55 protein-coding genes, 1 tRNA gene and 1 pseudogene (1 of these 57 cut by a window edge) are annotated in these 55,441 nt (G+C 61.9%); 32 read left to right on the forward strand and 25 right to left on the reverse strand.

Going from position 1 to position 55,441, the window contains the following annotated elements; all coding sequences use genetic code 11:
* Window positions 1-360: 360 nt before the first annotated feature.
* The 5 genes from P1U55_RS06110 (at window position 361) to P1U55_RS06130 (ending at window position 5,997) form a co-directional block, all read left to right on the forward strand.
* Complete coding sequence (locus tag P1U55_RS06110; RefSeq protein ID WP_301046643.1) at window positions 361-1,332, forward strand: zinc transporter ZntB; 972 nt, start codon at window positions 361-363, stop codon at window positions 1,330-1,332.
* 124 nt (window positions 1,333-1,456) lie between these two features.
* Window positions 1,457-1,532: transfer RNA gene (locus P1U55_RS06115), tRNA-Trp, on the forward strand.
* Window positions 1,533-1,644: 112 nt separating this feature from the next.
* On the forward strand, window positions 1,645-3,291 hold the full coding sequence (locus tag P1U55_RS06120) for an electron transfer flavoprotein-ubiquinone oxidoreductase (protein WP_301046644.1): 1,647 nt from the start codon (window positions 1,645-1,647) through the stop codon (window positions 3,289-3,291).
* 140 nt (window positions 3,292-3,431) lie between these two features.
* Window positions 3,432-5,150 carry a tetratricopeptide repeat protein gene (locus P1U55_RS06125; RefSeq protein WP_366943023.1) on the forward strand — a complete coding sequence of 573 codons (1,719 nt, stop codon included), beginning with the start codon at window positions 3,432-3,434 and terminating at the stop codon, window positions 5,148-5,150.
* Window positions 5,137-5,997, forward strand: coding sequence for a 4-(cytidine 5'-diphospho)-2-C-methyl-D-erythritol kinase (locus P1U55_RS06130; RefSeq protein ID WP_301046645.1), 861 nt, complete (start codon window positions 5,137-5,139; stop codon window positions 5,995-5,997). Before P1U55_RS06125 ends, P1U55_RS06130 begins: the two co-directional genes overlap by 14 nt.
* Window positions 5,998-6,007: 10 nt before the next feature.
* Here P1U55_RS06130 and P1U55_RS06135 read toward each other — a convergent pair whose 3' ends face one another.
* Window positions 6,008-7,009: a polyprenyl synthetase family protein gene (locus P1U55_RS06135; RefSeq protein WP_301046646.1), complete on the reverse strand. Its 1,002-nt coding sequence runs from the start codon at window positions 7,007-7,009 to the stop codon at window positions 6,008-6,010.
* A gap of 57 nt (window positions 7,010-7,066) precedes the next feature.
* On the opposite strand from P1U55_RS06135, the gene P1U55_RS06140 reads away from it, so the two are divergent.
* The 3 genes from P1U55_RS06140 (at window position 7,067) to P1U55_RS06150 (ending at window position 8,321) form a co-directional block, all read left to right on the forward strand.
* Complete coding sequence (locus P1U55_RS06140) at window positions 7,067-7,285, forward strand: DUF2007 domain-containing protein (protein ID WP_301046647.1); 219 nt, start codon at window positions 7,067-7,069, stop codon at window positions 7,283-7,285.
* Window positions 7,278-8,036 carry a methyltransferase gene (locus P1U55_RS06145; RefSeq protein ID WP_366943024.1) on the forward strand — a complete coding sequence of 253 codons (759 nt, stop codon included), beginning with the start codon at window positions 7,278-7,280 and terminating at the stop codon, window positions 8,034-8,036. Before P1U55_RS06140 ends, P1U55_RS06145 begins: the two co-directional genes overlap by 8 nt.
* Before the next feature lie 120 nt (window positions 8,037-8,156).
* On the forward strand, window positions 8,157-8,321 hold the full coding sequence (locus P1U55_RS06150; protein WP_301046649.1) for a DUF465 domain-containing protein: 165 nt from the start codon (window positions 8,157-8,159) through the stop codon (window positions 8,319-8,321).
* Between the two features lie 255 nt (window positions 8,322-8,576).
* On the opposite strand, the gene P1U55_RS06155 is transcribed toward P1U55_RS06150, so the two are convergent.
* The 3 genes from P1U55_RS06155 to P1U55_RS06165 all read right to left on the reverse strand — a co-directional run bounded on the left by P1U55_RS06155 (window position 8,577) and on the right by P1U55_RS06165 (window position 10,657).
* Entirely contained in the window at window positions 8,577-9,470 is an 894-nt protein-coding gene (locus P1U55_RS06155; RefSeq protein WP_301046650.1) for a DMT family transporter, read from the reverse strand.
* 74 nt (window positions 9,471-9,544) lie between these two features.
* Entirely contained in the window at window positions 9,545-9,859 is a 315-nt protein-coding gene (locus P1U55_RS06160) for a DUF1244 domain-containing protein (RefSeq protein ID WP_301046651.1), read from the reverse strand.
* 33 nt (window positions 9,860-9,892) lie between these two features.
* Window positions 9,893-10,657 carry an N-formylglutamate amidohydrolase gene (locus P1U55_RS06165; RefSeq protein ID WP_301046652.1) on the reverse strand — a complete coding sequence of 255 codons (765 nt, stop codon included), beginning with the start codon at window positions 10,655-10,657 and terminating at the stop codon, window positions 9,893-9,895.
* A gap of 126 nt (window positions 10,658-10,783) precedes the next feature.
* On the opposite strand from P1U55_RS06165, the gene pyk reads away from it, so the two are divergent.
* From pyk to pheS, 5 genes are all read left to right on the forward strand, one after another.
* Window positions 10,784-12,229 (forward strand): pyruvate kinase, encoded by a 1,446-nt coding sequence (gene pyk, locus P1U55_RS06170; protein ID WP_301046653.1) that lies wholly within the window; start codon window positions 10,784-10,786, stop codon window positions 12,227-12,229.
* 58 nt (window positions 12,230-12,287) lie between these two features.
* The gene (locus P1U55_RS06175) at window positions 12,288-12,518 is read left to right on the forward strand and encodes a hypothetical protein (protein ID WP_301046654.1); all 231 of its coding nucleotides are present in this window, start codon (window positions 12,288-12,290) and stop codon (window positions 12,516-12,518) included.
* A 202-nt stretch (window positions 12,519-12,720) separates the two neighbouring features.
* Window positions 12,721-12,921 (forward strand): 50S ribosomal protein L35, encoded by a 201-nt coding sequence (gene rpmI / locus P1U55_RS06180; RefSeq protein WP_140015490.1) that lies wholly within the window; start codon window positions 12,721-12,723, stop codon window positions 12,919-12,921.
* 12 nt (window positions 12,922-12,933) lie between these two features.
* On the forward strand, window positions 12,934-13,296 hold the full coding sequence (gene rplT / locus P1U55_RS06185; protein ID WP_301046655.1) for a 50S ribosomal protein L20: 363 nt from the start codon (window positions 12,934-12,936) through the stop codon (window positions 13,294-13,296).
* A gap of 207 nt (window positions 13,297-13,503) precedes the next feature.
* The gene (gene pheS / locus P1U55_RS06190) at window positions 13,504-14,574 is read left to right on the forward strand and encodes a phenylalanine--tRNA ligase subunit alpha (protein ID WP_301046656.1); all 1,071 of its coding nucleotides are present in this window, start codon (window positions 13,504-13,506) and stop codon (window positions 14,572-14,574) included.
* Between the two features lie 263 nt (window positions 14,575-14,837).
* Here the strand turns inward: pheS and P1U55_RS06195 are convergent, their stop codons facing one another.
* Window positions 14,838-15,152: a hypothetical protein gene (locus P1U55_RS06195; protein WP_301046657.1), complete on the reverse strand. Its 315-nt coding sequence runs from the start codon at window positions 15,150-15,152 to the stop codon at window positions 14,838-14,840.
* Window positions 15,153-15,231: 79 nt separating this feature from the next.
* Between P1U55_RS06195 and P1U55_RS06200 the strand changes: the two genes are divergently transcribed.
* The 3 genes from P1U55_RS06200 to pheT all read left to right on the forward strand — a co-directional run bounded on the left by P1U55_RS06200 (window position 15,232) and on the right by pheT (window position 19,728).
* Window positions 15,232-15,513, forward strand: a complete 282-nt coding sequence (locus tag P1U55_RS06200) for a YrhK family protein (RefSeq protein ID WP_301046658.1) — start codon at window positions 15,232-15,234, stop codon at window positions 15,511-15,513.
* A gap of 58 nt (window positions 15,514-15,571) precedes the next feature.
* Entirely contained in the window at window positions 15,572-17,245 is a 1,674-nt protein-coding gene (locus P1U55_RS06205; protein ID WP_301046659.1) for a DKNYY domain-containing protein, read from the forward strand.
* 89 nt (window positions 17,246-17,334) lie between these two features.
* Window positions 17,335-19,728 carry a phenylalanine--tRNA ligase subunit beta gene (gene pheT / locus P1U55_RS06210; RefSeq protein WP_301046660.1) on the forward strand — a complete coding sequence of 798 codons (2,394 nt, stop codon included), beginning with the start codon at window positions 17,335-17,337 and terminating at the stop codon, window positions 19,726-19,728.
* A gap of 77 nt (window positions 19,729-19,805) precedes the next feature.
* Here pheT and P1U55_RS06215 read toward each other — a convergent pair whose 3' ends face one another.
* A complete protein-coding gene (locus tag P1U55_RS06215; RefSeq protein WP_301046661.1) occupies window positions 19,806-20,507 on the reverse strand; it encodes a glutathione S-transferase N-terminal domain-containing protein in 702 nt (233 codons plus the stop codon).
* A 148-nt stretch (window positions 20,508-20,655) separates the two neighbouring features.
* On the opposite strand from P1U55_RS06215, the gene mscL reads away from it, so the two are divergent.
* The 3 genes from mscL to P1U55_RS06230 all read left to right on the forward strand — a co-directional run bounded on the left by mscL (window position 20,656) and on the right by P1U55_RS06230 (window position 22,992).
* Entirely contained in the window at window positions 20,656-21,087 is a 432-nt protein-coding gene (gene mscL / locus P1U55_RS06220) for a large conductance mechanosensitive channel protein MscL (RefSeq protein ID WP_301046662.1), read from the forward strand.
* 129 nt (window positions 21,088-21,216) lie between these two features.
* Window positions 21,217-21,681 carry an Lrp/AsnC family transcriptional regulator gene (locus P1U55_RS06225; protein WP_301046663.1) on the forward strand — a complete coding sequence of 155 codons (465 nt, stop codon included), beginning with the start codon at window positions 21,217-21,219 and terminating at the stop codon, window positions 21,679-21,681.
* Window positions 21,682-21,792: 111 nt separating this feature from the next.
* Complete coding sequence (locus P1U55_RS06230; RefSeq protein ID WP_301046664.1) at window positions 21,793-22,992, forward strand: hypothetical protein; 1,200 nt, start codon at window positions 21,793-21,795, stop codon at window positions 22,990-22,992.
* Between the two features lie 23 nt (window positions 22,993-23,015).
* On the opposite strand, the gene P1U55_RS06235 is transcribed toward P1U55_RS06230, so the two are convergent.
* On the reverse strand, window positions 23,016-23,825 hold the full coding sequence (locus tag P1U55_RS06235) for a division plane positioning ATPase MipZ (RefSeq protein ID WP_301046665.1): 810 nt from the start codon (window positions 23,823-23,825) through the stop codon (window positions 23,016-23,018).
* 219 nt (window positions 23,826-24,044) lie between these two features.
* Here P1U55_RS06235 and P1U55_RS06240 point away from each other — a divergent pair, with 219 nt between their 5' ends.
* The 9 genes from P1U55_RS06240 to ftsH all read left to right on the forward strand — a co-directional run bounded on the left by P1U55_RS06240 (window position 24,045) and on the right by ftsH (window position 33,032).
* A complete protein-coding gene (locus P1U55_RS06240) occupies window positions 24,045-24,173 on the forward strand; it encodes a hypothetical protein (protein ID WP_301046666.1) in 129 nt (42 codons plus the stop codon).
* Window positions 24,174-24,404: 231 nt separating this feature from the next.
* Window positions 24,405-25,100 carry a protein TolQ gene (gene tolQ, locus P1U55_RS06245; protein WP_301046667.1) on the forward strand — a complete coding sequence of 232 codons (696 nt, stop codon included), beginning with the start codon at window positions 24,405-24,407 and terminating at the stop codon, window positions 25,098-25,100.
* Window positions 25,101-25,103: 3 nt separating this feature from the next.
* Window positions 25,104-25,580, forward strand: a complete 477-nt coding sequence (tolR, locus tag P1U55_RS06250) for a protein TolR (RefSeq protein ID WP_301046668.1) — start codon at window positions 25,104-25,106, stop codon at window positions 25,578-25,580.
* 15 nt (window positions 25,581-25,595) lie between these two features.
* On the forward strand, window positions 25,596-26,759 hold the full coding sequence (locus P1U55_RS06255; protein WP_301046669.1) for a hypothetical protein: 1,164 nt from the start codon (window positions 25,596-25,598) through the stop codon (window positions 26,757-26,759).
* A gap of 228 nt (window positions 26,760-26,987) precedes the next feature.
* The gene (gene tolB / locus P1U55_RS06260; protein ID WP_301046670.1) at window positions 26,988-28,313 is read left to right on the forward strand and encodes a Tol-Pal system beta propeller repeat protein TolB; all 1,326 of its coding nucleotides are present in this window, start codon (window positions 26,988-26,990) and stop codon (window positions 28,311-28,313) included.
* A gap of 98 nt (window positions 28,314-28,411) precedes the next feature.
* Window positions 28,412-28,930, forward strand: coding sequence for a peptidoglycan-associated lipoprotein Pal (gene pal / locus P1U55_RS06265; protein ID WP_301046671.1), 519 nt, complete (start codon window positions 28,412-28,414; stop codon window positions 28,928-28,930).
* Window positions 28,931-28,934: 4 nt separating this feature from the next.
* Window positions 28,935-29,789, forward strand: a complete 855-nt coding sequence (ybgF, locus tag P1U55_RS06270; protein ID WP_301046672.1) for a tol-pal system protein YbgF — start codon at window positions 28,935-28,937, stop codon at window positions 29,787-29,789.
* Window positions 29,786-31,030 carry a tRNA lysidine(34) synthetase TilS gene (tilS, locus tag P1U55_RS06275; protein WP_301046673.1) on the forward strand — a complete coding sequence of 415 codons (1,245 nt, stop codon included), beginning with the start codon at window positions 29,786-29,788 and terminating at the stop codon, window positions 31,028-31,030. Before ybgF ends, tilS begins: the two co-directional genes overlap by 4 nt.
* Before the next feature lie 82 nt (window positions 31,031-31,112).
* Window positions 31,113-33,032, forward strand: coding sequence for an ATP-dependent zinc metalloprotease FtsH (gene ftsH / locus P1U55_RS06280; RefSeq protein WP_301046675.1), 1,920 nt, complete (start codon window positions 31,113-31,115; stop codon window positions 33,030-33,032).
* A 22-nt stretch (window positions 33,033-33,054) separates the two neighbouring features.
* Here the strand turns inward: ftsH and P1U55_RS06285 are convergent, their stop codons facing one another.
* Window positions 33,055-33,900 carry a hypothetical protein gene (locus tag P1U55_RS06285; RefSeq protein ID WP_301046677.1) on the reverse strand — a complete coding sequence of 282 codons (846 nt, stop codon included), beginning with the start codon at window positions 33,898-33,900 and terminating at the stop codon, window positions 33,055-33,057.
* A gap of 225 nt (window positions 33,901-34,125) precedes the next feature.
* Between P1U55_RS06285 and P1U55_RS06290 the strand changes: the two genes are divergently transcribed.
* From P1U55_RS06290 to folD, 3 genes are all read left to right on the forward strand, one after another.
* A complete protein-coding gene (locus tag P1U55_RS06290) occupies window positions 34,126-34,710 on the forward strand; it encodes an MOSC domain-containing protein (RefSeq protein ID WP_301046679.1) in 585 nt (194 codons plus the stop codon).
* Between the two features lie 139 nt (window positions 34,711-34,849).
* Window positions 34,850-36,526, forward strand: coding sequence for a formate--tetrahydrofolate ligase (locus tag P1U55_RS06295; protein ID WP_301046680.1), 1,677 nt, complete (start codon window positions 34,850-34,852; stop codon window positions 36,524-36,526).
* Between the two features lie 147 nt (window positions 36,527-36,673).
* Entirely contained in the window at window positions 36,674-37,576 is a 903-nt protein-coding gene (gene folD / locus P1U55_RS06300; protein WP_301046681.1) for a bifunctional methylenetetrahydrofolate dehydrogenase/methenyltetrahydrofolate cyclohydrolase FolD, read from the forward strand.
* Here folD and P1U55_RS06305 read toward each other — a convergent pair.
* The 5 genes from P1U55_RS06305 to P1U55_RS06325 all read right to left on the reverse strand — a co-directional run bounded on the left by P1U55_RS06305 (window position 37,565) and on the right by P1U55_RS06325 (window position 43,179).
* Window positions 37,565-37,801, reverse strand: coding sequence for a hypothetical protein (locus P1U55_RS06305; protein WP_301046682.1), 237 nt, complete (start codon window positions 37,799-37,801; stop codon window positions 37,565-37,567). The genes folD and P1U55_RS06305 overlap by 12 nt on opposite strands.
* 131 nt (window positions 37,802-37,932) lie before the next feature.
* Window positions 37,933-38,586, reverse strand: a complete 654-nt coding sequence (pdeM, locus tag P1U55_RS06310; RefSeq protein WP_301046683.1) for a ligase-associated DNA damage response endonuclease PdeM — start codon at window positions 38,584-38,586, stop codon at window positions 37,933-37,935.
* A gap of 38 nt (window positions 38,587-38,624) precedes the next feature.
* Entirely contained in the window at window positions 38,625-41,030 is a 2,406-nt protein-coding gene (locus P1U55_RS06315) for a ligase-associated DNA damage response DEXH box helicase (protein WP_301046684.1), read from the reverse strand.
* A gap of 5 nt (window positions 41,031-41,035) precedes the next feature.
* A complete protein-coding gene (locus P1U55_RS06320; RefSeq protein ID WP_301046685.1) occupies window positions 41,036-41,650 on the reverse strand; it encodes a MarR family winged helix-turn-helix transcriptional regulator in 615 nt (204 codons plus the stop codon).
* Between the two features lie 218 nt (window positions 41,651-41,868).
* Window positions 41,869-43,179, reverse strand: coding sequence for an ATPase (locus P1U55_RS06325; protein WP_301046686.1), 1,311 nt, complete (start codon window positions 43,177-43,179; stop codon window positions 41,869-41,871).
* Between the two features lie 142 nt (window positions 43,180-43,321).
* Here P1U55_RS06325 and P1U55_RS06330 point away from each other — a divergent pair, with 142 nt between their 5' ends.
* Window positions 43,322-44,944 (forward strand): hypothetical protein, encoded by a 1,623-nt coding sequence (locus tag P1U55_RS06330; protein WP_301046687.1) that lies wholly within the window; start codon window positions 43,322-43,324, stop codon window positions 44,942-44,944.
* Between the two features lie 5 nt (window positions 44,945-44,949).
* On the opposite strand, the gene P1U55_RS06335 is transcribed toward P1U55_RS06330, so the two are convergent.
* The 12 genes and pseudogenes from P1U55_RS06335 to P1U55_RS06390 form a co-directional block, all read right to left on the reverse strand.
* Window positions 44,950-45,450 (reverse strand): prepilin peptidase, encoded by a 501-nt coding sequence (locus P1U55_RS06335; RefSeq protein WP_301046688.1) that lies wholly within the window; start codon window positions 45,448-45,450, stop codon window positions 44,950-44,952.
* Window positions 45,451-45,462: 12 nt separating this feature from the next.
* Window positions 45,463-46,320 (reverse strand): tetratricopeptide repeat protein, encoded by an 858-nt coding sequence (locus P1U55_RS06340; protein ID WP_301046689.1) that lies wholly within the window; start codon window positions 46,318-46,320, stop codon window positions 45,463-45,465.
* Window positions 46,321-46,352: 32 nt separating this feature from the next.
* A complete protein-coding gene (locus P1U55_RS06345) occupies window positions 46,353-46,805 on the reverse strand; it encodes a tetratricopeptide repeat protein (protein ID WP_301046690.1) in 453 nt (150 codons plus the stop codon).
* A gap of 559 nt (window positions 46,806-47,364) precedes the next feature.
* Window positions 47,365-48,081, reverse strand: a complete 717-nt coding sequence (locus tag P1U55_RS06350; protein WP_301046691.1) for an RES family NAD+ phosphorylase — start codon at window positions 48,079-48,081, stop codon at window positions 47,365-47,367.
* The gene (locus P1U55_RS06355) at window positions 48,041-48,430 is read right to left on the reverse strand and encodes an antitoxin Xre/MbcA/ParS toxin-binding domain-containing protein (RefSeq protein ID WP_301046692.1); all 390 of its coding nucleotides are present in this window, start codon (window positions 48,428-48,430) and stop codon (window positions 48,041-48,043) included. The genes P1U55_RS06350 and P1U55_RS06355 overlap by 41 nt, the downstream gene beginning before the upstream one ends.
* Window positions 48,431-48,869: 439 nt before the next feature.
* Window positions 48,870-49,036: pseudogene (locus P1U55_RS06360) on the reverse strand (type II secretion system F family protein); the annotation flags it as partial.
* Between the two features lie 43 nt (window positions 49,037-49,079).
* Complete coding sequence (locus tag P1U55_RS06365) at window positions 49,080-49,895, reverse strand: formate/nitrite transporter family protein (protein WP_301046694.1); 816 nt, start codon at window positions 49,893-49,895, stop codon at window positions 49,080-49,082.
* A gap of 351 nt (window positions 49,896-50,246) precedes the next feature.
* Window positions 50,247-51,245: a type II secretion system F family protein gene (locus P1U55_RS06370; protein WP_301046695.1), complete on the reverse strand. Its 999-nt coding sequence runs from the start codon at window positions 51,243-51,245 to the stop codon at window positions 50,247-50,249.
* Between the two features lie 10 nt (window positions 51,246-51,255).
* On the reverse strand, window positions 51,256-52,224 hold the full coding sequence (locus P1U55_RS06375; RefSeq protein ID WP_301046696.1) for a type II secretion system F family protein: 969 nt from the start codon (window positions 52,222-52,224) through the stop codon (window positions 51,256-51,258).
* A 21-nt stretch (window positions 52,225-52,245) separates the two neighbouring features.
* Complete coding sequence (locus P1U55_RS06380) at window positions 52,246-53,712, reverse strand: CpaF family protein (protein WP_301046697.1); 1,467 nt, start codon at window positions 53,710-53,712, stop codon at window positions 52,246-52,248.
* Window positions 53,713-53,738: 26 nt separating this feature from the next.
* On the reverse strand, window positions 53,739-54,986 hold the full coding sequence (locus tag P1U55_RS06385; RefSeq protein ID WP_301046699.1) for an AAA family ATPase: 1,248 nt from the start codon (window positions 54,984-54,986) through the stop codon (window positions 53,739-53,741).
* A gap of 396 nt (window positions 54,987-55,382) precedes the next feature.
* Window positions 55,383-55,441: the 3' portion of an OmpA family protein gene (locus tag P1U55_RS06390; RefSeq protein ID WP_301046700.1), read on the reverse strand. Its footprint extends 604 nt past the window's final position; the window shows 59 of its 663 coding nt (coding positions 605-663); its start codon lies off the right edge, out of view — the gene reads right to left on this strand; it ends in the stop codon at window positions 55,383-55,385.

Genomic DNA, 55,441 nt, shown 5'->3' on the forward strand with positions numbered 1-55,441 from the left:
TTAAGAATTTGGCGTGCCTTTCGGGGCGCGCCTTTTTCGTTTTGGACCTTGCGGGGTTTGGCTGGCGTGTTGGGAGTTTGCCGGAAATGAGTGTCGATTTAGTGAATGCCGCGTAGGTATTTGAAATTGCTTGTGTTTTGTGGGGCGCGGTGGCATCGCTTGGCCCTGCAAAATTGCAAAATGACGGGCGGGACATGGCGTTAAGCGTAAAAAGTGAGCTTGCACAAGCGATGCACATCTCATGCACAAGGGATGCACATGCGTTTTTGCAAGGCTTGCATGGGTTAAGCCAAGGTGCGCAACCCCACTGGCGCAGACAGGTTATTGCCGCTGCCGCGCTTTTGGGTTTGTCTTGGCGGCATGGATCATATCGAATTTGCTATCGCGCTTGACGGCGCTTCGCGTGGAACGCAGCTGATGGATGAGGCCGAGATCATTGCGCGGCTGAAGGCGGATGATCTGGCGTGGGTGCATTTGCACGCCGACCATGAGGTGACGCCCGGCTGGATGGCCGAACATCTGACCTTTGTGGAACCCCCAACCCGCAAGGCGCTGACGGCCGAGGTGACGCGGCCACGGGCCTTTGCGGTAGATGACGGGCTGATGGTGATCCTGCGCGGGATGAACCTGAACCCCGGCTCTGAGCCGGAGGATATGGTATCTCTCCGGCTGTTCCTGAACCCGGCGCGGATTATCTCGCTGTCACGCCGCCCGCTGAAATCTGTCACCGAGTTGCGCGAGCAGATTGCGGTGAGCCGGGGGCCGGAAACCCCCGGCGCTTTCCTTGCCAATTTGGTTGATCGCCTTGGCACCCGGATTGATGATGCGGTGATGCAACTGGCCGATCAGGTGGATGATCTGGAAGAAGAAGTGATTGCCGCGCCGCGCCCGGACCACCGCGCCAAGGTGGTGAGCCATCGCCAGGAGGTGATTGACTTGCGCCGTTACCTTGCGCCGCAGCGCGATGCTCTCGCGTGGCTGGCGCATGTGGGCCACCCGGTGCTGACCAAGGCCGACAGGCGGCGGCTGGCCGAGGCGCATGACCGGCTGGTGCGGGTGGTGGAGGAGCTGGAATCGATGCGCGATGCACTGGTGGTTCTGCGCGACGAGATTGAAGCGGTGGTGCAGGAAAAGCTGAACCGCAACCTTTACCTGCTGTCGATCCTGTCGGCGATTTTCCTGCCGCTGGGCTTTTTGACGGGCTTGATGGGGATCAACCTTGGTGGGATGCCGGGGGCAGAAGGGCGATGGGCGTTTTGGGTGTTTACCTTTTTGCTGGCGCTGGTGGCCGGGTTGCAGCTGTGGATTTTGCGGCGGTTGAAGTGGATTTGAGGCATTTGCGGAATTGGCCAGGGCAGAGCACCCCGCGAGCGGTGTTTTTCTGGCCGGGATGGGACGGTGTGCGCATTCCCTCTTGCCAAGGGGCACGTGGTTTCATAGGACATGCCCCGGCCTTAGGGGTATAGCTCAGTTGGTAGAGCGGCGGTCTCCAAAACCGTAGGTCGCGGGTTCGAACCCTGCTGCCCCTGCCACCATCCACCAGTATGTATGAAATGCGCCGCGTCGCAGCGTTGTGATTGACCTTAGGGTTTGCCCTCCGGTAACGAGGTGCGAAAGAAAGAATCTTGCGCAGGAGGGGTCGTTTTGGCCGAAGTCGAACGGGAATCGATGGATTACGATGTGGTGATTGTTGGGGCGGGGCCTGCGGGCCTTTCTGCAGCGATCCGGCTGAAGCAGCTTGACGAGAGCCTTGACGTTGTCGTGCTCGAAAAAGGCTCGGAAGTGGGGGCGCATATCCTTTCGGGGGCGGTGCTTGATCCGTGCGGGCTGAATGCGCTGATCCCTGACTGGAAAGAGAAGGGTGCGCCGCTCAACGTGCCGGTGACCACCGACAACTTTTACATGTTGGGCCACGGGGGCAAGGTGCGTGTGCCGAACTTCCCGATGCCGCCGCTGATGAATAACCACGGCAATTACATCGTGAGCATGGGCAACGTGTGCCGCTGGATGGCGGAGCAGGCCGAGGAATTGGGGGTGGAAGTGTTCCCCGGCATGGCGTGCTCGGAGCTCATCTATGAGGGTGATCGGGTGAAGGGCGTTGTGGCGGGCGAGTTTGGCCGCAACCCCGATGGCACGCCGGGCGATGGCTATGAGCCGGGGATGGTGCTGAACGGCAAGTATGTGTTCCTCAGCGAAGGCGTGCGCGGCTCGCTGGCCAAGGAAGTGATCGCCAAATATGCGCTGAGCGATGGCCATGACCCGCAGAAGTTTGGCCTTGGCATGAAGGAAATCTGGGAAATTGACCCGGAAAAGCACCGTGAAGGCACCGTGACCCACACGATGGGCTGGCCTTTGGGGAGCAACGCCGGGGGTGGTTCGTTCATCTATCACCTTGAGAACAATCAGGTTTATGTGGGGTTCGTGGTGCATCTCAACTACCAGAACCCGCATCTTTACCCCTACATGGAATTCCAGCGCTTCAAGCATCATCCGATGGTGGCCGAGCTACTGGAGGGCGGTAAGCGGGTGGCTTACGGCGCGCGGGCGATCAGCGAGGGTGGCTATCAGTCGATGCCCAAGATGGTGGCGCCGGGTGTGGCGCTGCTGGGCTGCTCGGTGGGCATGGTCAACGTGCCGCGCATCAAGGGCAACCATAACGCCATGCTGAGCGGCAAGGCGGCTGCCGAGGCAGCGCATGAGGCGATCAAGGCGGGCCGTGAGGGCGATGAGCTTACGGAGTACGAAACCGAGGTGCGCAAGGGGGAGATCGGCAAGGATCTGCGCCGTGTGCGCAACGTGAAGCCACTGTGGAGCAAGCTGGGCCTTATGGCGTCGCTCGCGCTGGGTGGCATGGATATGTGGACGAACACCCTGTTCGGCTTTTCGTTTTTCGGCACGTTGAAGCATGGCAAGTCCGACGCGCAGGCGACCGGGTTGGCGGCGGATTTCAAGCCGATTGATTATCCCAAGCCCGATGGCAAGCTGTCGTTTGACCGGCTGACCAACGTGTCTTTCTCGATGACCAACCACGAGGAAAACCAGCCCTGCCATTTGACGCTGAAAGACCCGAGCGTTCCGGTGGACTTCAACCTGCCGAAATACGACGAACCGGCGCAGCGCTACTGCCCGGCCGGGGTGTATGAGATCGTGGAAAAGGGCAATGGGCCGGAGTTTGTGATCAACTTCCAGAACTGCGTTCACTGCAAGACCTGTGATATCAAGGACCCGGCGCAAAACATCAACTGGACGGTGCCACAGGGCGGCGACGGGCCGAATTATCCGAACATGTAAGCGTTGAGGCGCCGCATCAGGCGTCACGATGGCGCGAGAAATGGCTTGGGGCCGGGGGGAAACCTCTGGCCTCTATTGTTTTGAGTATCGGGCAAGGCTAGGGTCGGATCAACACACCATATGAGGTTAAAGAGCCGCCTGTGCGCCTGAAAAACATCGCCCGCCCCGCCCTTGCTCTTGCGCTTGCCGCGCTCACCGCTTTGCCCGCCGGAGCGCAATCGCGTGATCGGGGGCTGGCGGGGGCCTATCTGGCGGCGCGGGTTGCCAGCTTTCACAATGATTTCAGCGCGGCGGCGGATTACTACACCCGCGCCCTGCTGCGCGACCGAGACAATCCGGCGCTGATGGAAAACGCGATCCTCGCCTTTGTGGGGCTGAAGGATTTTAACGCCGCCGTGCCGATTGCGCGCGAGATGACCAAGAACGATGTGAAAAGCCAGATTGCCGATCTGGTGATCATGGCCGACGCATTGAAGAAGCATAACTACCAGACCGCGCTGGACGATCTGGACGCAGGCCGCACCGTGGGCCCGCTGGTAGACGGGCTGGTGCGGGCGTGGAGCGAGCTTGCGCAGGGCAATATGGACGGCGCACTTGCGGCCTTTGATGCGGCCGCCGAAGAGACCGGGCTGCAAGCGTTTGGCCTTTACCACAAGGCGCTGGCCTTTGCGGTGGCGGGCAATTTTGAGGCGGCAGATGAAATCTTTTCGGGCCGTGACGCTGGCCCGCTCAGGCTCACCCGCCGGGGCGCGATTGCCCATGTGCAGGTGCTCAGCCAGCTTGGCCGCAACGAGGCCGCGCTGGAACTTCTGGGCCTTGCCTTTGCCCGTGAGCTTGACCCAGAGCTTGCCGAGATGCGCGGCAAGCTGGAAGCGGGTGAAAAGGTGCCCTTTGACTTGATCCGCAATGGCGATGACGGCTTGGCCGAGGTTTTCCTTTCGGTTGCCAATGCGCTGCGCGGTGAAACGACCGACAGCTACGCGCTGCTTTATTCGCGCACCTCTGAATACCTGCGCCCGGAGGGCAATACCGATGCGGTTCTGCTTTCGGCGGAGCTGCTCGACCGGATGGAGCAATACACGCTGTCGATCCGCGCTTATGGGGCGGTGCCGCGCAGCGACGGGGCCTATCATGCCGCGATGATGGGCAAAGCTGAGGCGATGCACCGCGCCGGGCAAACCGAGGAGGCCACCGAATTGCTGCGCGATCTGGCGCAGAGCCACGGCAGCAATATTGGCGTAAATATCGCGCTGGGAGACATTCTGCGCACGCAGGAGCAGTGGGAAGAGGCCTCACGCGCCTATGACGCCGCCATCGCGCTGTTTGAGGGCGATTTGCAGACCCATTGGGTGGTGTATTACGCCCGCGGCATCACGCTGGAGCGGCTTGATGCCTGGGAGCGCGCCGAAGCGGATTTTCGCAAGGCGCTGGAATTGCGGCCAAACCAGCCGCAGGTGCTCAACTATCTGGGCTATTCCTACGTTGAGAAGGGTGAAAACCTTGACGAGGCGCTGGATATGATCGAACGCGCCGTGGCCGAGCGCCCGGACAGCGGCCACATCACCGACAGCCTTGGATGGGTGCTTTACCGCCTTGGCCGCTATGAAGAAGCGGTGAGCCATATGGAGCGGGCGACCGAACTTTTGCCTGTGGATTCAATCGTGAATGACCATATGGGCGATGTCTATTGGGCAGTGGGGCGCAAGCTGGAAGCGGAGTTTCAGTGGAAGCGGGCGCTGTCATTCGGGCCGGAAGAGGCCGAAGCCGAGCGCATTCGCGAGAAGCTGAAAGTGGGGCTCGACGAGGTTTTGGAGAACGAAGGGGCTGAACCGTTGAAGGTGGTCAATGACGAAGGTTGAGGGCTTCGCTCCGGCGAAGATCAATCTTGCGCTGCATGTCACCGGAAAACGGGAAGATGGCTACCATCTGCTTGATAGCCTTGTGGTTTTTGGCGGGATCGGCGACCGGCTGATCTTTCGCACCGCGCAGGGCACAAGCTTTGGCGCCTCGGGGCCGTTTGGCGGGCTGGTGCCTGTGGATGGCTCCAACCTGGTGATCAAGGCCGCCGAGTTGATGATGGCGCAGGCGCGGCGCGCAAACCGTGAGGTGACCGGGCTTTCCGTTCAGTTGGAGAAATATCTGCCGATCGCGGCGGGGATCGGCGGCGGCTCCTCGGATGCGGCGGCGACCTGCCGCGCACTTTCGGAACTGTGGGAGGTGCCGATCCCCGATGCGGAGGTTCTGGCGCGGGAGTTGGGCGCGGATGTGCCGGTGTGCCTTGACCCGTCGCAGCCTCAGATCATGCGCGGCATCGGCGAAAAGCTCACCCAGCTTGATAAATGGCCCACGCTGAACCTGCTTTTGGTGAACCCCGGTTTTGCGCTGGCAACGGATCAGATTTTTGCCGCGCTGGAAAACAAGGCCAACCCAGCGATGACAGAGATGCCGCCCGGTGAGCCATCGCGCCGTGATTTGCTGGATTGGCTCGCCTGGCAGCGCAATGATTTGCAGGATGTGACGGTGCGGCTGGCCCCGGAAGTGGGCGAGGTGATTGATGAAATCACCTCGATGGAGGGGTGTATGCTGGCGCGTATGTCAGGCTCGGGGGCGACCTGCTTTGGCATCTTTGAGGACCATGAGATGCGCGACCGGGCCGCGGGCATTTTGCGCGACGAGAACCCCACATGGTGGGTGGCCGAGGCGTGACCCCAAGCCGTTAGCGGATGCGGGCGACCACGTAATCGGCGAGATCAATCAGCAAATCGCGCAGCTTGTTTTGCGGCAGGGCGGCGATGGAGGCCTTGGCCTTGTCAGCCCAGGTGGTTGCCTCGGCGCGGGTGGCGTCGAGCGTGCGGTGATGGGCGAGCAGGCGCAGGGCTTCTTCAAGGTCGCCATCGCGCTGGTCGCCCTTTTCGATCACCCGTTTCCAGAAGGCGCGCTCGGTGTCGCTGGCCAGTGCGACCGCCTTGATCACCGGCAGCGTCAGCTTGCGCTCGCGGAAATCGTCGCCCACGTTTTTGCCGGTTGCGCCGCTGTCACCGGCATAATCGAGGTAATCATCGACGATCTGGAAAGCGATGCCGAGGGCGTCACCATAGGCATGGAGCGCCTGGGTCACCTCGTCGGGGGCATTGGCGATCACGCCGCCAACCTCGGTTGCCGCCGAAAACAGCGCGGCGGTTTTGCCCCGGATCACTTGCAGGTAGGTGCTTTCATCGGTGGCGAGATCCTGCGCGGCGGTGAGTTGAAGCACCTCGCCCTCGGCGATGGTGGCCGAAGCGTTGGCGAGGATGTCGAGCACCCGAAGGCGCCCGGTTTCAACCATAAGCTGGAAGCTGCGGGCAAAGAGGTAATCGCCGACGAGCACGGAAGATTTGTTATCCCACAGCAGGTTAGCGGTGGGGCGGCCACGGCGTTTGCCGCTTTCGTCCACCACATCATCGTGCAGCAGCGTGGCGGTGTGGATAAACTCGACCGTGGCGGCGAGATGCACGTGATAGGGGCCCTCGTAGCCGCAAAGCCGCGCGGCGGCCAGCGTGAGCATGGGGCGCAAACGTTTGCCGCCCGCCTCGATCAGGTGGGCCGAAACTTCGGGGATGCGCGGGGCGTGTTTGGAGGCCATGCGCTCACGGATGAGGGCGTTGACCGCCTCCATATCGGCAGAAAGCGTTTCGGCCAGAGCCTCATGCGGCTTGGTGGAGCGATTATCCAGCAACATCACCTTCCCATCAACTGGCCTCGACAAACCGAGGCCGCTGCTCTTAAGTCTTTGTCCATGAAGGACGTTCTGCGCACCACGGACCCGACCCAACTGGCCTTTGCCCAGGCTCTGCTCTCTGGCGAGGATATAACCTCATTCGAAATGGACGTCCACATGAGCGTGCTGGATGGCTCCCTTGGCATATTGCCGCGGCGCCTGATGGTGGCCAACCGCGATCACTTCATGGCGCTGGCGGTGCTGCGCGACAATGGCGTGGACGGGATCGTTGAGTGATCTGACGTGCAACGACTTTTTGGGCGGGCAGGTGCGGCTGTGGCAGCCGGTACGGGGCTATCGCGCCGGGGTTGATCCGGTGCTGCTGGCCGCCGCCTGCCCGGCGCAGAAGGGGGAGGCGGTGCTGGAGCTTGGCTGCGGTGCCGGAGCGGCGATGCTGTGCCTTGCGGCGCGCACCGGAGCGCAGGTGATTGGGGTGGAGCGGGAGCCGCTTTACGCCGGGCTGGCGCGGCGCAATCTGGCGGAAAACCGGGCAGAGGGCGCGGTGGTGGAGGCGGATATCAGCGCCCTCCCGCCAGAGGTGAAGGCACGCCGCTTCGATCACGTTATTTTCAACCCGCCCTATTTTGACCGCAGCAAATCCAGCGCCTCGCCAGATGCCCCAAGAGAGGCGGCGATGGGCGAAGAAACGCCGTTGGACACTTGGCTTGAGGTGGCGGCAAAGCGCCTGCGCCCCGGCGGGAGCCTCACGGTGATACAGCGGGCCGAGCGGCTGGATGATCTTTTGGCAGGGTTCAGGGGGCGGCTTGGCAGCGTCACGGTGCTTCCCATCGCGCCAAGGCAAGGGCGAGACGCGCGGCTGGTGATTGTGGCAGGGCTCAAAGGCGGCGGCGCGGCGCTGCGGCTTTTGGCCCCGCTGGTGCTGCATGAAGGTGCGCGCCATGAGCGTGATGGGGAGGATTACACCCTGGATACACAGGCAATTCTCCGCCGAGGGGCGGCGATTTGTGACGGGAAGGTGAAATTTTAACCTGCAATTAAGATTTGACCTTGACGATTATCGGCATGCCATCTGCGAGAGACCCGTGACACGACTCGAATTCTGTGCTGCACTCAAAGACGTAACCACCACTTCAGAGAGGAGAGCTACATGACCATGACCGCCCATATCCAGGAGCTTCGTCGGAAACATCAGGACCTCTCGTCCCGCGTGGAACAAGCACAACGCAGCCCTGGCGTGAGTGATCTCGATATTGCGGAGATGAAAAAGCAAAAACTGCGGATCAAGGAAGAGATCCGCCGGCTTGGTAACTAGCCTGTGATGCCGGCCATGTGACGCTGTTTTGCAGCACAACATGCAAACTTAATAGCGGCCTGAAGCACCGGCTCTCAAGCAAGCAAGTATCCGGTGCTTTGGGTCATTTGGCGTAAGGCGAGTGATTTTGGGGCGAATGATTTAAAGCATCACGCCTTTAACCTGAGACATCAGATAAAGGCCCTGAAACATCAGATAAAGGCGAGGCGCGCGCAACAGTCCTGCCTCGCGCTGCGCTCTGCCATAAGCTGTGAGTCAGGTTTTTGGCGGAACGCTTTGGGGCGATTTGGCTTTGCTGGCCCATGCGGCGAGGCCAGCGCCGATTGTGATGAGCGCCGCAGCGATGAAGAGGCTGGCCGAGGGGGCCGCCACCCCGGCACCAACAAGCGCGAGTGTCGACAGCAACGGAGCCGCATAAGAGGCGGTGCCGAGCAGTTGGATATCACCGCGTTTGACCCCGATGTCCCACACATAAAACGCGAGCCCGACCGGGCCGAGGCCAAGCGCCACGGTGCTGGCCCAGCCCAAGGTGCCCTGCGGCCAGACGGTCTGTTCCAGGGCGAGGTGGGCGAGTGTGGAGAGCAGCGCGGTGGCGAGGCAATAGAGCGTGACGGTTTCGGAGGGCGCGTGGCCGAGGCGGCGCGACAGCACCGAATAGCCCGACCATGTGAGCGCACAGAGCAGGGCGAGGGCATAGCCCGGCAGCGCCTCCCAGGCGAGGCCGGTGCCGCCGCCGGAAATGATGAGTGCCGCCCCGGCAAAGCCGACCAGCGCGCCGATCACATGGCCCGCCCGCAGCCGCTCACCGGGCAGCAGGCCGGAAAACAGCACGATCAGCAGCGGCCAGAGATACGCGATGAGGCCAGCCTGCGCAGGCGGAGCGAGGCGCAGCGCCGAAAAGTAGAGAAAATGGTAACCAAAGAGGCCAATGGTGCCAAAGGCGGTGACGCGCCAGCCTGCCGAGACCATACGGGCAAAGCCACCGGGCCGGGCGGCGCACCAGATCAGCCCGATCGCGCCGCCGATGGCAAAGCAGATCGCGTTGAGCTGAAGCGGCGGCACCGGGGCGGAGCCGACGGTGAACAGCGCCAGCAGCGCCCAGAGCAGGATGGCCAGAAAGCCGGTGAAGGTGGCTGCGCGGCGAGTCATCCGGCGGGAGTAGCGCGGCGGGCCGCCAGAGGGAAGAGGGCAGGCGGGGCGCGGCGGCGCGGCCCCGCTGCCGATCAGTCTTTCTTGCCGACGTTCTCGGCAAATGCCTTTTCAAAAGCCTGCTGCTTTTCAGAGCTGGCCTCGGTTTGGTTTTGCGCGCGCCACTCATCATAGGGCATGCCGTAAAAGGCTTCGCGGCCTTCTTCCTTGGTCATCTCGATGCCGCGTTCGTTGGCGGCTTCCTGATACCAGCGCGACAGGCAGTTCCGGCAAAAGCCTGCGAGGTTCATCATGTCGATGTTTTGCACCTCGGGGCGCTTTTCCATCAGGTGCTCGCGCAGGGCGCGAAAGGCGGCGGCTTCAAGCTCGGTGCGGGTTGCGTTGTCCATTTTCGTAACTCCTCCTTCAGCGGGGATATGGGGCTAAAGGCCCGACTCTTCCAGCACTTCGGCCAGGATCGGGGCGAGGCGGGCGGCCCATGCGGCCTGTTGCTCATCGGTTGCGATCAAATCCTGGCGCAGTTCGATCAGCACATTGGGGCGGCCTTTGGCCAGCGCGTGCCGGTCCACCGAGTCACCGGGGAGGTGGCCGCCGTAGGGTTCGTTATCGCCAACGGTAAGATCCCCTTCGCGGCGCAGGCGGGTGATCAGCGCCTCGGCCAGCGCGGGATCACGCCAGGAATGCAGGACGCCAATTTCCCAGGGGCGCGGCGACCGGCCCTTGAGCTTGGGCGTGAAGCTGTGAACCGACAGCAGCACCGGTTTGGGGCGGGTCTTTAGCAGCGCGGCGAGGGCAGTGTGATAGGGGTGGTAGCAGAGCGCCTTGCGCCGCGCGATTTCGGCGGCATCTGCGGTGCGGTTGCCCGGAATGATGGTGCCGTCATAGAGCTTCATCAGCAGGGTCGGGTCATCTTCACCGCGGTTGGGATCAATCACGAGGCGCGAGAAGTTGGAGCAGATGGCGGGGCTGTCAAGCTGATCGGCCAGACCGAGCGCCAGCCCGGCGGCGCCGGGATCCCATGCGATGTGGCGGGCCATGTCGGCGGGTGGCAGGCCGAGGGTGCCGCCATTGATGGAGGGGGGCACGGTGTTTGTGGCGTGGTCACATGTTACGCACCAGCGCCCTGAGCGGGACTCGCCGAAGGTGTGATAGGGGTGATATGTCATGCTTGCGTTGTGAAGGGTCATTACGCTCTGATAGGCAACACACAGGAAAAGTGCCAGAGGGGGGAAGGGGGATGCCCTTCCAACCGCCTCGGTTTAGCGCTAACAACAGCGCAACAGGACGCAGCCGCCTCGCGAGGAGCCTCACAGATGCAACGCAAGAGAAACGTCAAGATCGTGGCCACCCTTGGCCCAGCTTCAACGACCTATGAGATGATCCGCAAGTTGCATGAGGCGGGGGCGGATGTGTTTCGGCTCAACATGAGCCATGGCAGCCACGAGGAAATTCGTGAGCGGCACGGGATCATCCGCCAGATCGAGAAGGACGTTGGCTCACCGATTGCCATTCTGGCGGATTTGCAGGGCCCCAAGCTGCGGGTTGGCACTTTTGCTGGTGACAGCGAAGAACTGGTGGCGGGGGCGAGCTTTCGGCTGGATCTGGACCCGGCGGACGGGGATGCGAGCCGGGTTTGTCTGCCGCACAAGGAGATTTTCGACGCGCTGGAGCCGGGGGCCTCGCTGCTGGTGAATGACGGCAAGATCCGCCTGAAGGTGACCGCATGTGGCGCGGATTACGCGGATTGCGAAGTGATTGCGGGGGGCACGATCTCTAACCGCAAGGGCGTGAACGTGCCGGATGTGGTGCTGCCGCTGGCCGCGCTTTCCGAGAAAGACCTGAGCGATCTGGAGTTTGTGTGCCAGTTGGGCGTGGACTGGCTGGCGCTGTCGTTTGTGCAGCGCCCCGAAGACGTGAATCAGGCGCGGGAATTGGCCGCCGGTCGGGCGGCGATCCTGTCGAAGATCGAGAAACCGGCCGCTGTGAAGGCCTTTGCCGATATTCTTGCGGTGTCTGACGGGATCATGGTGGCGCGTGGCGATCTGGGCGTGGAACTGCCGGTGCAAGCGGTGCCGCCGATCCAGAAACGGCTGGTGCGCACGACCCGCTCTGCCGCCAAGCCGGTGATCGTGGCGACGCAGATGCTGGAGAGCATGATCGACAGCCCGATGCCGACCCGCGCCGAGGTATCGGACGTGGCGAACGGGATTTACGAGGGTGCCGATGCGATCATGCTGAGCGCCGAATCCGCCGCCGGGGACTATCCGGTGGAAGCCGTGATGACGATGGACGCTGTGGCGCAGGAGGTGGAGAGTGACCCCACCTACCGCGACGTGATTGAAGCGGCGCGCAAGATCGAGCGCAAAACGGTGCCCGATGGCATCGTTTCCGCCGCTCGCGAGATTGCCGAGGCGACCGACATCAAGGCGATCGCCTGCTTTACCCAATCCGGCACCACGGCGGCGCTGGTCGCCCGCGAGCGCCCGCGTGTGCCGATCATCGCGCTCACCCCGCTCACCGGCACGGCGCGCCGGCTGTCGCTGACCTGGGGCACCACCTGTGCGATGACCTCGGAGCTGGAGCGCTTCAAACAAGCGGTGGTCAGCGCGGCCCGTGCGGCGCGTGAGCTTGGCATCGCGGGCGAGGAGGACAGCATTGTTGTGACCGCAGGTGTGCCCTTCAACGTGGCGGGGTCTACCAACATCCTGCGGGTAGCTCCCTGTGCAGAAAGATTGATTTTCTCCGCAGACCCTGAATAACTGCCGTTAGGGAAGGCTGACGGTAAGTTCGTGAGGGTAGTTACGAGGAGTGAGGGCGATGTATATCGACCCGGATTACATTTTGGTTATCGGGATGGTTATTGGTCTTTTGGCAATTCCCGCACTGATTGGGGCGTTCTCGGAAAGCCGCACGCCACGGGCGGCGGCAATCATGGTGCTGATCTCGGCAGGGCTTGTTTCGGTTGCGGTTTTGCAACGGCCAAACACCTACACGGTCAAAAATGCGCCGGAGGTCTTCATGAAGGTCGTCGGCGAAGTCGTGAACTGAACGGCGGCCCCGGCCCAACCCGCGGCCAGGCCACGCCCACCCACCCATCCCGCGCCCTGACCGCAGGTTGGACCGGTGCGGGATTGCACGAGAATCCACTTGCGTCATCGGGCTATGGGGCCTATACGCCAGCACTCATCCGCGCGGTCGGGCCAAGTGGCATGCCTTCCTGCGCACGAACCACTGTCTACGGAGATGGCAAATGCCCAAGATGAAGACGAAATCCAGCGCCAAGAAGCGCTTCAAGGTGACGGCCTCTGGCCGCGTGAAGGCGGGCCAGGCTGGCAAGCGGCACGGCATGATCAAACGCTCCAACAAGTTTATCCGCGACGCTCGCGGCATGGTTGTTATGAGCGAAGCCGACGAGAAGATCGTCAAAAAATTCATGCCCTACGCGCGCTAAGGAGCCAGAGATATGTCGAGAGTTAAAGGTGGCACCGTCACCCACGCCCGCCACAAAAAAGTAATCAAGGCTGCCAAGGGCTACTACGGCCGTCGGTCAACCAACTTCAAGACAGCCACGCAGGCCGTCGACAAGGCGAACCAATACGCCACGCGTGACCGCAAGAACCGCAAGCGCCAGTTCCGTGCGCTGTGGATTCAGCGGATCAACGCTGCTGTGCGCGCCCATGATGAAGCGCTGACCTACTCCAAGTTCATCAACGGCCTGTCGCTGGCCGGGATTGAAGTGGACCGCAAGGTGCTGGCCGATCTGGCTGTGCATGAGCCTGACGCGTTCAACGGCATCGTTGACAAGGCGAAAGCTGCTCTGGCCTGAGCCGAGCCGCAGAGAAATTTGAAAAGGCGGGTGCTGCGGTGCCCGCCTTTTTTGTTTGTGGGGGGCTAAGAGCGGCTTCGCCGGGGCGGCGGCGCTAACGGTGGAGGCGCCCGCCCTTCAAAGCTGCGATGGCGAAGCTGTGCGAGGCTTGAAGCCAGCGCGCCGCCGCGATAGCAGGGGGCACCAATTGGCAAGCGGGACAGAGTTATGGACGAGCTGCGCGAAAAATACCTTGGGGCGATTGCAGCGGCGGCTGATGAGGCCGCGCTGGAAGAGCTGCGCCTTGCCGCTGTGGGCAAGAAGGGCGAGGTAAGCCTGAAGATGCGCGAGCTGGGCAAGATGACCCCGGAAGAGCGCCAGGTTGCCGGCCCTGCGCTGAACGCGCTGAAAGACGAGATCAACGCGGCCCTTGCGGACCGGAAGGTAGCGCTGGCCGACGCCGCGCTGGACGAGCGCCTGAAGGGCGAAGTGCTGGACGTGACGCTGCCCGCCCGCCCGCGCCGCCAAGGCACGATCCACCCGGTGAGCCAGGTCACCGAGGAAGTGACCGCGATTTTTGCCGATATGGGCTTTGCGGTGGCCGAGGGGCCGCAGATCGAGGACGATTGGTATAACTTTGACGCGCTCAACATCCCTGGCCACCATCCGGCCCGCGCGGAGATGGACACGTTTTACATGGCGCGTGGCGAGGGCGATGAGCGCCCGCCCAACGTGCTGCGCACCCACACCAGCCCGGTGCAGATTCATTCGATGCAGGAGCAGGGCGCGCCGATCCGCATTATTTGCCCCGGTCGGGTGTATCGCTGCGATTATGACCAGACCCACACGCCGATGTTCCATCAGGTTGAGGGCCTCGCGATTGGTAAGGATATCTCGATGGCCAATCTCAAGTGGGTGCTGGAAGAGTTTTTCACCGCCTTCTTTGGCATCGAGGTGAAAACCCGCTTTCGCGCCAGCCACTTCCCCTTCACTGAGCCTTCGGCGGAGGTGGATATTCAGTGCAGCTTTGAGGGGGGCACTGTGAAGGTGGGCGAGGGCGACGATTGGCTTGAGGTGCTTGGCTCGGGCATGGTCCACCCCGACGTGCTGCGCGCGGGCGGGATCGATCCGGAGGAATGGCAGGGCTTTGCCTTTGGCATCGGGATCGACCGGCTGGCGATGCTGAAGTATGGCATCCCCGATCTCAGGGCGTTCTTTGAGAGCGATCTGCGCTGGCTGAAGCATTACGGATTTTCACCGCTGGATATGCCGAGCCTGCATGCCGGGGTGAGCCGCTAAAGAGCCCTTTTTGGCGCTATGCGCACCATGCCGGTGCCGGGCTGTTTGCTTGGTGGCGGGATTGGATATTTTCAGCAAGAAAATGTGGCCGGGGTAGCCCTGCCTTTGGCCGCCAGTTCGCCGCTGGTGAAGGTGTAGGAGCCTGCATTGAGGCCGTTCAGCATGGGGTTGGCCAGCGACGCCGCAAGGCGGGCAATGCACCGCCCCGCCACGCAGCCGCTAACGAGGGAAACGAGCCGAGTGGCGGGGCGGGCCAGTGGCCGCTAGTTGGCGGCCTCACCCTTGGTGACGCCGGGAATGAGGTCAACCACGGGTGTATTCCACAGGCGTGAGGGATTGAAGCGACAGAGCGCGCGGTTCAACTCCGGGTTTGAGGTGAAACCGGAACAACCGAAGCCGTTGGTGCCTGTTGCGCCGGGTGTGTTGTTCATGAAGCCGAGGCCCACGAGCACCAGAACGGCAACGGCTAATGGCCGGAGAAATCCGCCGAGAGAGTCAAGAACAGATGACAGCATTTGTACCCCCAAATACGTCAATAGAATCGGCCCCCACCGGTTCAAGACGATGTTGCGGCGCAATTGTGGCAAAATTTTGGCAAAAGCGGCAAAAATCTGACAGAGCCCTAGGTGGGGACAGAAAGAAACGGAGGATTGAGTGATGAAGCTATTTCGCCATGAAACGCGCCAGAAAAGCGCTGAGTCACGCCGGATTTGGGCTTTGTATGAACTGGCCTACACGCTGGTCGATTTCGGGGCGGCGATTTGTTTTACCATCGGGTCGGTATTGTTTTTCTGGAACAGCTTGGAAACGGCAGCGATCTGGCTGTTTACGGTGGGCTCGGTGCTGTTTTTGGCCAAACCTACGATCCGGCTGGTGCGGGAGATCACGCTGCTGCGGATGGGGGACTATGAGGAACTTGCCGAGCGGGCGGAACGCTAGGTATTGGCCGAAGTGCGGGCTAAGTTGGCGGTAATTGCGGCGTGGTGGAGTGCGAGTGATGGGTAAGATTTGGTGGGTCATCGTGGGTATCGCGGGCGTTGTAGCCGCTGCCTTCCTGGCGGTGTTTATCACCGTTGCCATCGGCGTCGGCACGTCTGCATCGAAACTGGAGGATATCTCCCTCGGCGATGACACGCGGGGGGCTTCACCTGCGGAATCTGTGTGGGTCAACGAGGACGGGGTGATGGCTTGGCGGCCGATGTCGTCGGGCGAAAAGGTAGCTGCGGCGATCTTCACTCTTGGTACGGCCCTCAATTCGGAGAGCGTGCAGGGGCGGCAGATGCTTGGCGCGGATACGGCCAGTTTTGTCGGGCTGAGCCGTGATTACGGGATCGACAAAGCGTCGGTCTGGTATCGTGGCCACCGCCTTGAGGGGGCCGATCCAGCGAGCTTTCGTGTGGCAGCGCACGGCTGGGCGGTGGATGACGCCCATGTATGGCAGGGCAGCGCGAAGGTAATGGACAACCCCGTGCCGGGGGCGAAGTTGGTGGGCGTTTCAGGCAACGTCTACGCGCTGGGGGAGCAGGGGTATTACCGCGATAAAGCGTTGCCGGAGCGCCCGGAGGGGGAGGTGACCCCGTTTTGCCACAGCTTTTACCGGATGAACGGCGGGCTTTGGGCCGAGGCGCAGCGTTTGGCCGATTGGGGCGATGGGGCCTTTGAGATGGACTGCGACAGCTCGGTCACGACCCGCGCGGGCGTGGAGGACATCAGCGCCAACAAGGGGATGCTTTATGCCGATGGCGCGGCGGTGCGGCTGGCACGGTTGGATGGCTCGGTGAGTGAGGTGGCGCGGTTTGATGCGCCGGTCGCTCAAGCAGAGAAAGCAGGTTTCTCCGGCGAGCCGCTGTGGTTGTTCCAACTGGATAGCGGCGCGGTGTTCTTGGGAAAGATCGCACAAAGCGAGGAGATGCAGAGCCTTGGCACCCATCCAACGCTTGACATGAAGGCCGCGCTAGAGCGGCAAGGCGAGCTTTGGCTGGGCGACGCGCTGTACTTTCTGCGGCGGGAAAAGGAATGGGCGCCGGGTGCATATGCCGATGCCGTGGGCGAGGCCGAGGTGATCGGGCGATATGTTCTGTCAGAAGGCGGGGTTTATTCGTGGGGTCAGCGGGTTGCAGTGCCGGGCGGGCGCGCGTTGCGGGTTGTTTATCAGGATACGCTGCTCGTCGGGCCGATGTGCCTGTCTTATGGCCGTTACCTGACGGATGTGCCCATGGGGCTGGACGATCACGGCGTGCTGGAGGCTTGTGACGTGCATCGTGCGCCGAACTTCATCAGCTATGACGGGCTGCGGATCGGGTTCCGGCAGGACTATCGCAGGCTTGAGCGCAACCCGGACGGCAACCATGAGATCCGGTTGGGCGACGTGGTGATTGAGAATGAGGGGGACGTTGAGCGGGTGTTGCCGGAGCGTTTTGTCCAATCCATCCGCTTCATGGTGACATCGGAGGGACGGCCCTTTGAGGCAGAGGTGGAGCGACCTGTGCCCGGCGACAAAGGCTACGTGCTGCCGGCGGGTGGCACACTAAGCTGGCCGGTGCAGGTGCAAAGCCCCAATCCGTCGCCGAGCCTTGGCTATCGGCTGGAGTTGAAGCATTTGCCAGAGCGGGCCGAGGTACTGGGCGATGCGCCGTTCGCCTTTGCCCGTGCCTACCTTGATGCCCCCTGACAGGGCAGGCGCTGCGCGGCCTTTCCCCCGCCGGAGCGATGGGTTAGACAACGCGCCGAACCCGCCGCGCATTGCCAAGGACGCCTGAGATGAAATTCACCCTGAGCTGGCTCAAGGAGCATCTGGAAACGGACGCTTCTCTTGATGAAATCCTCTACGCGCTCACTGATCTGGGCCTTGAAGTGGAAGGGGTTGAAGACCCTGCCGCGCGGCTTGGGGCCTTTACCATCGGCAAGGTGGTGGGTGCCGAGAAGCACCCGGATGCCGACCGTTTGAAAGTGTGCCAGGTGGCCACGGCCTCGGGCGAGGTGCAGATCATTTGCGGTGCGCCGAACGCGCGGCAGGGGATCACGGTGGTGATCGCCCAGCCCGGCACCTATGTGCCCGGCATCGACACGACGATCCAGGTGGGCAAGATCCGCGGTATCGAGAGCCACGGCATGATGTGCTCGGAGCGCGAGATGGAGCTTTCGGAGGAGCATGACGGCATTATCGAGCTGCCCTCTGGTGAGGTGGGCGAGCGGTTTGTGGATTGGCTGGCGGCGCATGAGCCAACCCGCGTTGACCCGGTGATCGAGATTGCCATCACGCCAAACCGCCCTGATGCGCTTGGGGTTCACGGGATTGCCCGCGATCTGGCCGCACGGGGCCTTGGCAAGCTGAAGCCGATCGCCCATGCCACGATCGAGGGCGGGTTTGAAAGCCCGGTGAAGGTGCATCTGGACGAGGCGGCCAAGGACGGCTGCCACGCCTTTCATGGGTACTACATTCGTGGTGTGAACAACGGCCCCAGCCCCGAGTGGCTGCAACGCAAGCTGCGGGCTGTTGGGCTGCGCCCGATCTCGGCGCTGGTCGATATCACCAACTACTTCACCTATGACCGCAACCGCCCGTTGCATGTTTTTGATGCTGACAAGGTGTCTGGCGACCTCACCATCACCCGTGCCAAGGGCGGCGAGGAGCTGCTGGCGCTGGATGGCAAGACCTACACCATCCCCGAGGGCGTGCTGGTGTTTGCCGATGAAAACGGGGTGGAAAGCGTTGGCGGGATCATGGGGGGCGAAGAGTCGGGCTGCACGGAAGGCACTGTCAACGTGGTGCTTGAGGCGGCCTATTGGGACTTTGTGCAGATCGCCAATGCCGGGCGCGCGCTGAAGATCACCTCGGATGCGCGGTATCGCAACGAGCGCGGGATTGATCCGGGCTACAACCGCCAGGCGGCGGATGATGCGGCGGCGATGATCATCGAGCTGTGCGGCGGTGAGGCGAGCACGCTGATCGAGGCAGGAGAGCTGCCCGACACCGACCGCGCCTACAAGCTGCGCCCCAAGCGGATTGAAAGCCTTGTGGGGATGGAAATTCCGGAGGCCGCGCAGCGTGCGTCACTTGAGGCGCTGGGCTTTGTGCTGGAAGGTGACATGGCGCATGTGCCCTCGTGGCGCCCAGATGTGAAAGGCGAGGCTGATCTGGTGGAAGAGGTGGCGCGCATCGCCTCGCTCACCGGATTGGTGGGCCGTCCGATGGCGCGGGCGCAAGTTGGTGTGCCCAAGCCCATTTTGACGCCACGCCAGCAGCGCGAACGCAGCGCACGGCGCACCATTGCCAGCCTCGGCTACAACGAATGCGTGACCTATAGCTTCATCGACGAGGCGACCGCGCAGATTTTTGGGGGCGGCACCGATGCCACCCGGCTGGAAAACCCGATTTCCAGTGAGATGAGCCATTTGCGCCCGGCGTTGCTGCCGGGGCTGTTGCAAGCGGCGGCGCGTAATCAGGCGCGGGGCGCAAGCGAGATGGCGCTGTTTGAGGTGGGCACGGCCTTTCATGGTGGTGAGCCGGGCGAGCAGCGTTTGCTGGCCACGGGCCTGCTGGTGGGCGCGACTGGCCCGCGTGACAGTTTTGGCAGCCGCCGCGAGGTGGATATCTATGACGCGAAGGGCGATTGCGAGGCGGTTTTGGCCGCACTCGGGGCCCCGGAGCGCTGCCAGATCCGGCGTGAGGCGGCGGGCTGGTGGCATCCGGGCCGCTCGGCGGTGATGGCGCTGGGCAAGAACGTTCTGGCGGTTTACGGCGAAATCCACCCGAAGGTGCTGCGCGAGATGGGCGTGAAAGGCCCGGCAGTTGGCTTTACGATCTGGCCTGATGCGGTGCCCGCCAAAAAGGCCAAGGGGGCCTCACGCGGGGCCGTCAAGCTGGCCGATCTTCAGGCGGTTGAGCGCGACTTTGCCTTTGTGGTGGGCGCGGATGTGGCGGCGCTGGACCTGATCAATGCCGCTCGCGGGGCCGATAAGGCGCTGATCGAGGATGTGCGGCTGTTTGATGAGTTCATCGGCGGCAGCCTTGGTGAGGGCAAGAAGAGCCTTGCGATCACCGTGCGCCTGCAACCCACCGACAAAACGCTCACCGACGAAGACATCGCGGGGGTTTCGGCGAAGGTGGTGGAAAAGGTGGCAAAGGCCACCGGCGGCGAGCTGCGCGGCTAAAGCGCGGATTGCCTGCAAGATACGCGGGGCGCGGGAGGCTTATTGGCCGCCGCGCCCCGATTCTTTTTGCGGTGCGCTCAGCCCTCGCGAGGCGGCACGTTCAGCCCGGTCTGAACGGCGGGGCGGGCCTGAAACCGGGCAATATAGGCGGTGACGTTCTTGCAATCGGGCAAGCCAACGAGCTCTTCTGCGCCGTAAAATTCCAGCCCCATGAGCCATGGCACGATGGCCATATCGGCGATGGAATAATCCCCGGCGACCCAGTCTTTGCCTTCCAGAGCCCCATCAAGCACGGCGAGCAGGCGCTTGGCCTCCGCGATGAAACGCTCGCGGGGCAGCGGATCTTCGACCTTGGAGCTGGCGAACTTGACGAAAAACCCAAGCTGGCCGAGCATCGGCCCAAGGCCGCCCATTTGCCACATCAGCCATTGGTTGATGATGGCCCGCTCGCGGTTTGAGTTTCCGTAAAATTTCCCTGACTTTTCCGCGAGATAGATCAGGATTGCGCCGCTTTCCCACAGCGCCAGTGGCGCGCCATCGGGGCCATCGGGATCGATGATCGCGGGGATTTTATTGTTGGGGTTGAGCGACAGAAACTCGGGGCTTTTCACATCGGCGTCCGATACGGTGACGCGGTGCGCCTCATAGGGGAGGCCCATTTCTTCCAATGCCACGCCGACCTTGCGGCCATTGGGCGTGGGAAAGGAGAAAAGCTGAAGCTTGGCAGGGTCTTCCACCGGCCAGCGTTTGGTGACGAAAAAGTCTGAAAGGTCGGTCATGTAGAGGTGTTCCTTATTTACTGGTTGCCGCGAAGGTAACTCGTTTCGCACCTAAAAAGACCCTGTGTCATAGAACAAGCCCTGTTACACAATACACGTTGACTATGGGGGCGCCGTTGTGGCGCTCGTGGCAAAAGGGGGCTGTTTGATGTTCAGCGAATTTAAGGATTTTATTGCTAAGGGCAATGTCATGGACATGGCTGTTGGTATCATCATCGGTGCGGCGTTCACGGCGATTGTTTCGTCGCTGGTGGCCGATCTGATCAACCCGATTATCGGTCTTTTCACCGGCGGTCTGGATTTCACCAACAACTACGTGGTTCTTGCAGGTACCGTGCCTGAGGGCGCATCGCTGGAAGCGGCTCGTGAAGCTGGCGCCAGCGTTTTTGCGTGGGGCTCCTTCGTGATGGCTGTGATCAACTTCCTGATCATCGCCTTCGTGGTGTTCATGCTGGTGCGCTACGTCAATAAGGTGAAGGCTGCGGCAGAGAAGCCCGAAGAGGTTGCACCCGAAGTTGAAAGCGGCCCCAGCGAGCTGGACGTGCTGCTGGAGATCCGGGACTCGCTCAAGAAAGCTTGAACCCGATCGTGGGGCTGCCCCACACCAGGAAGATCGGAAAGGCGCGCCTCAACTGGCGGGCCTTTTCTTTTGCGGTGAAGATACGCGATAGTTGCGCCGATCCAGCGGGGATTGGCGGGAGGATTGTGCGTGCAGCCTGAGATTGACGAGACAGATCGCCGGATTTTGGCCGCCTTGCAACGGCGCGGCCGGATGACCAATGCCGAGCTGGCCGAGGCGGTGCATCTGTCCTCATCGGCCTGCCATCGGCGGGTGCAGCGGCTGGAGAAGGCCGGGGTGATCCGCGATTATGTGGCTCTGGTGGACCCGCGCAAGCTGGGGCTGGCGACCACGGTTTTTGTGGAAATCAAGCTTTCGGGGCAGACAGACGAGGTGCTCGACGCCTTTGAAAAGGCGGTGGCGCGGGTGCCTGCGGTGTTGGAATGCCACCTGCTGGGCGGCACGGCGGATTACCTGTTGAAGGTGGTGGCCGAGGACACCGAGGATTTTGCCGGTATCCATCGCCAGTATCTCGCGCGGCTGCCCGGTGTGCAGCAAATGCAGAGTTCATTTGCGCTGAGGACGGTGTTCAAGACGACGGCTTTGCCAACCTGAGCAAGGGTGAATTGTCATCAGTTGACACCCTGTTTCCCACCCGCTGCCACAATCCCGGCATGGTTTCGTGGCACTCCGGTCAACAATCAGGGGCAGTGCAGGTGTGCTGAGATGGGCAAAAAGAACGGTTTTTCAACAGGTTTGACGGTGGTGTTCACGCTGGCTTCGCTGGCGGCTTTTGGGCTGGCCGGGCTTGTGGCGTTTCAGCAGGGGACGGGGCGTATTCTGGTGCCTGCGGTGGCCAGTTTCGGTGGTTCCGATCTTGGGCCGGTACAGCCGGAGGTGGTTGCGATTGAGCGCTTCGCCCCCGAGCGTGACATTGCCAAAGGTGGCGAGGTGCAGGTTCAGGGCCAACTTGATGCCTCAATGCAGTTTGATTTGATGGTGCCGGTTGAGGGCGGGAACGATGTGGCGGTGATGCTGCCGGTGTATCCCGCTGGCGCAACGGATGTGACCGGGCCAGCGGCGGGCATTTTGCTTTATCGGCAGGGCCTTAACGGCCCCGGCCTTGGTGACGGCGAGATTGATACCTTGCTCGCGGGCCATATCGCGGACGGCACGGTTGGGCCAGTTATGGATATTGCGGGCCGTATCAGCGACATGGGCGCTTTTGAAGCGACGTTGCGCGAAACTTTTGCCGAGAATGGCCGCCTGCTTGGCGATGCGCCTGTTATCATTGCGCCCTTCCGCGCCGGGCGTGCGGCCGTGGCCGGGCCGCTTGGCCCCTGGGCGCAGGTGGCGGCCTTGGGCTTTGCCGGTTTGGTGCTGATGAACCTTGGGATGATCCTGAACGCGCGGCGGCGAAATGCGCGGCTGCGCGGTAGTGGTGCGGCTAATGGCGATGCGCCCGAAGCTGTGTTGGCCGATCAGGCGGAAGAGGGCGAGGCAAGCTGGGATGATCTTGATCCCGACACTGACCTCGTGCGCATTGCGGCCTACAGCCCCGAAATGGCCGATGGGTCTTCGGGGGCGCAGGTGATGCGCGAGGTGCTGGCGCTTGGGCGGCGCTCCGATGAAACGGGTGTTTATGCGGCGAACCGGGACGGGATTGATGACTTTGCCAAGATGGAAAGTGGCGGGCTGAAGCGTGCGCTGCCGGGGCGGGGTGTTTCGGAAAAGATCGCCGGGCCGAAAGCGGTGAAACAGGAAAGCCCGCTGGCCGCCCGCCAGGATGCCGAAGTGGCCGCAGACATCATGGCCGCTGTGCGCAAAGAGGTGACGCAGCAGGTGCCGGTGAGCATGAAGCCTGCGGCGGATAATTCAGATGCGCTCTTTGCCCGTGTGAATGCCGCGATTGGCGGTGCCAGCTAAATCGGGGCGCGGGCGGCCGGGCCTTAGAAATCTGCGGTGACGCCGGGGAGGCGCAGGGTTGTGATGAGATCGCGCAACTCCTGCCGGGCGGCGACGTTGGAAATGTTGAGCCGCTCAACCCCCACATCCCCAAGGTCGAGCAGGGTGAGGCCGCGCGGGAACAGCTCGCGGAAGATCACCCGCTCGGAAAAGCCGGGTGCGGCGCGAAAGCCGATGCGGCGCGAAAGCTTGTTGAGTGCGTCGCCCATTTTCTTTTTGTTGTGCATTGCCTGCGCGCCAAGACGGTTGCGCACCACCAGCCAATCAATCGGCTTAAGGCCCGCCTGAGCGCGGACCTGGCGGGCGTTCCAGACCATTTCGGAATAAACCGAAGGGCCCATGATCTTGCCCGTGGTCGGATCAATCCGCGCCAATAGATCAAAGTCAACAAAGCTGTCGTTGAGCGGGGTCACAAGTGTGTCGGCCAGTGAATGGGCGACCTGGCTGAGGCGGGTGTGCGAGCCGGGACAGTCGATCAGGATGAAATCCTTTTCGGCCTCCAGCCCGGCGACCGCCGCCGAAAGCCTGCGGTCAAAGATGTTTTCACCCTCGGCCAGTTGCCCCGGCTCAACCTGCGGCAAATCACGGTATTCCGGGCTGGCGAGCGTCAGGCCGTTGGCCTGCGCAAACACCCGGCGGTTATCGAGGTAGCGCGCAAGGCTTTGCTGGCGCAGGTCCAGATCGAGCGCACCCACCTTCCACCCCATCCGCGCCAGTGCGGTGGAAATATGCATGGAGGTGGTCGATTTGCCCGACCCGCCCTTTTCGTTGCCCACAACGATGATATGCGCCATGGCCCTTGCCCTTCTGGCGGCGATATTTCGCCCGCCTCTGCCCTGTTCTTGTTTGGCGCACACTATATGTTGCGTCGTCGCAGGTGGGAAGGTGGCACGGGGTATTTTCAGGAGATTTGTCAGGCCAGGTGTCGGGGCGCGCAGGGTGTAAAACGGGTGAACCTGCCGGAACGCACGACCGATAGTTCTATTGCAGAGAATATTGCCTAAGCGGCCATCGTGGTGATTGCGATCAAGCGCACATCCCTCACCAAGGGCCGCGGCACCGAGGGCGGCTGGGCGGTGAAGCCCGAAGCCCCGATCGAGGACATGGATTGGGAGCCTTACCGCACCTCGGGCGGGCCGTGATTGCCCAATGCAGATTGATCCGGCCGCGTTAGCCCGCTGAGGGCTTCAAGCCACAATCCGCCGCTTTTGAGCGCGCGTCGTGCCTGCACACACGCGAACGTGTTGGCTTTTGCCTTTTAGTCTATGTATTGTCAGCGTCATAAGGCCGCCGCAGAGCGGTTACATTCGAGCGGGCCTCCGGACCATGGGATTGGGGGCGACACCTATATAGAGGCGGTTCAGGACAGGCTTATGGGCTCCGAGACAGTTGCAATAGCGCAGGAGATCGACTTCTCCCTGCTGGCGCTTTTCATGCGCGCTACATTCACCGTAAAACTCGTGATGGTCTTGCTGATCGTTGCGTCCTTCTGGTCATGGTCGATCATCGTGCGCAAGCTGTTGATGTACCGCGCCCGGCGCTCCGAGGCGGGCAGCTTTGACCGCGCCTTCTGGTCAGGCGAGCCGCTGGACGAGCTTTTTGACCAGATCGGCGCAGAGCCAAAGGGCGCGAGCCAGAAGATCTTTGCCGCCGGGATGATCGAATGGCGGCGCTCGCACCGCGAAGATGGGGCGCTGATTGCAGGCGCGCAGGCGCGGATTGACCGCTCGATGGATGTGGCGATTGCCAAGGAAACCGAGCAGCTCAACTGGGGCCTGCCGTTTTTGGCCACGGTCGGCTCGACAGCGCCGTTCATTGGCCTGTTTGGCACGGTTTGGGGCATCAAGAATGCCTTTGAGGAAATCGCCATCAGCAAATCGACCGACCTTGCGGTGGTTGCCCCCGGCATTGCCGAGGCGCTGCTGGCCACCGGGCTGGGCCTGCTGGCGGCCATTCCGGCGGTGATCTTTTACAACAAGCTTTCAAGTGACAGCGACCGGATCGTTGGCAATTACGAGAGCTTTGCCGATGAATTCGCGACCATCCTTTCGCGCCAGTTGGATAGCTGAGCCATGGGTGCGGGTGTTATCAACACGGGCGGCGGCAACCGCAAGCGGCGCAGCCGTGGGCGGGGCCGGGCGGCTGCGATGAGCGAAATCAACGTCACACCTTTTGTGGATGTGATGCTGGTGCTTCTGATCATCTTTATGGTGGCTGCTCCCTTGCTGACGGTGGGGGTGCCGGTGGAACTGCCAAAAACCGCCGCCGAGGCGCTGCCTTCGGTGGAAGAAGAGCCGCTGACCGTGACCATCACGGCGGCGGGTGAGGTGCTGATCCAGACCACGCCAGTTGACGAGGCCACGCTGATCACCCGCCTGCGCTCGATTGCGGCAGAGCGGGAGAGTGACAAGGTGTTTTTGCGCGCCGATGGGGCCATTCCCTATGAGCGCGTGATGCGGGTCATGGGGGCGCTCAACGCGGGCGGGTTCTCGAATATCGGCTTGGTGACAGACACCGGCGGCCCGGCGCTTGACGGGTCGGACGGTTAGGGCAGGGCGGGCATCATGCCGGGCAACCTTGACACAGGCACCATCGTTTCGGGCGTAGGCCATATTGGCCTGATCGGCTGGGTGATGATTGGCGGCTGGCTGGACTGGTCCACGCCAGAGCCGGTTGTGACCAATGTGTCGATGATATCGGGTGAGGAATATGCCGCGCTGGTGGCCAATGCGCCCACGCCGGATGGGGTGCTGAACCCCGGTGAGCAAACCCCTGATGCGCCTGATGTGCCAGAGCAGGCGGAAACGCCGGAACCAACCGCGCCGGAGACCCCGCCAGAGCAGCCCGCGCCGCCGGCCCCGGTAGAGCAGGCGCAGCCAGAAACACCGCCGGAGCCGGATACATCGCCTGCGCCAGAGCCGGAGGTGGCACAGGAAACGCCGCCCCCCCCGCCCACGCCCGCAACCGATGAGCCCAGAGGCGCGGCGCTGGTGCTCGACACCTCAAAGCGCCCAAAAGAGCGCCCGGCCAATCGTGTGGCGCCCACCCCGGTGGCCCCGCCCGAGCCTGACGCAACGGTTGACACCGAGGCGACCGAGGCGGCCGAGGCCCTGCCCGCAGAGGAGCAGGTGACAGAGGCCGAGGAGCAAGAGCAGGCGGCACCGGAGGCCGCCGCCAGCGAGATCGTGACCGAGGCCGAGGAGGAGGAAACGGGTGGTGAGGTTGTGGCCGCGCTCGCCCCAACCGGCTCACCACGCCCGCCAAAGCGCCCGGCCCGCCGGGCCACATCCGCAGAGGTGACGGATGCCGCGGCAGAGGCGGCGGCGCAATCGGCCAGTGACAGCAGCAATTCGGGCACCAGCAGCAGCGACAGCGCCTCGCGCCCCACACCCTCGCGCGGCGGCCCGCCGATGACCGCAGGCGAGAAAGATGCGCTGAGAGTGAGTGTGCAGCAGTGTTGGAACGTTGGCAGCCTGTCAAGCGATGCGCTGCGGGTGACGGTAACGGTGGCCGTTTCGATGAACGAGAATGGCAAGCCAGATAACGCAAGCATCCGCATGGTGGGCAGCGAAGGCGGCGCGGACGGGGCCGTTAAGCAGGCGTTTGAAGCGGCCCGCCGGGCGATCATCCGGTGTGGTGCCAGGGGCTTTCCGCTGCCGGCAGAGAAATATGGCGAATGGGCAGAGATCGAGATGGTCTTCAACCCCGAGAAGATGAGGATCAAGTGAGGATGCGGGCCATGAATGTTGCGCAGCGCGCCCACTTGGGAGAGCGCCTTGGAGGGCAATCCGGGCCTCACAGGGCCTTGATGCGCTTTGAGATGACATTCGACCCGGGTGGGGGAATCGTGTCATGAAACAGAGAGACCAGGCTGCGACAAGGCGGGTTCATGCCGATGCGGCGTGCCTTGGAAATAAGGGCTTCAACGCAGGGCAAATGCGATGAAAGAGGGCGGTATGAAGAGATTGACGCAACTCATGGCTGGTTTGGCGCTTGCGCTGGGGCTTTCCGGGCCGCTGCTGGCGCAGGACGGCCCGCTGCGCATTGAGATTACCGAAGGTGTGATTGAGCCGCTGCCCTTTGCGGTGCCCACCTTCAGTGCCGAAAACGCCGCCGCGCAGGAGTTGGCCGCGCAACTGGCGCAGGTTGTGGCGGATGATTTGAGCGGCACCGGGCTGTTCAGGCAGATCCCGCGCGATGCGTTCATCTCCGGGGTGAGCGATTTCAACGCGCCCGTGCAATACGCGGATTGGAAAGCGATCAACGCGCAGGCGCTGGTTACGGGGGCTGTTTCGGTGGCCGAGGGTGGCCGGGTGACGGTGAAGTTCCGCCTGTTTGACGTGTTTTCCGAAGCGCCGCTGGGCGAGGGGCTGCAACTGGGCGGCACCACCACAAGCTGGCGGCGGATTGCCCACAAGGTTGCCGATCAGGTTTATAGCCGGATCACCGGCGAGGGCGGGTATTTTGACAGCCGCGTGGTGTTCGTTTCGGAAACCGGCCCCAAGAACGCCCGCCAGAAGCGGCTTGCGGTGATGGATTACGATGGCGCGAATGTGCAGTATCTAACCGATAGCGCCTCGATCGTGCTGGCGCCACGGTTTTCGCCCAATGGCAGCCGGGTGATCTACACCAGTTACGAAACCGGGTTTCCCAAGGTTTACATGATGGATGTGGGCACGGTGCAGCGGCGCATTCTGGAGGACCAGCCCGGCACCATGGCCTTTGCGCCGCGCTTTGCGCCGGATGGCAACACGGTGGTGTTTTCGCTGGAAAAGGGTGGCAACACAGATATTTATCGGCTGACACCGGGGGGCGCTGCGACGCAGCTCACCAACTCTCCTGCCATTGAAACCGCGCCAAGCTACGCGCCGGATGGCTCGAAGATCGTGTTTGAGAGTGACCGTTCGGGCAACCAGCAGCTTTATGTGATGGGGGCGAATGGTGGCGAACCGACGCGGATCAGCTTTGGCGAGGGGCGCTATGGCACCCCGGTCTGGAGCCCGCGGGGCGATTACATCGCCTTTACCAAGCAGCATCAGGGGCGGTTCCATATTGGCGTGATGCGCACAGATGGCTCTGAAGAGCGCCTGCTCACGGCAAGTTTTCTTGATGAAGGGCCAACATGGAGCCCCAATGGCCGGGTGATCATGTTTACCCGCGTTGGATCGGGGGCGCAGGGTGAACCGGCGCTCTATTCGGTGGACCTGACGGGGCGCAACCTGAAGCGCATTCCAACGCCGGGGCCTGCGAGCGATCCGGCGTGGTCGCCCCTGTTGCCCTGAGGCACAAGGGCGATTCCCAAGCGCGGCACGGGGTGATATAGGTGTCGCAACAGTAAAACGCCCGGCAACACGGGCGAAACGGTGGAGAGGCAGCCGAGATGAAGAATATTCTCGTGAAATCCGGGCTTATCGCCCTTGCGGTGGCCGTTTCGGCCTGTACCGATGCGGGCCGGTTTGGAGCCGGCGGAGCAAATGACGGGGCGGGCGCGAACGCCGGCGGCGCGGGGTATGACAGCGTGAATGACCCGAGTTCGCCCGCGTATTTCCAGCAGAATGTGGGCGACCGCGTCCTGTTTTCGGTGGATCAGTCAACGCTGTCGCCGCAGGCGCAATCAACGCTTGATGGGCAGGCCACCTGGCTGGCATCCAACCCGAGCTATTCGGCCATCGTGGAAGGCCACGCCGATGAGCAGGGCACGCGGGAATACAACCTTGCCCTCGGCGCACGCCGCGCCAATTCGGTTCAGGAATACCTGATTTCGAAAGGGGTCGCGGGCTCGCGGCTGCGCACGGTGTCTTACGGCAAGGAACGGCCGATCGAGGTGTGCTCGACCGAGGTGTGCTACGCCAAGAACCGCCGCGCAGTGACGGTACTTTCGGCTGGTCAGGGCTCGTAAGACGATGATCCGGAGGCTGCTCTTCGCTGCGCTCATCGCGTGGCCCGCTGCACCGGCACTGGCGCAGAGCCAGGCTGAAACGCTGGCTGACATCCGCCAGGAGCTTTCGGTGGTGTTTGTGGAAATCCAGAAGCTCAAGCGCGAGCTATCGACCACGCAGGGGGCCGGTGGTGTATCGTCGGCTGGATCGGTGTTGGACCGGGTGAACGCGATTGAGGCGCAGCTTCAGGCGCTGACCTCGCGCACCGAGGAGATGCAGAACCGGATTGACCGGGTGGTCACCGATGGCACCAACCGGGTGGGCGACCTTGAGTTTCGCGTTTGCGAGATTGAGCCGGGCTGTGACTTTGGTGAGATTGGCGACACGTTGCCAATTGGTGGCGAGGCACCGGCGTCGAGTGGCGGGAGCAACAACAGCACCGCCGCGATTGCGCCTGTGACGGGCAGCGAACCCTCCTCTGGCGGCCCCGCGATGGCCGTGGCCGAGCAGGCCGATTTCGACCGGGCGAAGGAGGCCCTCGACTCTGGTAGCTTTCAAAGCGCCGTTGACCTCTTTGCGTCCTTTACCGAAACCTATCCGGGCGGACCGCTGACCGGGTCGGCGCATTTTTACCGGGGCGAAGCGCTGATGGAGCAGGGCGAAACGGCCAAGGCCGCGCGTGCCTATCTGGAGAGTTTTTCCGGTGATCCGCAGGGTCCGTTGGCGGCCTCGGCGCTGCTTCAGCTTGGCAGCACCTTGGCTGAGCTGGGCCAGACGAGCGAGGCTTGTGTGACCCTGGGCGAAGTGCAAACACGCTTTCCTGATGGTGATATGGCCTATGAAGCAGGCGCGAAACGGCGCGCCATTGGCTGCAATTGAGCCTAGAGGCCCGGGTCGGTGCGGCGTTTGATGCGCTGTTTCCGGACGGGCCACCCGCTTCCCTTGGTATTGCGATTTCTGGCGGTGGTGACAGCACGGCGCTGTTGCTTCTGGCCCGCGCCTGGGCGCCTGATTGCGCCCTGAAGGCGGCGACGGTTGACCACCAGTTGCGCGATGGGTCGGCAGCAGAGGCCGCGCGGGCGGGCAAGCTTTGTGAAGATCTGGGCATCGCGCATGAGGTGCTCGAATGGGGCGGCTGGGCCGGGGAGGGCAACCTGCAAGACGCCGCCCGCGCCGCCCGCCGTGCCTTGCTGGCCGACTGGGCCGAGCGCGAAGGGCTGCGCCATGTGGCGCTGGGCCACACCCTTGATGATCAGGCCGAAACCGTGCTGATGCGGCTGGCGCGTGGATCCGGGGTGGATGGCCTGGCGGCGATGCGCCGCGCGGTTGCGGGGCAGGGGATCATCTGGGTGCGACCGTTGCTGGACGCCACGCGCGAGGAGTTGCGCGCCTGGCTGGAGGCGCGGGGTATGGACTGGATTGACGATCCGTCAAACGAGGATCCGCGTTTTGACCGGGTGAAGGCGCGCAAGATGACGGCGCAGCTTTCGGCGCTGGGCCTCACCCCGGAGCGGCTGGTGCGCACGGCGGGGCAAATGGCGCTGGCGCGGGATGCGCTGGAAGAGATGGCGCGGCGCGCGGTGGCGCAGCACGTAAAGGTGGATCGTGGTGATGTGCTGCTGGCGCATGACCTGGCCGATGAGCCAGAGGAATCCCGGCTGAGGATCACCGCCGATGCGCTGGGCTGGGTGGCCTCGGCCCCTTATCGCCCGCGCTACGATTCGCTGCGCGCCGTTTTGCACACCCTTGAGCGCGCGCGCCAAACCACGCTGCATGGCTGCCTCCTGACCCGTGAAAAAACCCACACCCGCATAGCGCGGGAGTATGCTGCCGTGACCCATGCGGCAGGGCTGCCATCGGCGCCTTGGGATGGGCGCTGGAAGCTTGATGGCCCCCGGCCCGCAGCGGGCAGCCATATTGCGGCGCTGGGTGAGATCGGTTTGGCAGAGTGCCCCGACGCCAAGGCAAGCGGCCTTCCCCGCAACTCGCTTATGGCCAGTCCGGCGCTTTGGAACGGCGAGCGGCTTCTTGCCGCGCCCCTGGCCGGAAAGCCCGCTGGATACACCGCGCGCCTGCTTTTGTTACATCAACACCTTGTTTCCGCGACACTGTCGCATTGAACCCCGGCCCAAAAACCTTATGTTGCACCGAGTGCTGCGCAAAGTGGCATGACCTGCATCCATACCGGGAGGTTGCTGCCCCATGGGCAACGCACGTAATATCATTTTCTGGGTCCTGCTGTTTGGCCTGATCCTTTTGCTCTTTCAGATGTTCTCGAACGGCGAGTCGACGATGTCTTCGCGCAATCTGAGCTACTCCGACTTCGTGGAAGCCGTTGAGAAGGGCGAGGTGAGCGAGGTTGTCATCGACGGCGAGGACATGCGCGTGACCACGTCGGACAACACGACCTACACCACCATCATCCCGCCCTCGGTGGATGCCAGCGAAGTGCTGCTTGAGAACGATGTGGAATTTACCGCCAAGGCACAGCAGCAAAACGGGCTGCTTGCCTATGTTGGCACGCTGCTTCCGTTCATCATCCTGATCGGCATCTGGATTTTCCTGATGAACCGGATGCAGGGCGGCGGCAAGGGCGGCGCGATGGGCTTTGGCAAATCCAAGGCCAAGCTGCTCACCGAAAAGCACGGGCGCGTCACCTTTGACGATGTCGCTGGCATTGATGAGGCCAAGGAAGAGCTTGAAGAGATTGTTGAGTTTCTTCGCAACCCGCAGAAATACTCGCGCCTTGGGGGCAAAATCCCCAAGGGGGCGCTGCTGGTGGGCCCTCCGGGCACCGGTAAAACGCTGCTGGCGCGAGCGATTGCAGGTGAGGCGGGTGTGCCGTTCTTCACCATCTCCGGCTCTGACTTTGTGGAAATGTTCGTTGGCGTTGGTGCGAGCCGCGTGCGCGATATGTTTGAGCAGGCCAAGAAGAACGCGCCTTGCATTGTGTTCATCGACGAGATCGACGCTGTTGGCCGGTCGCGTGGCGTGGGATACGGCGGCGGCAATGACGAACGCGAGCAAACGCTGAACCAGCTGCTGGTTGAGATGGACGGTTTTGAGGCTAACGAAGGCATCATCATCGTTGCTGCGACCAACCGGCCCGACGTGCTGGACCCGGCGCTGCTGCGCCCCGGCCGCTTTGACCGTCAGGTGCAGGTGCCCAACCCCGATATCAAGGGCCGCGAGAAGATCCTTGGCGTCCATGCCCGCAAGGTGCCGCTTGGCCCCGATGTGGACCTGCGCATCATCGCGCGCGGCACGCCCGGTTTTTCGGGTGCCGATCTGGCGAACCTTGTGAACGAGAGCGCGCTTATGGCCGCCCGCATCGGCCGCCGCTTTGTGACGATGGAAGACTTTGAAAACGCCAAGGACAAGGTCATGATGGGGGCCGAGCGCCGCTCCATGGTGATGACCGAAGACGAGAAAAAGCTTACTGCGTATCACGAAGCTGGCCACGCTGTTGTGGGCCTTTATGTGCCGCAGCATGATCCGATCCACAAGGCTACGATCATCCCGCGCGGCCGTGCGCTGGGTTTGGTGATGAGCCTGCCGGAGCGCGACCAGTTGAGCGTGACCTACACCAAATACACCTCCAAGATCGCCATGGCGATGGGCGGCAAGGTCGCCGAAGAGCTGAAGTTTGGCAAAGAGAACGTCACCTCGGGGGCGACCTCGGACATCCAGCAGGTGACCAAGATCGCCCGCGCGATGGTGACCCAGTTTGGCTTTGACGATGAGTTGGGCCATGTTGACTATGCCAATGAGCAGGACAGCTACCTTGGCAATTATGGCGGTGGCACCAACCATTCTGGCCACACCCAGAAGCTGATCGACGAGAAGGTGAAAGCCCTTGTTGATGAGGGGTACCAAACCGCCAAGCGCGTGCTCACCGAGCACGGCGACGAGTGGGAGCGGCTTGCGCAGGGCTTGTTGGAATACGAAACCCTGACCGGCGCCGAGATCACCAAGGTGATGAAGGGCGAGCCGCTCAATCGGGGTGACGATGATGATGGCGCATCGGGCGAGACCGATGACAAACCCTCGCTGACGGCGATCCCCAAGACCAAACCAAAGCCCAAGGGCGGCGGCGGGATGGAGCCAGAGCCTTCGGCATAAGCTTCCCTGACGGTTTAGAAGATCAAGAGCTCGCCGCCTCGGCGGGCTCTTTTTCTGCTCTCCAATCAAGGTAACTGAGAGTCAGAATGACGATCGTTATCGGGATACCGAAACAGGAAAAGATGAAACCGGCTATGACCTCGCCCCAGAGGAAGCCGGGATCATTGAAACTGGTGAAGCTCCAATAGAGCAACCGCTTCACCAGAACTTCCAGCAGGAAATAGGCGATGCCTTCCAGCAGCAGCAGGGCCATGAGCATAGAGCCTGCGCGGTTGAACCCGGCCCAGAGCCCACGCCAGAAAGGCAGCCGGTCTCCGAGTGCCGCTGCAGGGAAACCGAACCCGAATAGCGTTGCTGCGACCTGGAAGGAGAAGCCTGGCAGGTAGTCATGAACGAGAGTGTAGGCCCAAACTGAGATCATGAACACGCGCTCGTTCTGTATCCCAAAAAAGGCCTGGTCGAAAAGGATGGGCAGCCCCCCTCCCAGCACTACAAAAACCGCGAGAACGGGGAGGGCGACGACCAGAACATTCAGCAGATAGCGCCCCCGGTTTTGCCGGATGACGAGGTGCTTTAGTTGCAGGGGCGTGCCGGGGCTGGCGACGCGGCGGTGCCAGGCGATGGCATGAGGGGCCCCGAGAAACAAAACTGCGGCAAAAAATACGGCAGCCGCTGCCGCTACCATGGCGTAATAGGCCGCTCCTGGCATGCCCAGAAGAGCGCCCACATTCCCGTTAATCCAGTTTGCCAAGCCGTATATCAGTGCGGCCATGATCAATAGGAAAGGCACGGTCAGCATCGCCACCAGATGCAGATTGCTGAAAACAGCTCCGAATGCCCGGCCAAACAGCTTGATACCTTTACGCATTTTCACCCAATTTCAGCAAGTTCTCTACACCCTACTCAGCTGAGCCTTGGGGGCAACCGAGTCGGCGTCGTGCGGCGGAAGTGTGACAAGTTGGTGCGCGGGAAGGCTGTCAACGCGGCTGCTGGCTGGATTGCTGCCTTTCAAGTCCGCTTTCCCTTTCCCTTCAAGCGGGGCTTCTTTACCCTCGAAACGGCACGTTAAAATAACAGGTTGAGGGAGGCCGTTATGGCCGGATTGGTGAAGATCGAAGCAACGGCAACGATCACGTGGCTCGGCCATGTGGAGAGCCGTGAGGCGACGCTGCGTTCAGTGCCGCTGGAGCGGATGGTTCTTGGGTTTGAGGGGCCGCAGGGGGAGGATCACGGCGGGTTTATGCGCCCGTCCTGCTCGCGCGTGCTGGCGCTTTACCCGGAGCGCGGCACCGAGATCCGCAACACCCGGCAACTTTCGATCATCTCGGCGGAAGAGTTGGAAGAGATACGCCAGTCTCTTGGGTTGGAGGGCTTGCCGCCCAGCTACCTTGGGGCCTCTATCGTGGTGAAGGGGCTCAGGGATTTCTCCCATATCCCGCCGGGCACGCGGCTTCAGGCACCCTCGGGGGCGACGCTCACCGTGGATGTTGAGAATGGCCCCTGCAACCTGCCTGCCCGCGAGATCGAGGATGATCATCCGGGTCACGGCAAGGGCTTCAAGGCGGCGGCCAAGGCCAAGCGCGGGGTCACCGCTTGGGTGGAGCGGCCCGGCGAAATCGCGATTGGTGAGCGTTTTTCCCTGTTTATCCCTGATCAGCCCGCCTGGGCGGGGCCGTAAACCACAGGGGCCGGACTGGGGAAGTTGACCCAACGGGCTGCCGATTTCGCCGCGCTTTATGTCGTAAAACAGCCCTGTGCGGGGGCAGAGCAGGCGTAGCATCCGGCCCAACACCTTCACGTGCGAGAGGAGCCACGAGATGAGCGTGATGTCCGACATCGAGATTGCCCGCGAGGCCAGGAAACGCCCGATCCAGGAGATTGGCGCCGGCCTTGGCATCCCCGAGGCGGAGCTGATCCCCTATGGCGATGACAAGGCGAAGGTGCGGGCCGGGTTTATTGAAAGATTGCAGGAGGGCGAGAACGGCAAGCTCATCCTCGTTACCGCGATCACCCCGACCCCGGCGGGCGAAGGCAAAACCACCACCACCGTCGGCCTTGGCGATGGGCTGAACGCGATTGGCAGGAAAACGGCGATCTGCATCCGCGAAGCCTCGCTCGGGCCGTGCTTTGGCATGAAGGGCGGTGCGGCTGGGGGCGGCTATGCGCAGGTGGTGCCGATGGAGGAGATGAACCTCCACTTCACCGGCGATTTTCACGCGATCACCAGCGCGCATAACCTGCTGAGCGCGATGATCGACAATCACATTTACTGGGGCAATGCGCTTGAGATCGACGAGCGCCGGGTGGTTTGGCGCCGGGTGCTTGATATGAATGACCGGGCGCTGCGCGATGTGGTCACAAGCCTTGGCGGCGTGGCGAACGGCTTTCCGCGCCAAACGGGGTTTGACATTACCGTGGCCTCCGAGGTGATGGCGATCCTCTGTCTTGCGCGCGATCTGGCCGATCTGGAGCGGCGGCTGGGTGATATTATCGTGGCCTATACCCGCGAGCGCACACCGATCACCTGCCGGGACATCAAGGCCGATGGCGCGATGACGGTGCTGCTGAAGGACGCCATGCAGCCCAACCTGGTGCAGACGCTGGAGAACAACCCAGCCTTTGTGCATGGAGGCCCGTTTGCCAATATCGCCCATGGTTGCAATTCGGTGATTGCCACGACAACCGCGCTGAAGCTGGCGGATTTCGTGGTGACGGAGGCCGGGTTTGGCGCCGATCTGGGGGCGGAGAAGTTCATGAACATCAAGTGCCGAAAAGCCGGCCTTGCGCCTGATTGCGTGGTGTTGGTGGCAACGATCCGCGCGATGAAGATGAACGGTGGTGTCGCCAAGGCCGATCTTGGGCCAGAGAATGTGAGTGCGGTTGAGGCGGGTTGCGAAAACCTTGGCCGCCATATTCAGAACCTCAAAGGCTTTGGCGTTCCGGTCGTGGTGGCGATCAACCACTTCACCTCTGATACCGAGGCCGAGGTTGCCGCCGTGCAGGCCTATGTGGCGCAACAGGGCAGCGAGGCGATCCTTTGCACCCATTGGGCCGATGGCTCGAAGGGCACCGAGGCGCTGGCCAACCGCGTGGCCCAGATTGCCGAAAGTGGCGCAGCGCAATTTGCCCCGCTTTACCCTGATGGGATGCCCCTGTTCGAGAAGATCGAAACCATTGCCCGGCAAATTTACCGCGCCGACGAAGTGCTGGCCGACAAGAAGATCCGCAACCAGCTGAAGGCATGGGAGGCGGCGGGCTATGGGGATTTGCCGATCTGCATGGCCAAGACGCAATACAGCTTTTCGACCGATCCAAACCTGCGCGGCGCACCAACCGGGCACAGCGTGCCGGTGCGCGAGGTGCGGCTCTCTGCCGGAGCGGGCTTTGTGGTGGTGATCTGCGGCGAGATCATGACGATGCCGGGCCTGCCGCGCCGTCCCTCGGCCGAGAATATCGGGCTTGGCCCGGCGGGCGAGGTGGAAGGGCTGTTCTGACCCGCCGGATTTACCGCGCATAGCCAACCTGCGCCTGAGATGGGCGCGGGCCATCGGGCGGGCTGCGCCGGTTTGCTGGTCATTTGCCTTTTCAGCCCCGTCCGCATCGGGCATATCGGGCAAAAGCGGATGGAGAAGGATACTGCCATGAGCGCCACGATCATTGACGGAAAGGCTTTTGCAGCTAAGGTGCGCGGCAAGGTGGCCGAGCATGTGGCGCGGCTGCAAAAGGACCATGGGATCACCCCCGGCCTCGCGGTGATCCTCGTGGGGGAAGACCCGGCCTCGGCGGTTTATGTGCGCAACAAGGGCAAGCAAACGCTTGAGGTTGGGATGGCGAGCATTGAGCACAAGCTGCCCGCCGATGTTTCGCAGGACGAGCTTTATGCGCTGATCGACAGGCTGAATGGCGATCCGCAGGTGCATGGGATCTTGTGCCAGTTCCCGGTGCCCGACCATCTTTCAGAAACCGAGATCGTGGCGCGGATTGATCCGGCCAAGGATGTGGATGGGCTGCATGTGATCAACGCTGGGCTGCTGGCTACGGGTCAGCGGGCGATGGTGTCCTGCACGCCGCTCGGCTGCCTGATGATGCTGCGCGATACGCTGGGCTCGCTTTCTGGCCTTGATGCGGTGGTGATTGGCCGCTCCAACCTTGTGGGCAAGCCGATGGCGCAGCTGTTGCTGGGCGAAAGCTGCACCGTGACCATTGCCCACTCGCGCACCAGGGATTTGCAAAGTGTGGTGGGGCGGGCCGACATTGTGGTGGCCGCCGTGGGCCGCCCCGAGATGGTGCCGGGCGCGTGGATCAAGGAGGGGGCCACGGTGATTGACGTGGGCATCAACCGCATCCCGGCCCCCGAAAGGGGCGAGGGCAAGACGCGGCTGGTGGGCGACGTGGATTTTGCCAGCGCCGCAGAGCGCGCCGGGGCGATCACGCCGGTGCCGGGCGGGGTGGGGCCGATGACCATTGCCTGCCTGCTCGCCAACACCGTGACAGCCTGTTGCCGCGCCAACGGGCTGCCAGAGCCAGAAGGGTTAACGGCCTGATCGCAAGTGAATTTCTCGCGCAATCGCGGCGCGTTCCTCACTGAGCGCCCCTTCAATAGCGAAGGCCGGGTCAACAACGGCTCCGGGGTCTTCCTGGCCGTCCCGCATGGCACTGTCGAGCCAATTTATAATCTCGTCGCGTGAGCGCCCTGCAATGAGCAGAGCGAGCACTTGGCGCAGCGCAATCATGCGCCCTTCAAGGATGGGATCGGGGGTGTGGGCCATGTGGTTCTCCTGTGTCTGATCGGTTGTCAGACAGGAAGATAGCGCGAATTTTGCCGGGATCATGGTGCCTGACGTGCGCGCGCCGTGGTGGTGATAGGGGGTGGCCCGCCAAGCGGGAAGATTGCCAAGCCTTAAAGCGGCACGGCAAGCGCCTGCGGGCCGGTCAGAACGGCGATAGCGCGGGTGGCAAAGAGAGCGCGAAGCGCTGGGGTGTGGGCGCGCAGCCCGCCGGTATAGGCGCCAAAGGCGGGCAGGATCAGGCGCGTTTCATCATAAAGAAACGCAGGCCGCGAGGTGCCTGCGCGGGGCAGGCGGTGTTTGGGGTGGTAATGCCCCGAAACCTCGCCGGGTGCGCAGCCGGGGCGGGCGATATGGCGAAAGGTGAGGCCTGCTGCGTGATGCTCGCCCAGATGGGTGCCGCCAAGATCAACCGGGCCGGGATCATGGTTGCCCTCGATCCAAAGCCATTGCCGCCCGGCCTGCATTGACTGTAGCCGCAGGCGCATTTCGTCGGGAAGGGAGAGGGCGGCATCAAGATCATCAAAGCTGTCGCCAAGGCACACGACGGTTTTAGGGGCGAGGGCCGAAACCTCTGCTTCCAGCCGCTCCAGCGTGGCTTGCGTTTCATAAGGGGGAAGCAGGGAACCGCCGCGCCGCGCCATCCGCTCAGATTTGCCCAGGTGCAGATCGGAGACACAGAGCAGCCGCTGCGCAGGCAGCCAGAGGGCGCCGGTTGGGCGGGCGTGCAGGGCGGTGCCAGCGAGGGTGAAGGCATGGGCGTTCATGCTGTGTTCCTGCGGTAAATGCGGCGATTGTGCAAGGGCTAGGGTGCAAGGCCCGCCTTGGCCATCAGCGCGGCGGCTTCCTCGGCGGCGAGCCTTTCACGGCCCGCACCAGCCACTGGCACCTTGCCCACCTCAAGCAGCAGAGGTGCGGCCATTGGGGTCACGCGATCCAGCGTCAGGTGATCGACGCGGCCCGCAACACGCGCCAGCATTTCCTCGACCCGGCCAAAATCAACCAGCCCTTTCATGGCCTCTTCGCGGGTGATCTGCATGAGCAAGTGATCGGGATCGTATTTGAGCAGCGTGTCATAGAGAATGTCTGACGAGAAGGTCGCCTGCCGCCCGTTTTTGCGGCTTTGCGGTAGGTTGCGCTCGATCAGCCCGGCGATGCTGGCGGAGGCGCGAAAGGTGCGTTTCATCACCGCGTTTTGCGCGAGCCAGCCTTCCAGCGTGTCGCGCAGCACCTCGGGGGCGAGCAGGGGGGCGGCATCTTGCACCGGCTCCAGCCCCCAGATCAGCGTGGCATAATCGGTGGCCACAAAGCCTAGCGGATCAAGGCCCAGCTCCTCCATCTGGCGGGTGATGAGCAGGCCGAGGGTTTGCTGCGCGTTGCGCCCGGCGAAGCCGTAAAAGCAGGTGTGCGCACGGCCGTCATGCGGGAAGCTCTCAACTAAAAGCCGGTCGCCACGGGGCAGGCGGGAGGTATCCCGTTGCAGCGCGAGCCAGTCCTGAATGCCCGGTGGAAGGGTCGACCAATTGCCGTGCAGCAGTGCCAGAATGCGCTGGGCGAGGCGGGTTGAGGCGGCGAACTTGGTGCCGCCAAAAACGGCAATCTTAGGCGCGCGCGAGGCGGCGCGGGATACCTGCACGGTGAGCTCCTTCAGCCCTACATATTGCACGATCTCACCGCCGATCAGAAAGGTATCGCCCTCGGTGAGAGAGGCAGCGAAGGCTTCTTCAACCTCGCCCAAGGGTTTGCCACCGCGCCCGCGCAGGCGGACCTTGAGCAGTTCGCTGTCCTGAATGGTGCCGATGTTCATGCGGATGCGCTGGGCGGCGCGTGGATCCCGCAGGCCCCAAAGTCCCTCGCGCTGCATCAGCTTTTGCCAGCGATCATAAGCCTTTAGCGCGTAGCCGCCGGTGGCGGCAAAATCGAGGCAGGCCTCAAAATCTGCGCGGGGAAGGGCTGCGTAAGCCCCGCAGGACGTGACCTCGGCGTAGAGATCATCGGCGGCAAATGGCCCGGCGCAGGCGCGGATCAGGATGTGCTGGCAGAGCACATCGCGCGGCCCCGGCCCGCGTGGCTCCCCATCCAGATCATGCGCGGCGGCGGCATCCAGCGCGGCTTGGCATTCGAGCACCTCAAAGCGGTTGGCGGGCACCAGAAGGGCCTTGGAGGGCGCGTTGTAACGGTGGTTGGCGCGGCCGATCCGCTGCACGAGGCGCTTGACGTTTTTCGGCCCGCCGATCTGGATGATGAGATCAACATCGCCCCAATCAATCCCCAGATCGAGGGTGCCGGTGCAAACGATGGCCCGCAGATCCCCCGCCACCATGGCCGCCTCGACCTTTTGGCGCTGTTCGCGCGCAAGGCTGCCGTGGTGGATGGCGATCGGCAGGGCCTCATCATTGGCGAGCCAGAGGGCATGGAAGAAAATTTCGGCCTGAGCGCGGGTGTTGTGAAAGATCAGCGTGGTGCGGTGGGCCTTTACGGCGGCAAGCACCTCGGGCAGCGCATAGGCCCCGCCGCCGCCCGCCCATGGGGGGGCTTGGGCGGTGGTGAGCATGGCGATATCCGGCGGCGGGCCGGGATCGGCCATGAGCACCGGGCAGGGATCGGGGTGGCGGGCCAGCAGGGAGGCGAGAGCGGGCGGGTCTTCAACCGTGGCGGAGAGGCCCACGCGGCGCAGGCCCGGCGCGAGGGCCTGAAGGCGGGAGAGGGCCAGCATCAACTGATCGCCGCGCTTGCTTTCAGCGAGGGCGTGGATTTCATCGACCACCACCCGCGACAGGCCTGCAAAGATGCGCGGCGCGTCCTCATAAGAGATCAGCAGCGCGAGGGATTCCGGCGTGGTGAGCAGGATATGGGGCGGATCGGCGCGCTGGCGTTTGCGCTGGGTGGCCGAGGTATCGCCGGTGCGGTCCTCGATGCGAACGGGGAGGCTCATTTGCTCGACCGGGGTGCGCAGATTGCGCGAGATGTCGGCGGCCAGCGCCTTGAGCGGTGAAATATAGAGGGTGTGCAGCCCTTCATGCGTGCCGTCCGCCAGCTCGATCAGCGAGGGCAGGAACCCGGCCAGCGTTTTGCCGCCGCCGGTGGGAGCGATGAGCAGTGTCGCCGGGTCTGCCGCGCGCGCAACCATGTCCAACTGGTGGGGGTGGGCCTCCCAGCCTTTGCGGGCGAACCATTCGGCAAACTGTGGCGGCAGGGGCGTATCAGCCATGCGGGTCAGCCACGATCCTCGCGCTCGGAGGCCAGATCAACCAGGCTTTCGCGCAGGGCGTTGATTTCGCAGGCGACACGACCGGACGGATCATCCGGGGCGTCGGACCATGCCGCAAATTGTTCCAGCATCGGGATAAACGTGGCGATCTCTGCCTCGCTCCAGCCTTGGAGAAAATGGCCCAATGCCACAAACTTGAAGGTGCGCACCGCCTGCACGATGCGGTCGCCGTTGGGGGTGACCTTGAGCGTGGCGCGGCGGGCATCCTGCTGGCTGACGCCGCGTTCGACCAGCCCTTTGCGGATCAACTCCGAGGCCAGACGAGAGGCGCGGGAGGGATCAATCCCGAGCCGGGTGGCGATCGTGCCCACCGTGGTTTCGCCGCGCGAGCCTTCGCCGAACTCGTTGGCAGGCGCCCAGACAGCGAAGAGCGCATCGAGCTGCGGCATTTCGATTGGCAAGCCCAGCTCAGAAACGGCGCGCACGCCAAGCTCCCGCTTGCGCACCCGGCGGCGCCACACTTGCAGGATCGCATCCAGTTCCAGCGCGCCTTCCGCGCGGATTTTGCTGACCCCCAGTTCGGTGAGTTTTTGCTTTACGTCGGTGTCACGCTCACTCAAGGGGCACTCCCGGTTTATGTGTTCAACACATAGATGCACATGACATTTATTTACTTCAAGGGACTGGCAGTGGCAGGGCGGGAGTATGGCGATGAGTGTCGCGTGCAAAAACAGGGTTTTGGGAGGGCGACGCCCCGGCCCGCAAAGCCCTTTACCACGTCAAATGGCGCGGGGCTGATCCAGACCCGCGCCATTTAAATATACGCCATGCCCACCCGTTAGTGGATGATGACCTCTTCCTTGACGAACATGTTGGCCCAAGCGCGGTCAATCAATTCGGGAGACATCTGATAAGGGATGCCCTCAAACTCGCAAATGGCAATCATCTGGTCGATCAGGAAGATCGGCTGGTAGTTGGCATAGATGTTATCAATCGTCGGATACTTCTCCTTGAGGAGGTAGATCAGCGCATCCTGGTCCAGCGGCACACCGCGCTTTTTGGCGACCATGGCGAAGATTTTCAGGTAGTCCTCCTGCTCCGGCCCATCAATCTTGATCTTGAAGAAGATACGGCGCAGGGCCGCTCTATCGAAGATCTCGTTGGGGTGGAAGTTGGTCGAGAAGATCACCAGCGTATCAAAGGGCACCTCAAACTTTTCGCCCGATTGCAGGGCGAGAATGTCTTTGCTTTCTTCGAGCGGCACAATCCAGCGGTTGACCAGCGATTGCGGCGGCTCAGCCTGGCGGCCAAGGTCATCGACGATGAAGATGCCGCCGGTCGACTTGAGCTGGAGCGGTGCCTGATAGGTGCGGGCTGTCGGGTTGTAAACGAGATCGAGCATCGACAGTGACAGCTCACCACCGGTGATCACCGTGGGGCGGTCACAGCGCACATAGCGGGTATCGAACCGGCCCGAGGTGCGGCGCAACGAATTTGGATCATCGGCCTCTTCTGCAACGGCGGTGTGCACGATCGGGTCATAAACCGTGATCACCTGACCGGCATATTCAATGGCGCGGGGGACGAAGATCTTGTCGCCCATGGCATCGCGGATCCCGTTGGAGATGGAGGATTTGCCGTTGCCCGGCGGGCCATACATCAGGATCGACCGGCCAGCAGAAACCGCCGGGCCGAGGTGATCGAGCAGCGCATTGGGCAGCACGAGGTGGCCCATCGCCCCGACGAGCTGTTCGCGGGTGATCTGAATGTTGCGGATCGACTGGCGCTTGACCTGCTCGTTATAAACCTCAAGCGGCACAGGCATGGCCCCGAAATACTCGGACTGCGCCAGCGCATCCAGCGTGCGGGACTTGCCTGCATCGGTAAGCTGATAGCCCATCTCACCCGTGCCGCCGGCCTGCATCGAGCCGGTGGCTTCCACCAGCTTTTGGGTGCGGGCCAGATCAACCAGTTCCTGCGTCACCGGGATCGGCAGGCAGATATTGGGTGCCAGTTCAGCTACGGTGTCGATGTTCTTGCGAAACATTGTTTTGAGGACGATGTCGCGCATCATCACGATGGGCAGTTGCATGTCTTCCAGCCGCTTGGGCGCTGGAGGCGCGATTACATTGCCTACTTCCATATTCATCACGGTCACCTGCTCGTTTTTTCATCCGCGTCTCACGAATTTTCCCACACCATTGCCGCAATACGGTCAAACCCGGCAGCGATAGCATTGGTCAGCAGGATTGTGCCCGGGTAATGTGGCCGAAAAATGGAAGCGAGCGGTGATGAATAAGACAAACGCAGGTGGAGTGTTCGTGTTTTTGGTGTTGGTTCTGGCTGTAGAAGCGGGGCTATCATTGGCACGGGGCGCGCTTTTCGTGGGCAAACACGAGGGCGATATGCTCCACCTTCTGGAGATCACCTTTCGGATGGCCGAGGGCGAGTGGCCGCATCTTGATTTTGCGACACCCATCGGTGTGCTGGCCTTTGCGCCGATTGCGCTGTTCGTCAAAATGGGCAGCGGTATCGGCCACGCGATCCTTTATGCGCAGGTGTTGGTGGGCGCGGCGCTGGTGCCGCTGGCGTGGCGTGCGGGCATCTCGCGGCTCACCGGCTGGTGGCCCTACGTCTTTGGCGCGGTGGTGATCGTGCTGGCGACAGCGCTTGTTCATGGCGAGGCCGAGCAATCGGTTTCCATGTCAATGCATTACAACCGCTGGGCCTGGGCTGCGGCCTTTCTGGCGCTGCTCATAGCGGTGCTGCCGCCGGTTGAATCCCGCCGCAACCAGGTGGCCGATGGCATCGTGGTGGGCCTTGCGCTTGCGTTCATGGCGCTTTGCAAGATCACCTTTTTCGCGGCCTTCGTGATCCCCGTTGTGCTGGGCCTTCTGGCCCATCACCAACGCAAGACTCTTTGGGTCGGTCTGCTCACTGGCCTTGCTGTGGCTCTCTTGGTGACGGTGCTTGCCGGCCCCGGATTTTGGCTGGCTTACATGCGCGATTTGCTTTGGGTGGCAGGCTCGCCGGTGCGGGCAGCGCCGGGGGCGGGTTTTGGCTCTGTCGTTTCAGCCCCGGCCTATCTTGGCGGCTCGCTGGTGGCGCTGATCGGGGTTGTCCTGCTGCGGCAAGCGGGCAAGGCGGCAGAGGGCATGGTGCTGCTGTTTCTGGTGCCGGGCTTCTTTTACGTGACCTACCAGAACTTCGGCAATGATCCGCAATGGCTGCTCCTTTTGGGGATCATCCTGTTTGCGGCGCGTCCCTCGAAGGACGTGAAAGGCAGCCACGGCTGGGATATGCACAATGCGGTGGGGCTTGCAGGAGCGGCCGCCTTTGCGATGACGCTGCCGTCTGCCTTCAACCTTACCTACAGCCCGTTGCGCCACATCGGGCAAGACGAAAGCCTGTTTGCGCCGATGCTCCCCCGGTCACAGCTTCACAGTGATCTGAAAACCGCCAAGATCCGCTCCTACCGCGCCAACATGCGCATGCCGATGGACGAGGTGAGCGAGGGCATGGCCCACTATGCCGAAATGGTGGAGCGCGACCCGGTTGGCGAGGTCAACGGCGAAGAGATGCAAGCCTGCGAAATCCTGTTGGGCTTGCCAGCCTGGCTCGACAGTATCGCGCAGGAACTTGAGAGCGCGGGCTACAGCGGCACGCGTATTCTTTGGGCTGATCTGTTTTCGTCGATCTGGCTATACGGGGATTTCAAGCGGTTGGAGAACGGCGCACCCTGGTATTATGGCGGCCTGCCGGGCATCGACAGCGCGGATTATGTGCTTGTGCCACATTGCCCCGTGGTGCCCAAGATGCGCCGCTTGGTGTTGGAAGCCATGGAGACGCGCGGCATCAAGCTGAACGAGGTGCATCGCACCCCGCTTTTCATCCTGTTCGAGAAGGGTGAATAGCGCGCTCAGGCGGTGCCGAATTTGGCGGCCAGCGCAAGGTAGGCCGCCATTGAAGCGCCAAGCGCAAGCCCCATGGGGAAATCCTTGCGCGTCCAGCTCTCCCAGTGGGGCGCGAGGCGGCGCACCGCCGGGATGGCCCGTGCGGTGCGGTGGGTAATGAAAGCCGCCAGCATGACGGCGGCAAAAAGCAAGAGCACCGAAAAGAGATCACCAACCACGATGAAGGGCGCCATCGCGGCAGCAAACTTGGCGTCACCGGCCCCGACGAGACCAACCATATTCATGAAGAAGCCCACCACGAGGACCACGATAAGGTGCAGCCAGCGCCAGGCGTAGTCTTCAAACGGCAGCACGAAGATGCCGACCACAGCGAAAACCACGACCATCGCCATAACCGCGAGGTTCGGGATTTTCATCCGCGCCATATCGGAGAAGGCCACGTAAAAGCAGATTGGCCCAACGAAGGCGAGAAACCAGGCGCTGGCGGTGGCCGGGGCGATTAGCATCAGCGCACCGGGTCAGTTTTGGACGTTGGTTTCCAAGGCCCGTAGCGAACGCACGGCGGCCTCGAAATGCTGTGGATGGCTATCAATCGCTTCTTGCAACAGGCCTTTCCCGATCTCGACATCCCCTTGCTTGACGGCCGTCAGCGCCAGAGTGTGCAACAGTTGCGCCCGCTCGACTTGGCTCATCTTAACGATGGGAAGCTGATAGTTGCGCTGGGCACCACGGGCGAGAACGAGGTTGTTCTTGGCGGTGAAAAGCTCGGGGTCATACTGAATGGCCTCGACGAACAGCTTTTCGGCGCCCTTGAAATCCTGGCGAGACAGCTTGGAATAGCCCCAGTTGTTGAGCACACCGGAAGGCTTGGTCGTGAGGCCAACGGCGGTTTCATAGAAGCTGTCGGCCTTCTTCCACTCTTTGTTGCTGTCGGCGATCATCGCCTCAAGACGGTAGCGTTTGTAGGTTTCATGGGTGGGGGGCACGGCATCCAGAACGGCCTCGGCCTCTTTCCAATCGCCGTTGCGCAGGAGGGCGTCGGCATAATCAACCTGATCATCCGGGGTGCTGCCCTCGTGTTTTACAACGGCTTTCCATGCGCTGACGGCCTCGGTGTTTTTCTTGGCGCGCACCAAAGAGAGCGCAAGGCCGCGTTTGAGATCAAGCCGCTTGGGGTTTTCTTTGACGGAGCGTTTGAAATAGGCGACGGCCTCGTTCGGGTCCGCCACGGTGAGCATGATGTCCGACAGGCCGTTCTCATCAATCGCGTTCACCGAGGCCATGGCCCGGGACACTTCGCCATCGGCGGATTTCTGGCAACCGGAAAGCGCAAGGGAGCCCGAGAGGGCCAGGAAAATAAGGGAAGTGTGGCGCATTTTTCTGCGTCCTTTACTGCTCGATCTCTGCCTCACGGTGTGCTGAGCAGCAAGTACCTGCCGCTGCCCCGGCGCACCAAGTCGAAATTTGTTTCTTGTTCTTGATCAAAACCATAGCCGGGGATTTTTACGCGATCCATAGCCAGCTTCAGGTTTTTCTTGATCTCGGCGGATTTGCCACTGTCCAACGCAAAGGCGATGCGGAAGACGCGGGCGGCTTCTCCGGGGTGGTTTTGTTCCATCAGGACGACGCCCAGATTGTTCCAGGCGGGGGCGAAGGTTTCGTCGGCGGTGGTGGCGCGGCGGAGGAGTTCTTCGGCCTGATTGAGGCGTCCGAGCTTCAGATTTACACTGCCGAGTGCGGAGAGCACATCAACGGTTAAACCCTGCTCGCCACCGGCGCGCAGATAGGCGGTGAGGGCGAGCTCATACTCGCCCGCGGCCATGAGGCGGTGGCCCACGATCAACCCATCGGGATCTTCCATGCTGCGGGCCTCTTTGGAGGCCTTCGCGCCTTGATTCAAAGGCGAAAGCGCATCGGTCCCGCAGCCAGCAACGGGCAGCAGGAGAAGGGCCACGAGGGGGCCGGTGGTGAGGGTTTGCATGGGTGACAGGAGACTGCTCTGCCGATTGTTGTTGTTTGGCGAAAGGATGCGCAGAGGCACGCGCCCTGACAAGCCTGCTTGCGACCGTGAGGCGGCGGTAGGGGCAAAAAGGTAACAGGGGAGACCGATGGGGCAGGAAAGAGCCGTTAACCGCAAAAAGCAATGGGGCACAAGCGATGCACAAGTGATGCACAACCCATGCATAGGGGGTTTTGGGTTTAGGGATTAAGATAATGGGGCGTTCGGTGGGGGGAGGGACGGAAACTGGAACTTCGCAGCTTTCTGCACGAACGGCAGCTGTGCGCAGGAAGCGAGCTTTACAAAGTCTGGTGTTGCGGTCCTAACGTTGCCAGTGATGGTTTGGGAGGACGTTTGACACGCGGTTAAACAATCAACCAACACGGTCGCAAATGTGAACTTCGAAATACGCTTCATGCGCTCACGCGACAAACTCGAAGACCGCATTTGGAGATTGACAATATGCTGTTGCGCTCTCGCCGTTTGCCAAAATACGCCAAGTTTGCATTTGGAGTGGTTTAGGTTTCGCAAAGGCTGCACAGGACAGTACGTTCACGTTCTTGCGGCCATGCTGATCGCGCACCGAGCGTGAAAGGATAACTTCGACACCAGCCTCACGGGCCGTCTCCGCAAGAGTCTGGCATGGGCCGTAATCCGTCTGACGGGTCCAAAACTCTTCGTACTGAACGAAAGGATCGGCGGTCAGGTCGAGTGCGAATGGTGTTTTCACATCAACTTGGAACGCTGTGTACTCTGGCGCATTTTCAGGCGCCTCAAGACCGGGGCTGTCTTGGTAGAACTTCATTCTATAGTGCGCCAACTCCGCAACGGCAGTTTCATATTCCTGCGCAGCATAAAAGACACCGTCCGTCATGCCAGCTGGACGAAAACGCGAGCCATGTGGGTAGGGTCGATAGCGAAACGGGGTAAACAAAAGGAAATTTAAATGCCGACACGATTCTGGCACCTTAGGTTTGCTCTCGTCCAGAATTTCGTCAAGGATATTCTGCTCGTGCACGTTCTCAACAAGTTTGCGTGTTGAGATGATATTTTGGGCTTCAACCAGCCGCCAAGCTTTCCCTTCCCATGGCTTTGCCTCAAATCTTAGCTCGCTGGGCGTCCAAGTAGGTAACGACATTCATCAGTCCTGTCAGGTTTTTGACCATAGCAGCAGGTACGCCGCTCAAAGCCATGTTTTCATTGCGCATCCAGTTTAAATTTACACGATCTTCACCGCCTGTAATGGCGTCAAGGGAACGGAAGATCCTTAAGAAGATCACAGCGATCTCATAGTCTTTCTGACCTTCTTTCAGTATGTGCGTCCCCTTCATGATACGGGATGCGGTTGATTTGCTTACGCCCAGAATGTCTGCCAACTCTGACTGGGTGAATTCCAGTTTCTGAACGGCTTTGCATAATGCAGACGTTACGACACGTTCGCGCTCGTCATTCTGAGCGCCATTTATAGTAGCCTTTCTCACACTCATGTCTCCTGATCGGGCCTTTGCGGCTCATTTGTTCTTATTGATTATTGGTTTCGACTATTCAGCAGGGCGCCTCCCCCTTGTGCCTTGTGAGATAAACATAGGATAAAGTTTCCGAGGAAACAACCAAAAAGGCCTGTCGCTAGCAAATTTCACGAACTTGGGGCTGAAAAGACAAAGTTTAAAATAGGACCTCCGTTTTGACCAAGAATTACGGCAACGGTGCGAATTTACGCATCGCCGTCGTTCACGCCGGACGCGGCGAAGGTCTGGTTTCCGCGCGGAGCTGTAGGGTATCCATGTCCGCTTCAAGGATGGAAGCAGTCATTGGACGTGTTTCGCACCAACGGCAGCTAAGGGCCGTTCCGGACTGTTGACCGTCAACAATAACCCCCGCCCTTCTTCCGAAGGACGGGGGTTTTAGCTCCAACACTCTGTGCGATCAGAAGAAGGTCACGTTCGAGAGGGTTTCGTAGGTCTGGTAGACCGAGGGGCCGATGAGGATGATCATCAGGGGGGGACGGTGAACATCATGGTGCCGAGGGTCAGCTTGGTGGGCAGGACGTTGGCCTTTTCTTCGGTGCGCATCATCCGTTTGTCGCGCATCTCGTCGGGGTGCGGCAGGGATCAGGCGGTGCGGAGCTGACGGCGCCTAGATTTCTTCGCGCACCTGCGCGTAGGTCAGCGCGGCGAAGATGCCCGTGCCGCCCAGAACATTGCCAGCCAGGGCGGGAAGGATGCCGTTGAAAACCGCGGGCAGGAGGCCGAGGTCTCCGTTGAAGACCAGCACCAACAGCTCGGTCGAGCCCGCAACCACATGTGACATGCCGCCAAGGCCGATGATGTAGGTGACGATCACGATCATCAGCACCTCACCGGCATCCTCCATCCGCGGCAGGATCCAGACCAGCGCGGCGATCAGGAAGCCCGCCGGAATGCCCCAAGCGAAATGCTGGAACGCGGTCGCTTCGGCGTAGTGGCGCGAGATTGCGAGGATGCCCTCGAACCGCGCATCGGGCACGATGTGACCGTGCACCAGCACCAGCGCGGCGACGAGGCAGCCGACGAGATTGGCCGTAAAGACAATCCCCCAGAGCCGTGCGGTCCGCGCGAAGTTGTGCCGCGTCGGCTCAAGGAACAGTGGCAGGATCGGCGTGATCGTGTTCTCGGTGAACAGCTGCATCCGCGCGAGGATGACGATCAGAAAGCCGATGGTATAGCCGAGGTTTGTTATCGCCGCCGCCCAGTCGGAATGGGGCAGGACAGACGCCAGAAACCCCTTGGCCAGCACGGATGTGCTGATGGCCAGCCCGGCGGCGACACCCGACCACCACAGCGCGCTCGCAGGGCGCAACAACTCGTGCTCGCCCTCTCGGCGGATCGCCTCGAAGATGACCGAGGTCGGGACGTTTTCGTAGGCGTTCACCTGTACTTGTTCGCTGTGATCGAGATCAGCTTCCTTGGACATCGTACAATTCCCCTGTGGTCAGAATTTCATATCCTGAAAATGCTGCCTTGCGGCCAGAAATCGGGGCAAACCAAAACGATCACGCCTCCGTGTCGCCCATTAACTAGATCGGCAACGGCTGGCCACCACTTTTGCGTTTGGTTGCGTCGCGTTCGTGCCGGTTTTTGAGCCGTAAAATGCGGTTTGCGTTGTGCTGGTGGAACGAATGTTCGCAATTAACGGTGCTGTCGTAGCCTACCTTTATCGCGCCGGGTGAGGGGCGTTGGCCGGCTTCAGCCGTTCGATGGGCGCAGGCAAAACCCCCGCCCTTCTTCCGAAGGACGGGGGTTTTAGCGCCAACACTCTGAGCGATCAGAAGAAGGTTACGTTCGAGAGGGTTTCGTAGATCTGGTAGACCGAGGGGCCGATGAGGATGATCATCAGGGGGGGGACGGTGAACATCATGGTGCCGAGGGTCAGCTTGGTGGGCAGGACGTTGGCCTTTTCTTCGGCGCGCATCACCCGTTTGTCGCGCATTTCATCGGAGAAGACGCGCAGGGCGTCGGCGATGGATGTGCCGAACTGGGCGGATTGGATCATCACCGTCACGAAGGAGGCGATGTCGGGGACGCCGCAGCGCTCGGCCATGTCCTTGAGGACGTTGGTTCTGTCTTTACCGGCTTTCATCTGGTGGGCGACCATTTCGTATTCTTCGGCGAGTGCCGGGTAGCCCTGTTTGATCTCCTTGGAGACGCGGATGATGGATTGGTCGAGCGATTGGCCGGCTTCGACGCAGACGAGCATCATATCGAGGCTGTCGGGGAAGCCTTCAATGATTTCCTGCTGGCGTTGTTGCACGCGGCGGTTCACCCAGTAGCGGGGGATGTAGTAGCCCACGGCGCCGGGGATCACGACCATCATGACCAGTTTGGCGGTGGTGACATCGCCGGTGCTGGAGCTGATGATGGCAAAGAGCAGGCCGATCAGCAGGAAGATGATGCCGAGGGCGAACTGCATGAAGTGGTAGATGCGCACGGCGTTCTTGGTGCGGTAGCCGGCCTGGATCATTTGCAGCTTGGCGGCTGACAGCTCTTCATCGTTTTGCGGTTCGAGGAAGTTGGCGAATTTGTCGAGCTTTTCGGCGTTCTTGTTGGTGCCGTTGCGCAGCTTGGCCTTGGGGATTCCGGCGTCGGCCTTGCTGGCGCGGCCTCCGGTGCCCTTGAGGCGGTCCATCGGATCTTCCTCGCGTTTGAGGAACATCGGCAGGGTGAGCAGCACGAGGAGGAGGCCGAGGGCGCCGATGGCGTAGAGTGGCCCGAGTTCACCGAAGGTGCCGGTGAGCCAGTCGCTGGCGGTTTGCATGAATTCCATTGCTCTGACCTCAGACTTTGATGTTCACCATGATCTTCATGAAGATCACGTTGACCAGGAGGAAGGTGCCGACGACGAGGCAGGCGGGGATGAAGGCGGCGGTGTCTTTCACGTCATCGTAGTAATCGGGTTTGATGACGTTGATCATGATGATCGCGAGGATCGGGAACATCGACAGGAACATGCCGGACCATTTGGCTTCGGCGGTGATGGCCTTCACCCGGCGGAACAGTTTGAAGCGGGCGCGGATCACCTTGCTCAGGCCTTCGAGGATTTCGGCGAGGTTGCCGCCCGATTGCTGCTGGATGGTCACGGCCACCGCGAGGAAGCGGAGGTCTTGCATGTCCATCCGTTCGGCGAGGTCCTTGAGCGATTCCGAAACGTCGCGGCCATAGGCGCTTTCATCGGCGATGATGCCGAATTCGGTGCCAAGCGGGTCTGGCACCTCTTTGGCGACGATGTTCACCGCGGCAGAGAAGGGGTGGCCCACGCGCAAGCTGCGCACCATCAGTTCAACCGCGTCGGGGAGTTGCTCCTCGACCAGCGACATGCGCTTCTTGGCCTTTCGGTTGATCCAGACGTAGACGCCGCCGACACCCATGACGATGGCCACCACCAGACGCACGCCGAAGCCTGCGGTAGAGGCCACCGAGAGCGCCCCGAAGGCGACAACGGCGAGGGCCAGCATGATGCCGACGAGAGCGCCGGGGGTGAAGGCGATGTTGGCCTTTTGGGCCTTGTTGGCGAGGATCGAATAGAGCGGGATGCTCTTGGACGCCATGTGCTGCTTCATCTCCTTGCGGAGCTGTTCGAGCACTTCCTCGCGATTGCCGCCTTTTTCCATCATGTCGAGGCGGCGGTTGACCTTGCTGTTAAGCGAGATCGACTTGCCGAAAACCACGAGATAGAGGCCTTCGACCATCACGATCACGGCCACGAAGATCAGGCCATAAATGAGCGGTTCTGCTGAGATTTGCATGACGCGGTTCCCCGATCTTTCTTACTGCGCGGCGATGGGTTCGAAGATCGAAGCGGGCAGGTTGTAGCCCCACGACTTGAACCGATCAGAATAGGCAGACCGCACGCCGGTGGCGTTGAAGCGGCCAATGATCTTGCCATCAGCCGCAAGGCCGAGGCGCTCGTAGCGGAAAATTTCCTGCATCGAGATGACTTCACCTTCCATGCCGGTGATCTCGGTGATCGAAACCATGCGGCGTGAACCGTCCTGCAAGCGCGAGGCCTGCACGATGACGTTGACGGCCGAGGCGATTTGCGAGCGCACCGCCTTCAGCGGCATCTCGATGCCGGCCATGGCGATCATGTTTTCAAGACGGGACACACCGTCGCGCGCCGAGTTGGCGTGGATCGTGGTCATCGAGCCATCGTGGCCGGTGTTCATGGCCTGGAGCATGTCGATCACTTCCTCGCCACGGGTTTCACCCACGATGATCCGGTCCGGGCGCATCCGCAGGGCGTTTTTCAGGCAGTCGCGCTGGGACACAGCGCCTTTGCCTTCCACGTTGGCGGGGCGGCTTTCCATCCGGCCCACATGCGTTTGCTGGAGCTGAAGTTCGGCCGTGTCCTCGATGGTGAGGATGCGCTCGTCATTGTCGATGAACGACGACAGCGCGTTGAGCGTGGTGGTTTTACCAGAGCCGGTACCGCCGGAGACGATGATATTGAGGCGGCAGGACACGGCGGCCTGAAGATAGGCGGCCATCTCTTCGGTGAAGGCGCCGAATTTCACAAGGTCATCGACGCCCAGCTTCTCTTTCTTGAACTTACGAATGGAGACGAGGCTGCCATCCACCGCGATCGGCGGGACCATCGCGTTGAAACGCGAGCCGTCTTGCAAGCGGGCGTCAACATAGGGGGTGCTTTCATCGACGCGGCGACCCACCGCCGACACGATCTTGTCGATGATGCGCAGCAGGTGCTTTTCGTCTTTGAAGGTAATGTCGGAGAGCGAGAGCTTACCGGCGCGTTCCACGAAGATCTGTTTGGGGCCGTTGACGAGAATATCGTTCACGTCATCGTCCTTGAGCAGCGGCTCAAGCGGGCCAAGGCCGGTGACCTCGTCAAACAGGTCCTGATGCAGGGTTGCGCGCTCTTCCTTGTTGAGCACAACGCCAAGCTCTTCGAGGGCCTCGGCGGAAATGGCGACGATCTCTGATTTGAGGTCATTGTCTGAGGCGGTTTCAAGCGCGGCGAGGTTGAGGTTATCGAGCAGCGCCTTGTGCAGCTCTACCTTGACCTCGGCCAGCTTGTTCTTGCGCTTCTTTTCCTTGTCCTCCGGGGCCGCCTGCGCGGCAACCTGCGTGCGCTTGGGAGCCATGGCGGCGCGCTGGATCTTTGGCGCGGCGGCCACCGGAGCGGTGGCGGGCGCCGCCTCAGGCGCAGCAGCCGGCGCGGCGCGATTGGCGGCGGGCCGGGCTTTTTCGGTGGGTTTCTTGTAACGCGAGAACATGGATACGTTTCCTTTTGGTCGTGCGGTCAGGCGGCGGCTTCTTCCGCCTGAACCAGGTCAAGGAGTGACTTGGCCAATTTTTGAATTTCCTTGCGGAGCGGGTTCTTGGCGGCGTGTTCCGCCAACGGCAGGCCATGGTCAGCGGAATCGCTCACCGGCTTGGCCCCGTTGGGCAGCCAAAGCTCCATGTCGATATCAAGGCCATCGGCCATGCGTTTGACGCGGTTCTTGCCGCTGATATCGGTAAATTTTGGTGCGCGGTTAAGCACATAGCGGATTTTCTCGAACGGCAGATCCTCGGACTTGAGGGCGCGCACCATGCGCATGACGTTCTGCGCCGAGCGCATATCCAGCTCAACCGGCGCAAAATAGACCTGCGCGGCATCAAGCACGGTTTCGGTCCAGGCGACGACGCATTTGGGCATGTCGACGATCACGAAATCAAAGTTGGCGCGGGCCATTTCGAGGATGGCGGCAATGTCTTCAGGGCCAATGATATCAAGCGGCAGCATCTCGGCCGGGGCGGTGAGGACGTGCATCTTGTCGTTGAAGTGCTGCAAGGCGGCCATGAAGGCGGAGCTGTCCATCGCATCGGTATCCGACAGCAGCTCGTAGACGGCCTCTTTGCAGGAAAGATCAAGGAAGGTGTGGACCGAGCCGAACTGGAAATCCAGATCGATCAGGCAAACCTTTGGATTGTCGGTTTTGGCCCCGGTGGCCAGCTCATAGGCGAGGTTGACGGCCAGCGTGCTGGACCCGGAGCCGCCAGCAAGCCCGTGGACCGCGAGGAGCACGCCATCACGGTCGCCTGTGGCGGTCATCGTGGGGGCGGCGGGCGCGGCGGGAAGCACGGGCGCGGCGGGTTCGGGGATGCGCAAGCGCTCGATGGCCTCGTGCAGGGCCTTCTCGGGGAGCGGGTAGGGCACGAAATCATCAGCGCCGTTGTGCAGCAGCTGGTGCAGCACGATGGGCGAGACATCTTCAGCGATCAGGATGGCCTTGATGCCCTTGTCGCGGGCGCGGGTGATGACAGCGGTGATCTGTGTGAGGTGTTCCTCGTCTTCGGCATCCATTGCGATGGCGAGAAACTCAAGCTCATCGCATTCATCCTGCTCAAGGAAGGCAAGAGCTTCAGCAAAGCTCAAGTCACCCCAGCTTTCCCCGAGCTCGGTTTCCATATCCTCGATCAACAGATCGAAGTTCTGCACATCGCGCGACACGGTGCAGGCAGTGATCGGCGCCGGTTCTGGCTGCAGAACTGCTGTCATGGTCATTGCCTCACGTCCTTTTACCTACTGTTTACGCCCGTGAGCCTTACGATTGCGTTTCCCGAAGCACATTTCCTGTTTCACTTCGAGCCCCGGCCCCTGGGCGGTGGCGCACGACTCACGTACGCGCACTGCTCCCAATAGGGGCTTTTGTGACCGTCAATCTGGGCAGCAATGCGGCTGAAAAGCCGAAATTGTTTGGTATTTGGGGTTGGTAGCCGGGTTCAGGGCTGGTTGTTTCCGGGGGTGGCGCCAATGGGCCGCAGTTATCCCCAGTTAGTTAAGAATTGCTTTAAAATGTAGAAACGCGCGCCGGTTGGGCGCGCGTTTTTGTGGTTGGCGTATCTCCCCTGCGCCTCCCCGCCTTAAGAGTGAGGCAGGAGCGGGCAGGGCAGGGGACTGTTAACGCTCTTCGCCCGAGGCGCTGTCGCTGACGATGGTGAGCTCATGCGGCTCGGTCG

This window comes from Vannielia sp. (assembly GCF_029212645.1).
GTDB lineage: Bacteria > Pseudomonadota > Alphaproteobacteria > Rhodobacterales > Rhodobacteraceae > Vannielia.

What these genes read in the sequence shown, in the direction of transcription:
- P1U55_RS06110 (WP_301046643.1), top strand. Translation starts at nt 361, where the DNA reads ATGGATCATATCGAATTTGCTATCGCGCTTGACGGCGCTTCGCGTGGA.
- P1U55_RS06130 (WP_301046645.1), top strand. Translation starts at nt 5,137, where the DNA reads ATGACGAAGGTTGAGGGCTTCGCTCCGGCGAAGATCAATCTTGCGCTG.
- P1U55_RS06135 (WP_301046646.1), bottom strand. Translation starts at nt 7,009, where the DNA reads ATGTTGCTGGATAATCGCTCCACCAAGCCGCATGAGGCTCTGGCCGAA.
- P1U55_RS06140 (WP_301046647.1), top strand. Translation starts at nt 7,067, where the DNA reads ATGAAGGACGTTCTGCGCACCACGGACCCGACCCAACTGGCCTTTGCC.
- P1U55_RS06150 (WP_301046649.1), top strand. Translation starts at nt 8,157, where the DNA reads ATGACCATGACCGCCCATATCCAGGAGCTTCGTCGGAAACATCAGGAC.
- P1U55_RS06155 (WP_301046650.1), bottom strand. Translation starts at nt 9,470, where the DNA reads ATGACTCGCCGCGCAGCCACCTTCACCGGCTTTCTGGCCATCCTGCTC.
- P1U55_RS06160 (WP_301046651.1), bottom strand. Translation starts at nt 9,859, where the DNA reads ATGGACAACGCAACCCGCACCGAGCTTGAAGCCGCCGCCTTTCGCGCC.
- P1U55_RS06165 (WP_301046652.1), bottom strand. Translation starts at nt 10,657, where the DNA reads ATGACCCTTCACAACGCAAGCATGACATATCACCCCTATCACACCTTC.
- pyk (WP_301046653.1), top strand. Translation starts at nt 10,784, where the DNA reads ATGCAACGCAAGAGAAACGTCAAGATCGTGGCCACCCTTGGCCCAGCT.
- P1U55_RS06175 (WP_301046654.1), top strand. Translation starts at nt 12,288, where the DNA reads ATGTATATCGACCCGGATTACATTTTGGTTATCGGGATGGTTATTGGT.
- rpmI (WP_140015490.1), top strand. Translation starts at nt 12,721, where the DNA reads ATGCCCAAGATGAAGACGAAATCCAGCGCCAAGAAGCGCTTCAAGGTG.
- rplT (WP_301046655.1), top strand. Translation starts at nt 12,934, where the DNA reads ATGTCGAGAGTTAAAGGTGGCACCGTCACCCACGCCCGCCACAAAAAA.
- pheS (WP_301046656.1), top strand. Translation starts at nt 13,504, where the DNA reads ATGGACGAGCTGCGCGAAAAATACCTTGGGGCGATTGCAGCGGCGGCT.
- P1U55_RS06200 (WP_301046658.1), top strand. Translation starts at nt 15,232, where the DNA reads ATGAAGCTATTTCGCCATGAAACGCGCCAGAAAAGCGCTGAGTCACGC.
- P1U55_RS06205 (WP_301046659.1), top strand. Translation starts at nt 15,572, where the DNA reads ATGGGTAAGATTTGGTGGGTCATCGTGGGTATCGCGGGCGTTGTAGCC.
- pheT (WP_301046660.1), top strand. Translation starts at nt 17,335, where the DNA reads ATGAAATTCACCCTGAGCTGGCTCAAGGAGCATCTGGAAACGGACGCT.
- P1U55_RS06215 (WP_301046661.1), bottom strand. Translation starts at nt 20,507, where the DNA reads ATGACCGACCTTTCAGACTTTTTCGTCACCAAACGCTGGCCGGTGGAA.
- mscL (WP_301046662.1), top strand. Translation starts at nt 20,656, where the DNA reads ATGTTCAGCGAATTTAAGGATTTTATTGCTAAGGGCAATGTCATGGAC.
- P1U55_RS06230 (WP_301046664.1), top strand. Translation starts at nt 21,793, where the DNA reads ATGGGCAAAAAGAACGGTTTTTCAACAGGTTTGACGGTGGTGTTCACG.
- P1U55_RS06235 (WP_301046665.1), bottom strand. Translation starts at nt 23,825, where the DNA reads ATGGCGCATATCATCGTTGTGGGCAACGAAAAGGGCGGGTCGGGCAAA.
- tolQ (WP_301046667.1), top strand. Translation starts at nt 24,405, where the DNA reads ATGGGCTCCGAGACAGTTGCAATAGCGCAGGAGATCGACTTCTCCCTG.
- tolR (WP_301046668.1), top strand. Translation starts at nt 25,104, where the DNA reads ATGGGTGCGGGTGTTATCAACACGGGCGGCGGCAACCGCAAGCGGCGC.
- P1U55_RS06255 (WP_301046669.1), top strand. Translation starts at nt 25,596, where the DNA reads ATGCCGGGCAACCTTGACACAGGCACCATCGTTTCGGGCGTAGGCCAT.
- tolB (WP_301046670.1), top strand. Translation starts at nt 26,988, where the DNA reads ATGAAGAGATTGACGCAACTCATGGCTGGTTTGGCGCTTGCGCTGGGG.
- pal (WP_301046671.1), top strand. Translation starts at nt 28,412, where the DNA reads ATGAAGAATATTCTCGTGAAATCCGGGCTTATCGCCCTTGCGGTGGCC.
- ybgF (WP_301046672.1), top strand. Translation starts at nt 28,935, where the DNA reads ATGATCCGGAGGCTGCTCTTCGCTGCGCTCATCGCGTGGCCCGCTGCA.
- ftsH (WP_301046675.1), top strand. Translation starts at nt 31,113, where the DNA reads ATGGGCAACGCACGTAATATCATTTTCTGGGTCCTGCTGTTTGGCCTG.
- P1U55_RS06285 (WP_301046677.1), bottom strand. Translation starts at nt 33,900, where the DNA reads ATGCGTAAAGGTATCAAGCTGTTTGGCCGGGCATTCGGAGCTGTTTTC.
- P1U55_RS06290 (WP_301046679.1), top strand. Translation starts at nt 34,126, where the DNA reads ATGGCCGGATTGGTGAAGATCGAAGCAACGGCAACGATCACGTGGCTC.
- P1U55_RS06295 (WP_301046680.1), top strand. Translation starts at nt 34,850, where the DNA reads ATGAGCGTGATGTCCGACATCGAGATTGCCCGCGAGGCCAGGAAACGC.
- folD (WP_301046681.1), top strand. Translation starts at nt 36,674, where the DNA reads ATGAGCGCCACGATCATTGACGGAAAGGCTTTTGCAGCTAAGGTGCGC.
- P1U55_RS06305 (WP_301046682.1), bottom strand. Translation starts at nt 37,801, where the DNA reads ATGGCCCACACCCCCGATCCCATCCTTGAAGGGCGCATGATTGCGCTG.
- pdeM (WP_301046683.1), bottom strand. Translation starts at nt 38,586, where the DNA reads ATGAACGCCCATGCCTTCACCCTCGCTGGCACCGCCCTGCACGCCCGC.
- P1U55_RS06315 (WP_301046684.1), bottom strand. Translation starts at nt 41,030, where the DNA reads ATGGCTGATACGCCCCTGCCGCCACAGTTTGCCGAATGGTTCGCCCGC.
- P1U55_RS06325 (WP_301046686.1), bottom strand. Translation starts at nt 43,179, where the DNA reads ATGAATATGGAAGTAGGCAATGTAATCGCGCCTCCAGCGCCCAAGCGG.
- P1U55_RS06330 (WP_301046687.1), top strand. Translation starts at nt 43,322, where the DNA reads ATGAATAAGACAAACGCAGGTGGAGTGTTCGTGTTTTTGGTGTTGGTT.
- P1U55_RS06335 (WP_301046688.1), bottom strand. Translation starts at nt 45,450, where the DNA reads ATGCTAATCGCCCCGGCCACCGCCAGCGCCTGGTTTCTCGCCTTCGTT.
- P1U55_RS06340 (WP_301046689.1), bottom strand. Translation starts at nt 46,320, where the DNA reads ATGCGCCACACTTCCCTTATTTTCCTGGCCCTCTCGGGCTCCCTTGCG.
- P1U55_RS06345 (WP_301046690.1), bottom strand. Translation starts at nt 46,805, where the DNA reads ATGGAAGATCCCGATGGGTTGATCGTGGGCCACCGCCTCATGGCCGCG.
- P1U55_RS06350 (WP_301046691.1), bottom strand. Translation starts at nt 48,081, where the DNA reads ATGTCGTTACCTACTTGGACGCCCAGCGAGCTAAGATTTGAGGCAAAG.
- P1U55_RS06355 (WP_301046692.1), bottom strand. Translation starts at nt 48,430, where the DNA reads ATGAGTGTGAGAAAGGCTACTATAAATGGCGCTCAGAATGACGAGCGC.
- P1U55_RS06365 (WP_301046694.1), bottom strand. Translation starts at nt 49,895, where the DNA reads ATGTCCAAGGAAGCTGATCTCGATCACAGCGAACAAGTACAGGTGAAC.
- P1U55_RS06370 (WP_301046695.1), bottom strand. Translation starts at nt 51,245, where the DNA reads ATGGAATTCATGCAAACCGCCAGCGACTGGCTCACCGGCACCTTCGGT.
- P1U55_RS06375 (WP_301046696.1), bottom strand. Translation starts at nt 52,224, where the DNA reads ATGCAAATCTCAGCAGAACCGCTCATTTATGGCCTGATCTTCGTGGCC.
- P1U55_RS06380 (WP_301046697.1), bottom strand. Translation starts at nt 53,712, where the DNA reads ATGTTCTCGCGTTACAAGAAACCCACCGAAAAAGCCCGGCCCGCCGCC.
- P1U55_RS06385 (WP_301046699.1), bottom strand. Translation starts at nt 54,986, where the DNA reads ATGACCATGACAGCAGTTCTGCAGCCAGAACCGGCGCCGATCACTGCC.